The sequence below is a fragment of the Enterocloster sp. HCN-30185 genome (genome assembly GCF_037890305.1).
Classification (GTDB): Bacteria; Bacillota; Clostridia; order Lachnospirales; family Lachnospiraceae; genus Enterocloster.
On sequence record NZ_JBBKBT010000004.1, the window covers coordinates 115344 to 173014 of the forward strand.

The 57671-nt window shown below is 48.3% G+C and carries 54 protein-coding genes (1 of these 54 only partly in view); all 54 read left to right on the plus strand.

The genetic code is table 11. From position 1 onward, the window contains the following. Positions 1–153: 153 nt before the first annotated feature. Entirely contained in the window at positions 154–1149 is a 996-nt protein-coding gene (pta, locus tag WKT10_RS06300; protein WP_066548652.1) for a phosphate acetyltransferase, read from the plus strand. Positions 1150–1167: 18 nt separating this feature from the next. After that, a complete protein-coding gene (locus WKT10_RS06305) occupies positions 1168–2364 on the plus strand; it encodes an acetate/propionate family kinase (RefSeq protein WP_066548650.1) in 1197 nt (398 codons plus the stop codon). Positions 2365–2483: 119 nt separating this feature from the next. After that, entirely contained in the window at positions 2484–3011 is a 528-nt protein-coding gene (locus tag WKT10_RS06310) for a YceD family protein (RefSeq protein ID WP_066548648.1), read from the plus strand. Positions 3012–3014: 3 nt separating this feature from the next. Beyond that, entirely contained in the window at positions 3015–3197 is a 183-nt protein-coding gene (gene rpmF, locus WKT10_RS06315; protein WP_002564324.1) for a 50S ribosomal protein L32, read from the plus strand. 244 nt (positions 3198–3441) lie between these two features. Beyond that, a complete protein-coding gene (locus WKT10_RS06320; RefSeq protein ID WP_337433286.1) occupies positions 3442–4500 on the plus strand; it encodes a BMP family protein in 1059 nt (352 codons plus the stop codon). A 90-nt stretch (positions 4501–4590) separates the two neighbouring features. Next, positions 4591–5676: an ABC transporter permease gene (locus tag WKT10_RS06325; RefSeq protein WP_066548636.1), complete on the plus strand. Its 1086-nt coding sequence runs from the start codon at positions 4591–4593 to the stop codon at positions 5674–5676. Continuing rightward, positions 5669–6577 carry an ABC transporter permease gene (locus WKT10_RS06330; RefSeq protein WP_337433287.1) on the plus strand — a complete coding sequence of 303 codons (909 nt, stop codon included), beginning with the start codon at positions 5669–5671 and terminating at the stop codon, positions 6575–6577. The genes WKT10_RS06325 and WKT10_RS06330 overlap by 8 nt, the downstream gene beginning before the upstream one ends. A 14-nt stretch (positions 6578–6591) precedes the next feature. Then, positions 6592–8109, plus strand: coding sequence for an ABC transporter ATP-binding protein (locus WKT10_RS06335; protein WP_066548631.1), 1518 nt, complete (start codon positions 6592–6594; stop codon positions 8107–8109). A gap of 193 nt (positions 8110–8302) precedes the next feature. Continuing rightward, positions 8303–9550: a peptidase T gene (pepT, locus tag WKT10_RS06340; RefSeq protein ID WP_066548628.1), complete on the plus strand. Its 1248-nt coding sequence runs from the start codon at positions 8303–8305 to the stop codon at positions 9548–9550. A gap of 53 nt (positions 9551–9603) precedes the next feature. Then, positions 9604–11028 (plus strand): sodium:solute symporter family protein, encoded by a 1425-nt coding sequence (locus tag WKT10_RS06345; protein ID WP_066548620.1) that lies wholly within the window; start codon positions 9604–9606, stop codon positions 11026–11028. Between the two features lie 194 nt (positions 11029–11222). Continuing rightward, on the plus strand, positions 11223–11975 hold the full coding sequence (locus WKT10_RS06350) for a Crp/Fnr family transcriptional regulator (protein WP_167544879.1): 753 nt from the start codon (positions 11223–11225) through the stop codon (positions 11973–11975). Between the two features lie 55 nt (positions 11976–12030). After that, positions 12031–12804, plus strand: coding sequence for a uridine phosphorylase (udp, locus tag WKT10_RS06355; protein WP_317438514.1), 774 nt, complete (start codon positions 12031–12033; stop codon positions 12802–12804). A gap of 125 nt (positions 12805–12929) precedes the next feature. After that, the gene (locus WKT10_RS06360) at positions 12930–14039 is read left to right on the plus strand and encodes a BMP family lipoprotein (protein ID WP_066548610.1); all 1110 of its coding nucleotides are present in this window, start codon (positions 12930–12932) and stop codon (positions 14037–14039) included. 31 nt (positions 14040–14070) lie between these two features. Next, positions 14071–15615 (plus strand): YjjI family glycine radical enzyme, encoded by a 1545-nt coding sequence (locus WKT10_RS06365; protein WP_337433289.1) that lies wholly within the window; start codon positions 14071–14073, stop codon positions 15613–15615. Beyond that, positions 15615–16457, plus strand: a complete 843-nt coding sequence (locus tag WKT10_RS06370; RefSeq protein WP_066548604.1) for a YjjW family glycine radical enzyme activase — start codon at positions 15615–15617, stop codon at positions 16455–16457. The genes WKT10_RS06365 and WKT10_RS06370 overlap by 1 nt, the downstream gene beginning before the upstream one ends. A gap of 17 nt (positions 16458–16474) precedes the next feature. Next, positions 16475–18019 carry an ABC transporter ATP-binding protein gene (locus WKT10_RS06375; RefSeq protein WP_066548602.1) on the plus strand — a complete coding sequence of 515 codons (1545 nt, stop codon included), beginning with the start codon at positions 16475–16477 and terminating at the stop codon, positions 18017–18019. Further along, positions 18012–19082, plus strand: a complete 1071-nt coding sequence (locus WKT10_RS06380) for an ABC transporter permease (protein WP_296038577.1) — start codon at positions 18012–18014, stop codon at positions 19080–19082. The genes WKT10_RS06375 and WKT10_RS06380 overlap by 8 nt, the downstream gene beginning before the upstream one ends. A gap of 1 nt (position 19083) precedes the next feature. Continuing rightward, entirely contained in the window at positions 19084–20019 is a 936-nt protein-coding gene (locus WKT10_RS06385) for an ABC transporter permease (protein WP_066548593.1), read from the plus strand. A 48-nt stretch (positions 20020–20067) separates the two neighbouring features. Then, complete coding sequence (deoD, locus tag WKT10_RS06390; protein WP_066548591.1) at positions 20068–20775, plus strand: purine-nucleoside phosphorylase; 708 nt, start codon at positions 20068–20070, stop codon at positions 20773–20775. A 55-nt stretch (positions 20776–20830) separates the two neighbouring features. After that, positions 20831–21496, plus strand: a complete 666-nt coding sequence (gene deoC, locus WKT10_RS06395) for a deoxyribose-phosphate aldolase (protein WP_296038573.1) — start codon at positions 20831–20833, stop codon at positions 21494–21496. A 19-nt stretch (positions 21497–21515) separates the two neighbouring features. Continuing rightward, positions 21516–21953, plus strand: coding sequence for a cytidine deaminase (locus WKT10_RS06400; protein WP_331467939.1), 438 nt, complete (start codon positions 21516–21518; stop codon positions 21951–21953). A gap of 11 nt (positions 21954–21964) precedes the next feature. Then, positions 21965–23155 (plus strand): phosphopentomutase, encoded by a 1191-nt coding sequence (locus WKT10_RS06405; protein WP_340276253.1) that lies wholly within the window; start codon positions 21965–21967, stop codon positions 23153–23155. Positions 23156–23307: 152 nt separating this feature from the next. Next, complete coding sequence (plsX, locus tag WKT10_RS06410; RefSeq protein WP_066548582.1) at positions 23308–24327, plus strand: phosphate acyltransferase PlsX; 1020 nt, start codon at positions 23308–23310, stop codon at positions 24325–24327. Positions 24328–24356: 29 nt separating this feature from the next. Further along, a complete protein-coding gene (acpP, locus tag WKT10_RS06415; RefSeq protein WP_296038569.1) occupies positions 24357–24590 on the plus strand; it encodes an acyl carrier protein in 234 nt (77 codons plus the stop codon). A gap of 58 nt (positions 24591–24648) precedes the next feature. After that, positions 24649–25347 (plus strand): ribonuclease III, encoded by a 699-nt coding sequence (rnc, locus tag WKT10_RS06420; RefSeq protein WP_337433293.1) that lies wholly within the window; start codon positions 24649–24651, stop codon positions 25345–25347. Then, positions 25338–28898: a chromosome segregation protein SMC gene (gene smc, locus WKT10_RS06425; RefSeq protein WP_340276256.1), complete on the plus strand. Its 3561-nt coding sequence runs from the start codon at positions 25338–25340 to the stop codon at positions 28896–28898. Before rnc ends, smc begins: the two co-directional genes overlap by 10 nt. A gap of 36 nt (positions 28899–28934) precedes the next feature. Then, entirely contained in the window at positions 28935–29870 is a 936-nt protein-coding gene (gene ftsY, locus WKT10_RS06430; RefSeq protein WP_337433295.1) for a signal recognition particle-docking protein FtsY, read from the plus strand. A gap of 81 nt (positions 29871–29951) precedes the next feature. Further along, positions 29952–31184: a threonine ammonia-lyase gene (gene ilvA / locus WKT10_RS06435; protein ID WP_066548565.1), complete on the plus strand. Its 1233-nt coding sequence runs from the start codon at positions 29952–29954 to the stop codon at positions 31182–31184. A 20-nt stretch (positions 31185–31204) separates the two neighbouring features. Beyond that, complete coding sequence (locus WKT10_RS06440) at positions 31205–32461, plus strand: chloride channel protein (RefSeq protein ID WP_337932569.1); 1257 nt, start codon at positions 31205–31207, stop codon at positions 32459–32461. A 31-nt stretch (positions 32462–32492) separates the two neighbouring features. Then, complete coding sequence (locus WKT10_RS06445; RefSeq protein WP_340276260.1) at positions 32493–33062, plus strand: hypothetical protein; 570 nt, start codon at positions 32493–32495, stop codon at positions 33060–33062. Between the two features lie 9 nt (positions 33063–33071). Then, positions 33072–33368: a hypothetical protein gene (locus WKT10_RS06450; RefSeq protein WP_337433297.1), complete on the plus strand. Its 297-nt coding sequence runs from the start codon at positions 33072–33074 to the stop codon at positions 33366–33368. A 111-nt stretch (positions 33369–33479) separates the two neighbouring features. Then, on the plus strand, positions 33480–34361 hold the full coding sequence (locus WKT10_RS06455; RefSeq protein ID WP_407408211.1) for a DUF368 domain-containing protein: 882 nt from the start codon (positions 33480–33482) through the stop codon (positions 34359–34361). Positions 34362–34390: 29 nt separating this feature from the next. Continuing rightward, positions 34391–35854, plus strand: coding sequence for a D-alanyl-D-alanine carboxypeptidase family protein (locus tag WKT10_RS06460; RefSeq protein WP_419042927.1), 1464 nt, complete (start codon positions 34391–34393; stop codon positions 35852–35854). Continuing rightward, positions 35851–36513 carry a precorrin-2 dehydrogenase/sirohydrochlorin ferrochelatase family protein gene (locus WKT10_RS06465; RefSeq protein ID WP_066548556.1) on the plus strand — a complete coding sequence of 221 codons (663 nt, stop codon included), beginning with the start codon at positions 35851–35853 and terminating at the stop codon, positions 36511–36513. The genes WKT10_RS06460 and WKT10_RS06465 overlap by 4 nt, the downstream gene beginning before the upstream one ends. Then, positions 36510–37487: a hydroxymethylbilane synthase gene (gene hemC / locus WKT10_RS06470; protein ID WP_337433299.1), complete on the plus strand. Its 978-nt coding sequence runs from the start codon at positions 36510–36512 to the stop codon at positions 37485–37487. The genes WKT10_RS06465 and hemC overlap by 4 nt, the downstream gene beginning before the upstream one ends. After that, the gene (gene cobA / locus WKT10_RS06475; protein WP_340276266.1) at positions 37484–39034 is read left to right on the plus strand and encodes a uroporphyrinogen-III C-methyltransferase; all 1551 of its coding nucleotides are present in this window, start codon (positions 37484–37486) and stop codon (positions 39032–39034) included. The genes hemC and cobA overlap by 4 nt, the downstream gene beginning before the upstream one ends. A 47-nt stretch (positions 39035–39081) precedes the next feature. Beyond that, positions 39082–40431, plus strand: a complete 1350-nt coding sequence (locus tag WKT10_RS06480; protein ID WP_340276268.1) for a Wadjet anti-phage system protein JetA family protein — start codon at positions 39082–39084, stop codon at positions 40429–40431. 47 nt (positions 40432–40478) lie between these two features. Beyond that, positions 40479–41075: a DUF4194 domain-containing protein gene (locus WKT10_RS06485; RefSeq protein WP_066550803.1), complete on the plus strand. Its 597-nt coding sequence runs from the start codon at positions 40479–40481 to the stop codon at positions 41073–41075. Further along, the gene (locus tag WKT10_RS06490) at positions 41059–44490 is read left to right on the plus strand and encodes an ATP-binding protein (RefSeq protein WP_340276270.1); all 3432 of its coding nucleotides are present in this window, start codon (positions 41059–41061) and stop codon (positions 44488–44490) included. Before WKT10_RS06485 ends, WKT10_RS06490 begins: the two co-directional genes overlap by 17 nt. Then, positions 44435–46054 carry a nitrite/sulfite reductase gene (locus tag WKT10_RS06495; RefSeq protein WP_317438490.1) on the plus strand — a complete coding sequence of 540 codons (1620 nt, stop codon included), beginning with the start codon at positions 44435–44437 and terminating at the stop codon, positions 46052–46054. Before WKT10_RS06490 ends, WKT10_RS06495 begins: the two co-directional genes overlap by 56 nt. A gap of 103 nt (positions 46055–46157) precedes the next feature. After that, positions 46158–47630, plus strand: a complete 1473-nt coding sequence (locus tag WKT10_RS06500; RefSeq protein ID WP_337433302.1) for an SseB family protein — start codon at positions 46158–46160, stop codon at positions 47628–47630. A gap of 41 nt (positions 47631–47671) precedes the next feature. Further along, the gene (ylxM, locus tag WKT10_RS06505) at positions 47672–48016 is read left to right on the plus strand and encodes a YlxM family DNA-binding protein (RefSeq protein ID WP_066548539.1); all 345 of its coding nucleotides are present in this window, start codon (positions 47672–47674) and stop codon (positions 48014–48016) included. Positions 48017–48049: 33 nt separating this feature from the next. Continuing rightward, positions 48050–49423, plus strand: coding sequence for a signal recognition particle protein (ffh, locus tag WKT10_RS06510; RefSeq protein WP_066548532.1), 1374 nt, complete (start codon positions 48050–48052; stop codon positions 49421–49423). A gap of 88 nt (positions 49424–49511) precedes the next feature. After that, a complete protein-coding gene (gene rpsP / locus WKT10_RS06515; protein WP_337433303.1) occupies positions 49512–49754 on the plus strand; it encodes a 30S ribosomal protein S16 in 243 nt (80 codons plus the stop codon). A 28-nt stretch (positions 49755–49782) separates the two neighbouring features. After that, the gene (locus tag WKT10_RS06520) at positions 49783–50010 is read left to right on the plus strand and encodes a KH domain-containing protein (RefSeq protein ID WP_066548526.1); all 228 of its coding nucleotides are present in this window, start codon (positions 49783–49785) and stop codon (positions 50008–50010) included. A 72-nt stretch (positions 50011–50082) separates the two neighbouring features. Further along, positions 50083–50592 carry a ribosome maturation factor RimM gene (gene rimM, locus WKT10_RS06525; protein WP_066548524.1) on the plus strand — a complete coding sequence of 170 codons (510 nt, stop codon included), beginning with the start codon at positions 50083–50085 and terminating at the stop codon, positions 50590–50592. A 14-nt stretch (positions 50593–50606) separates the two neighbouring features. Then, positions 50607–52652: a DNA mismatch repair endonuclease MutL gene (gene mutL / locus WKT10_RS06530; RefSeq protein ID WP_340276276.1), complete on the plus strand. Its 2046-nt coding sequence runs from the start codon at positions 50607–50609 to the stop codon at positions 52650–52652. Between the two features lie 18 nt (positions 52653–52670). Beyond that, entirely contained in the window at positions 52671–53648 is a 978-nt protein-coding gene (gene miaA / locus WKT10_RS06535; RefSeq protein ID WP_066548520.1) for a tRNA (adenosine(37)-N6)-dimethylallyltransferase MiaA, read from the plus strand. Positions 53649–53698: 50 nt separating this feature from the next. Further along, positions 53699–55003 carry a methionine gamma-lyase family protein gene (locus tag WKT10_RS06540; RefSeq protein WP_337433305.1) on the plus strand — a complete coding sequence of 435 codons (1305 nt, stop codon included), beginning with the start codon at positions 53699–53701 and terminating at the stop codon, positions 55001–55003. 86 nt (positions 55004–55089) lie between these two features. Then, positions 55090–55341, plus strand: a complete 252-nt coding sequence (locus WKT10_RS06545; RefSeq protein ID WP_066548514.1) for a DUF4321 domain-containing protein — start codon at positions 55090–55092, stop codon at positions 55339–55341. A 49-nt stretch (positions 55342–55390) separates the two neighbouring features. Beyond that, positions 55391–56086 (plus strand): RadC family protein, encoded by a 696-nt coding sequence (radC, locus tag WKT10_RS06550; RefSeq protein WP_340276279.1) that lies wholly within the window; start codon positions 55391–55393, stop codon positions 56084–56086. Between the two features lie 32 nt (positions 56087–56118). After that, positions 56119–56964, plus strand: coding sequence for a rod shape-determining protein MreC (gene mreC / locus WKT10_RS06555; protein WP_066548510.1), 846 nt, complete (start codon positions 56119–56121; stop codon positions 56962–56964). Next, positions 56961–57494 carry a rod shape-determining protein MreD gene (gene mreD, locus WKT10_RS06560; RefSeq protein ID WP_096807418.1) on the plus strand — a complete coding sequence of 178 codons (534 nt, stop codon included), beginning with the start codon at positions 56961–56963 and terminating at the stop codon, positions 57492–57494. Before mreC ends, mreD begins: the two co-directional genes overlap by 4 nt. After that, a protein-coding gene (locus WKT10_RS06565) for a penicillin-binding transpeptidase domain-containing protein (protein WP_340276282.1) crosses the window boundary here: on the plus strand, positions 57487–57671 show its beginning. The gene runs 2749 nt beyond the window's last position; only the first 185 of its 2934 coding nucleotides appear in the window; its start codon is at positions 57487–57489; the stop codon falls past the right edge of the window. The genes mreD and WKT10_RS06565 overlap by 8 nt, the downstream gene beginning before the upstream one ends.

Genomic DNA, 57671 nt, shown 5'->3' on the forward strand with positions numbered 1-57671 from the left:
AAGAGAAAAACTCATTTTCGGGGACTTTTTGTGTTCTGCGGTACAGGTATTCAAAAAAATGCAAAAATTTATGAAAATCGACTTGTTTCCGGTTACGGGTGCGTATATAATAAGACTATATGCTTTAACATAAGGAAAGGGGTAAATAAGATTATGGCAGTAATCGATATTATCAAAGAAAAAGCAAGAGCAGATAAAAAAACCATCGTTCTTCCGGAGTCCATGGATCGCAGAACATGGGTAGCTGCTGAAAAGATTTTAAAGGAAGGACTGGCTAACCTGATCATCATCGGTACGCCTGAGGATATCGGCGAGCACAGCGAGGGCCTGGATGTTTCCGGCGCTACTATCGTAAACCCTCAGACCTATGAGAAGACTCAGGAATATATTGATTTATTCGTAGAGCTGAGAAAGGCAAAGGGGATGACTCCTGAGAAGGCAAGGGAGACTATCTTAAGCGATTACGCTTACTATGGCTGCCTGATGATCAAGAACGGAGATGCCGACGGAATGGTTTCCGGCGCCTGCCATTCTACCGCCAATACTTTAAGACCCTGCCTTCAGGTTATTAAAACAGCTCCCGGCACCAAGCTGGTTTCCGCTTTCTTCTTAATGGAAGTGCCGAACTGTGATCTGGGCGACAACGGAACCTTCGTATTCGCTGACTGCGGTTTGAACCAGAATCCGAATCCGGAAGAGCTGGCAGCGATCGCTGTTTCCTCTGCAGAGAGCTTTAAGATGCTTACGGGCCATGAGCCAAAGGTTGCCATGCTGTCCCATTCTTCCAAGGGAAGCGCAAAGCATGCTGACGTTGACAAGGTAGTAGAAGCTACACGGATCGCAAAGGAGATGGCTCCTGAGCTTGCTTTAGACGGCGAGCTTCAGCTGGATGCTGCGATCGTTCCTGAGATCGGCGCTTCCAAGGCTCCTGACAGCAAGGTAGCAGGCCATGCAAACGTTCTGGTATTCCCGGATCTGGATGCAGGCAACATCGGTTACAAGCTGGTTCAGAGACTTGGCAAGGCAGAGGCTTACGGCCCAATGTGCCAGGGCATTGCCAGACCTGTAAACGATCTGTCCAGGGGCTGCTCTGCTGACGACATCGTGGGTGTTGTGGCAATTACAGCCGTACAGTGTCAGAATATGTAAAAGGAGAAAATATCTATCATGAAGATTTTAGTTATCAACTGCGGAAGTTCCTCTTTAAAGTACCAGCTGATCGATATGGAAAATGAAAACGTAATCGCAAAGGGCCTTTGCGAGCGTATCGGTATTGACGGATCCAAGCTGACCCACCAGCCAGAGGGCAAGGACAAGTTCGTGCTTGAGCAGCCGATGCCAAATCATACCGTAGCGATCAGCCTTGTTATGGAAGCTCTGCAGGATGCAGACCATGGCGTGATCACAAACACAGATGAGATTTCTGCGATCGGCCACCGCGTACTTCACGGCGGTATGGTATACAGCGATTCCGTTGTTGTGAATGATGACGTAAAGCGTGTGATCCGCGAGTGCTTCGACCTTGGACCTCTGCACAACCCTGCAAACCTGATGGGTATCGAGGCCTGCGAGGAGGCTATGCCCGGAAAGCCAAACGTAGCTGTATGGGATACTGCCTTTGGTATGGCTATGCCTGAGAAAGCTTATATGTATGCGATTCCTCATGAGTATTTTGAGAAATACAGCATCCGCCGCTACGGCTTCCACGGAACCAGCCACATGTTCGTATCCGGCGAGGCGATCAAGTTCGGCGGTCTGGATCCGGAGAATGCAAAGGTGATCGTATGCCATTTAGGAAACGGCGCCAGTGTATCTGCTTCCATCGGCGGCAAGTGCGTGGACACCAGCATGGGACTTACTCCTCTTGAGGGCCTGATCATGGGTACCAGAAGCGGTGACGTAGACCCTGCTGTGGTACAGTTTATTGCAAATAAAGAGAACATGGATGTAAACGAGGTTCTCAATGTATTAAATAAGAAGTCCGGCGTTCTGGGCATGACAAACGGTATCTCCAGCGACTTCCGTGATATTGAGAATGCTGCAAAAGAGGGCAACCATTTAGCAGAGGTAGCTCTGGATGCATTCGTATATCGTGTAGCTAAGTATGTAGGCGCTTACACTGCAGCCATGAACGGTGTGGATGCCATTGCCTTTACAGCCGGCGTAGGTGAGAATGACAAGGCAACCAGAAAGAAAGTCTGCGAGTACCTGGGCTATCTGGGCGTAAAGATCGACGATGCTGCTAATGATGTAAGAGGAAAGCGCACCGTTATTTCTGCTCCTGATTCTAAGGTTAAGGTAATGCTGATCCCAACCAATGAGGAGCTGGCAATCGCAAGAGAGACCCTTCGCCTTGTAAAGTAAAGCTGCTTGACAGCGGTTTTTGCCTGTAAAAAAGAGTTCGGTAAAAATATGGCAAAATTTTGTTGACAAACCCCATGCACCTATGTATAATAACAAAGGTGCATATCAAGGAGTATGATATGCTGATCAACTTATCAGAACTGTTTCCCGTTGAGGGAAAGTCCAGAACTTACACAGTCCCATTGGAGATGACTTCATTTCACGCTGCTGACGGAGACTATGAGATTGTGGAAAAGGAACCCGTAACGCTGACTGTTACAAATGAGGGTAATAAGGTGTTTACCGTGATCGGAGAGGCAGCGCTCACGCTGTCGATGGTCTGCGCCAGATGCCTTGAACCTGTAAGGGTTTCCTTTAATCTTGTGATCGATCAGGAAGTTGATATGAAGCAGACCGGTGAAGACCGGATTGCAGATCTGGATGAGCAGTTCTATATCAAAGGTTATAATCTGGATGTCGACCAGCTGGTTGGTAATGAGTTAACCCTGAACCTGCCTATGAGAGTTCTCTGCAGTGAAGACTGTAAGGGAATTTGCAATAGATGTGGCACAAATCTCAACCGTGGGACTTGTGACTGCGCAGGCAAGTCACTGGACCCGAGAATGTCAGTTATCCAGGATATTTTTAAACAGTTGAAGGAGGTGTAAACCATGTCTATTTGTCCAAAGAATAAATCTTCTAAAGCAAGAAGAGACAGCCGTAGAGCAAACTGGAAGATGAGCGCACCAAATCTGGTTAAGTGCAGCAAGTGCGGAGCCCTGATGATGCCTCATAGAGTATGTAAAGCTTGCGGAAGCTATAATAAGCGCGAGATCGTAAGCGTAGAGGACTAATTTCTCCTTACTCAATTAAAAATAAAAAGATCTTCGGAAGCAATTCTGGAGATCTTTTTTAATTTCTGCATTTCGCTTTATTTCCTTTATTTTTCGTGTTTTTCGTTCTTTTTTATAAAAAAAGAGTTAATATATTGACAATTTTATCCAGATTTGCCATAATAGAGGTGTTAAGTAATTGATGTTTCTCAAATCCCCATTTCTTGCGAAAAAGGAGGGGAAAAACAAAAAGGAGGACAGATTTATGAAAAAATTAACAGCACTGATGCTTGCGGCAGCTATGTCAATGACAGCACTGACCGCTTGCGGCAGCAAAACAGAGGAGTCTGCAGCAGCTCCGGCATCTACCGAGGCAGCGAAGGAAGAGGGCGGCAAGGCCGCTGAGGGCGGGGAGGCGAAGGAAACTTCCGGCTTAAAGGTTGCAGCTATCTTTGGAGGAGCGATCAATGACGGAAACTGGAATGAAACCCAGTACAATGGCTTAAAATCCATTGAAGAAGCCGGTGCAGAGATTGCTTATATGGAAAACATCAGCGATACAGATGCTGCTGAGGCAGCCCGTACATACGCTTCCGAGGGCTTTAATCTGGTTTATCTGACCACCAATTCCTATCAGGATTACTGTACTCCTGTTGCAAAGGACTTCCCGGATACAACCTTTGTGCAGATCAACGGAACCATCGTAGACGGCAACTTTATTTCTGTCCGCATCGCAGATGAAGAGCAGGGCTTTTTGCAGGGTGTTGCAGCAGCTCTCCTGTCTGAGACTGGAAAGGTTGGCTTTGTAGGCGGACAGGAGATCAATCCCATTAAGCTGGGATCCTCCGGTTTCCAGCAGGGTGTTGACTATGTCAATTCCACCTACGGCTTGAATGTAGAAGCAACCCGCATCAACACGGGAAGCTTTACAGATGTAAACCAGGCAAAGGAAACTGCCATCTCAATCATCGAGGGCGGAGCCGATGTTATTTCTCCTATGGCAAATGACGCCAGCGTAGGCATCATGGAAGCAGGAGAGGAGAAAGGCGTTATGGCGGTTGGCTGCGGCCTTGGACAGGAATCATCTGCTCCTACTGCTACTAAAATTATCATTGTAAAGGATGTTGCCATTGCAATTAAGTCTACCTTTGACGCATATGCAAAGGGTGAGTTAAATCCAACCGAGGTAGAAACTTATGGAGCAAACAAGGGTGTTGTTTATGCAACCGAGTGGTTCGGTGATGTAAACGATGAAGCAAAGACAAGGCTTCAGGAAACCATTGACAAGATGGCAAAGGGAGAGGTTGAGATTTCTCTTCAGTAATTGAACCATGGTCATTGAATTGGAGCTGTCAGGAACGTTTCTGGCAGCTCCTTTTGTCAAAAGTGCCTGAACAAAAGGATGGAAAAAGATATGCAGAAAGAAATTGTGAAAAAATTAAAGGAATTAACCTTTCCGCTTGCCTCAATTGTCGTTGCGCTGGTGCTGGGAGCGGTCATACTGTCAGCTATGGGCTATGATGCAGGAAAAGCGTATTCCAGCTTGTTAAAGGGGGCATTTGGAAGCAAAAACTCCATTGCAGAAACCCTGATCCAGACAACCCCTCTTATTTTCACTGCTCTCAGCTATGCTATTGCCCTGCGCTGCGGTATGGTAAACCTGGGCGCGGAGGGGCAGCTTTATATCGGAGCGATTCTGGGTTCTCTGGCCGGCTCCCATATCCATGGACTTCCGCCAGTGATCCATATCTTGTTCGTTCTTCTGTGCGGCTTTATCGGCGGTGCTTTGTGGGGATTGATCGTTGCGGTTTTAAAGATGAAATTTGGAGCCAGTGAGCTGATCACCACGATCATGCTCAATTATATTGCTCTGGAGTTTGTAAGTTTCTGCGTGACAAATCCGCCTTTCCGTGATGCAACTCCGGGAGCTGCGCCCCGTATGCCTTCCGTTGTAGATGCAGTGAAGCTTCCGATCATTCTTCCTCAGACCAGGCTTCATCTGGGTATCATCTTTGCTTTGATCGCAGTGCTCATTTACTATGTATTCATGTGGAAGACGACCAGAGGCTATGAGATGCGTGTGATTGGCATGAATCCCAACGCAGGCCGGTATTCCGGTATGAATATCCCCGTCAACTCTATCTTGTCCATGTTTTTGGCAGGTGGCTTTGCGGGTCTTGGCGGTATTATCAATATTATCGGCCTGCAGTACTTCCTTACAGAGGGCTTTTCCAATAACTTTGGCTTCAGCGGTGTTGCAGTGGCCCTTCTTGGCGGCTGCAGCCCGGTGGGGATCATCGTATCGGGTATTCTGTTCGGAGCCCTCAATGCAGGAGGTGTGAAGATGCAGCTGCTTGCAAAGGTTCCTTCTGCTTCTATTTATATGATCCAGGGTATGATCATTATCTTTGCTGTCAGCCGGGAACTGTTTATCTGGTTTGGCAGGAAGTTACAGAAAGAAAAAGCCCACGGGGTAACAGGAGGTGAAAACCATGGCTGATTTTATTACTAACTTTCTGACAGCGGATATAAGAACTGCCACACCGCTTCTTCTGGCTGCTCTTGGACTGGTTTTCAGCGAGCGGGCCGGTATCGTAAATATCGGAACAGAGGGTATTATGCTGGTAGGAGCTCTTTTGGGCTGTCTTGGCGCGGCTCTTACGGGTTCCTCTGCCATGGGAGCTCTTTTAGCAATTGCAGGCGGCTTTGCTATGGCTCTGATCTTTGCTTTTTTTACCATTACCCTGCGTTCCAATCAGATCGTAGTAGGAACTGCCTTTAATATTTTCGCAGGCGGCTTTACCATCACATTAAACAGGCTTCTGTTAAATGGTGAGAAGGTAGCTGGCTATGAAGCGATTCCTATTCCCGGATTGTCAAAGATTCCCATTTTGGGAGAAGTGCTGTTTAACTGGTCGTTTCCGGTTTATCTGGCTTTTTTAAGTGTACCGATATGCTGGTTTGTCCTTCAGCGCACCAATATCGGCCTTAAGGTAAGGGCAGTGGGAGAGTATCCCAAGGCCTGCGATACGGTGGGCATCAATGTATTCCGCATTCGCTATGGAGCCGTTCTGTTTTCCGGTATGATGGCAGGCTTTGCAGGCTCTTTTGTTTCCATGGGGCAGCTTTCTTCCTTTACAGAGGGCATGGTTTCCGGCAAAGGCTTTATGGCCCTGGCTGTGTGTGTCTTTGGAAATTATTCCCCCAAGACGGTACTTTGGGCTGCGCTGCTGTTTGGCGCGGCAGATGCGTTAAAATACCGTCTGCTGACAACCGGCATCGGAAGCTATTACCAGTTCTTAAATATGCTTCCTTATTTCATCACCATAGTAGCACTGTGTATGTTTGCAAAGCGCAGCAATAAACCGGCCTGCAGCGGTGTTGCTTACAGAAAGGAATAGGGGGGGAAAACAGGATGTCAGAGTATATTTTGGAAATGAAGCACATTACCAAGCGCTTTGCTTCGGTAGTTGCCAATGAAGATGTGAATCTGAGTGTAAAAAAAGGCGAGGTCCATGCTCTTTTGGGTGAAAACGGAGCCGGAAAATCAACCCTTATGAACTGTCTGTACGGTATGTACGACAGCTATGAGGGCGAAATCTGGTTTAACGGGCAGAAGGTTGTGATCAATGATCCAAAACAGGCCATTGCTCTGGGAATTGGAATGGTGCATCAGCATTTTATGCTGATTCCGGCCCTGACCGTAATCGAAAATGTGGTTCTTGGCCTAAAGGAAAATAAACAGGTCCTGGATTTAAAAGCGGCGGCAGAACGCTTTACAGAGCTTGGAAAACGCTATAACATGGAAATCGATCCCTGGGTGAGAGTCGAGCAGCTTTCTGTCGGCCAGCAGCAGCGACTGGAGATTTTAAAGGCTCTTTACCGCGATGCAAAGCTTCTGATCCTGGACGAGCCTACAGCTGTTCTCACGCCGGACGAGGTAGATGGTCTGTTTGACATGATGAATAAGCTTACAAGTGAAGGCCACACCGTTATCTTTATCAGCCATAAGCTGAATGAAATCATGAAAATCTGCGACCGCTGTACGGTTCTGCGCCAGGGCAAGCTGGCAGCTACGGTGGAGATCTCTGAAGTACATAACCGACAGGAACTGGCAAATCTCATGGTAGGCCACCAGGTAGAGTTAAAAACGGAGCGCAAACCGCCGGAATATACGGGAGAACGCCTTCGGGTAGAGCATCTGACCTGTTTAAATGACAGGGGGCTTCCAGCGGTAAAGGATGTAAGCTTTGAACTTCAGGGCGGTGAGATTTTAGGCGTCTGCGGTGTAGACGGAAACGGACAGTCAGAACTGATCCAGTGTATTACAGGACTCAGAAAACCTTCCGAGGGAAAGATTATGATCTGTGATACTGATACGACTAACTATACACCAAAGCAGATATTAAACCTGGATGTGGCCCATATCCCGGAGGACCGCCATAAATACGGTATGGTAGGGGCTATGTCCATAGAGGAAAACCTGATCCTGGTAAGCTATGATCAGAAGCTGTTTTCTCTGCATAAATTCCTGAACTGGAAATGGATCGCAGATCACAGTAAGAAGATCTGTCAGCTTTTTAAGGTAAAGACACCTACGATCAAGGAGCAGGCGATTAATCTTTCTGGCGGAAACCAGCAGAAATTTGTGGTAGGACGTGAGTTAGACCGTACGCCCAAGCTTCTTGTGGCAGTCCACCCCTCCAGAGGTCTGGATATTGGCGCAACCAAGTATATCCAGTCTAAAATCATGGAACAGAGAGACCGAGGCACAGCGGTGCTTATGGTTTCTACGGAACTGGATGAGCTGATTGAGCTTTCGGATCGTATTATGGTTATGTTTGAAGGCAGGATCATGGGAATCGTGGATCAGAAGGATGCTTCCAGAGAAACGTTAGGTCCTATGATGGCAGGTCTTACAGAAGAAAAATAAACAGACGCATTCATGATGTAGACCACCAGACGGATCGCTGTCTGGTGGCCTCTTTTTTCGATGCGCATCTGGTGGTTATCCACGTCCTCTCATTTGATTTAAACCTTTAACGTTATAAATAATTGATTGACAAATACAGGAATCAGCTTTAATATTATGCTTATACATGAAAATAAGGAGGGGAATTTCATATATGTCTGAATTTTATGAACAGGTGAAGGAACGTTTTATCCGCTATGTAAAGGTTGATACCCAGTCTCAGGCTGGTTCCTCTACAGCTCCCAGCACGATGAAGCAGAAAAATCTGGGGCGGATGCTTAGAGATGAGCTGATTTCATTGGGAGTAACGGATGCAGAGCTGACAGAAGAAGGTCTGGTTTATGCGTCCATCCCGTCTACGATGCCGGATGGAACAGGCTTGTCTATTGGCTTTGTAGCCCACATGGATACTTCTCCGGATGCAGACGGCACAGATGTAAAGCCATGGGTTTTTGAAAAGTATCCAGGTGGGGATGTGATGTTAAATAAAGAACAGAATATCCTTATGAGGGAAGATGACTATCCTACACTTAGAAAATATGTGGGAGAAGATCTTGTTTTTACAGATGGAACCACGCTCTTAGGAGGAGATGATAAGGCTGCGGTAGCATCGATTATGACAATGGCAGAGTTTTTCTGCCGCCATCCTGAAATTCCTCACGGTCCGATCAAGCTGTGCTTTACTCCGGATGAGGAGATCGCGCGCAGCACGGAAAATTTCAGCGTAGAGCGTTTTGGGGCAGATCTTGCATATACCATGGACGGAGACGCCCTGGGCGGTCTGGTGTATGAAACCTTCAACGGTGCGGAAGCTCAGTTGACTATCCATGGCCTGAGTGTTCATCCGGGAACAGCCAAGGGCATTATGAAAAATGCAGTGGAGATCGGTGGAGAATTTATGGCTATGCTCCCGGCTCTGGAACGGCCTCAGTTTACAGAAGGAAGGGAAGGGTATTTTCATCCCTTTGTTTTTGAAGGAACTGTTGAAAAGACCTATATCCGCTGTCTGGTTCGGGATCATGAGCTGGATCGGTACGAGGAGAGAAAAGCCTATGTTATATCCTGCATAGAGGAGCTGAACCGGCGCTATGGTGAGGGAACCGTGGAGCTTAAATGGGACAGCATTTATTACAGCATGCGGGAAGTCATCAAAAAGGTTCCGTTTATGATCGACTACTGCAAGCAGGCTATGAAAGAATGCGGAGTGGAGCCCTTTGAGATCGCAATGAGAGGCGGCACAGACGGTTCCTGGATTTCCCAGATGGGTCTTCCATGCCCCAACATTACAGCAGGTTATGAAAATGCTCATGGCAGATTTGAGTTTGTTTCCATCCAGGCTATGGCGAAAAATGTGGAGATCCTGATCCGGCTGCTGAAGCTTTATGCAGCCCATAAGGAATAATGTTCGGATAAAAATGCAGATGGAACAGGTATGATAAAAGAGAGGAAAATGATATGGATGTACGGTTTTTATTCGTAGTGGGCTATCTGCTCCTGATGGTGGGAGTGAGTCTTTATTTAAAAAGAAAAATGGTAAAAAGCTCAGATGACTTTGCGGTAGCGGGAAGACGCCTTCCCATGATCGTATTAGTGGGAACGCTGCTTGCTACATGGTGCGGCGGCGGCGGTATTTCGGGTTCCGCAGGCCTGGTTTATAAAAACGGACCTCTGTTTGGTATCCTGCTGTTTGCAGGAGCTCCGATCGGAATGATCGTTCTTTATTTTATTTCAGGAGCAGTCCGCAAAAGTACCACATATACTATTCCGGAGCTGTTTGAGCTGCGCTACGGAGCAGCTGCCAGAAATCTGGCTGCAATCTGCATTATTCTGGCGTATATCGGAACCACAGCTTCCCAGTTTAAGGCAGCCGGCAATATTTTTATGATTACCAGTGGCATTGATTTTATCACCTCCACTGTGATCTGCGTGATATTTATGGCGCTTCTGGCTCTGATCGGCGGTATGGTCAGCGTGGCATATACGGATGCTTTATCTGCTTTTATGATGGTGTTTGGCTTCATGTTCGGCATTTTATATCTGAGCGGAGATTTCGGTGGCTTTGGCGGCGTACTGGCTCAGGTTCCCGCAGAGAAAAATTCCATCTTTGGAACTATGAATATTGCTCAGGTGCTGGGCTATGTGCTGCCAACGCTGTTTTTGGTGCTGGGTGATCAGAACATGATCCAGCGGTTCAGTTCCGCAAAAGACAGCCGCACCGCCCGCAAATCCAATGTGGGCCTTGTAATTGCAGAGGTTGTTGTATGTGCCCTGATTATCGGTCTTGTAACCTGTGCCATTCCTCTGTATCCAACCAACGATTCTGCAGATACCATTTTATTCCAGCTGGCAGCACAGAAGCTTCCTACGGTTTTAGGCGGTATCGTAATGGCTGCCTGCATGAGTTTTGTTATTACTACGGGTGACTCCTATCTTCTGTCGACGGCTTCCAACCTGACTTATGACGTATGGGTGCGCCTGATCAAAAAGGATGCGGATGATAAGCAGAAACTGAATATGCTTCGTATTTCCATTGTCCTTGTGGCTTTTCTGGCGTTTGTTCTGGGCTTTTATTTCCCGGATATCCTTTCCGTTCAGATGTATGCCTATACCATGTATGGAGCAACCATTACACCGGCCCTGATCTGTGCGCTGTTTTATAAAAAAGCAACCAAGGCAGGCGGTCTGGCAGGCATCATCACCGGAGCGGTGACGACGATCATCTGGGATGTGGTCTTACGTTCTCCGGGCGGCGTCCAGAGTGCGATCATCTCCGTGCCCCTGGCTTTTATAGCAATCTTCCTTGTAAGCGCCATAACGCAGAATGGCGCAAAGATTCCTCTGGAAGAGGTATATAAAAGAAGTGAAGAATCTGAAAAGTAAGCAGAAACAGTAATTTTATATAGCTATAGGTAAAAACCACCATATACGCAAAAAAATATGGTGGTTTTTTGTGCTAAACATCAAAAAAACTCTTTTTCCTTTTTGAAAAGTGACATATGTCCTTTTATTCTTTGTGAAAATGTGATATGATGAAAACAAGTTAAATGGAAGAAATATACAAAAGGGAATCCTTTATGAAGGAAACACAAAAGCAGATTAAGAAACTGAATATAGAAACTCAGAAGCAGATTGAAAAGCTGAATCCGGAAAAGGTGGATTATCTGAAACAGTATTTTGCAGGCGCTCCCCGTTGGCTGCTGGAACAGTTTCAGGTGATCGAGGTTCCGGCAGGGACTGTTTTTATCCATGAGGGAGAGCCGGCAGAACGCGTTTATGTGCTGTTACAGGGACAGGTGTCTGCGGTTGACTACCGGGTACAGGAGGCCGTATATGGTTTCTTTCAGTTTTATCCTATTGAACTTTTTGGGGTGATGGAAATTTTAGGCGGAATGGAGCGGTATAAGACCTCTCTTGCAGCAGTGGAAAAAAGTATTTTCCTGCGGATTGGAAGAGACCAGTATGAGCGATGGCTGAAAAGCGACAGCAATGCATTTCAGATGGAAACAAAGGAAATTGTCAATTATCTTCTGGAGCAGGCAAGAAAAGAACGGCTGTATGTGCTGTTGTCCGGAAATCAGCGGGTTTATCAGGTATTGATCAAATTATATAAATCCTATGAGGAAAATGGAACATACAGCGCCTATATCAGCCGAAAGGATTTTTCTGAGATGACAGGCCTTTCAGAACGGACGATCACCAGAGCGATCAAGAGTCTGGTATCAGAAGGATATATTACAAAAAAAGGATGGAATATCACTATGGACAGCAGCCAGTACCAGCGCTTAAAAGCTCTGGCGGATGCAAAGATGAGTGAAATTGACAGTTAGGAATCAGCCGCGGCTGGTTTATAATAATTAAAAAACGTACAGGGAGGAACAGAACGTGAAGTATTCAGAAGATCCTAACAAACAATATCACATTCAGGTGGGAAAAGGAGAGGTCGGACGGTATGTGATACTGCCGGGAGATCCAAAACGCTGTGAAAAGATCGCGAAGTATTTTGATGATCCGGTATTAGTGGCTGACAACCGGGAGTATGTGACCTATACTGGTACGTTAGATGGAGTAAAGGTAAGCGTTACTTCTACGGGTATCGGCGGCCCCTCTGCTTCCATTGCCATGGAGGAGCTGGTAAACTGCGGAGCAGATACCTTTATCCGTGTAGGCACCTGCGGAGGGATGCAGCCGGAGGTAAAAAGCGGTGATGCCGTAATTGCCACCGGGGCCATCCGTATGGAAGGAACCAGCAGAGAGTATGCTCCGATTGAATATCCGGCAGTTGCTGACCTTACAGTGACAAATGCGCTGACAGCTTCTGCAAAGGAACTGGGCCTTGCTTTCCATACAGGCGTAGTTCAGTGCAAGGATGCTTTTTACGGCCAGCACTCCCCGGAGCGCATGCCTGTAAGCTATGAGCTTTTGAACAAATGGGAAGCCTGGAAACGGATGGGCTGTCTGGCATCCGAAATGGAATCAGCCGCATTATTTATCGTGGCCGGAGCGCTTCATGTACGGGCCGGTTCCGTATTCCTGGTTGTTGCAAATCAGGAGCGGGAAAAGCTGGGCCTGGAAAATCCGGTGGTCCATGATACGGATATGGCAATCCGCACCGCCATAGGGGCCATCCGGGAACTGATCCGCCAGGAACAGAAATAGGCAGTTTTATAAAAGGCAGCAGGCTGGAAAAATCCCTGTTTCATAAGCAGGGGATTTTTCCAGCTTCACATGGGCTTTGCTTAAAAGCAGGGCTTCATTATATACTTTAAAAGGAGAGAATCATTATGAAAAAGAAAACAGCAGCACTTATGTTGGCAGCAGCCATGGCAGTATCTCTGACTGCCTGTGGAGGTTCAGGCGGCACTTCTGAGACAAAGGCAGAGTCTTCCGCAGCCGCTGATACTTCAGCAAAAAAAGAAGAAGCTGAAACAGAGGCAGCAGGTGAGAAAAAAGACGGATCCGAATACAAGATCGGTCTTGTAACAGACGTAGGCGGTGTAAATGACGGTTCCTTCAACCAGTCTTCCTGGGAGGGTCTTCAGAAGGCGGCAGAGGATTTTGGCGTTGAGGTAAATTATCTTGAGTCCTCTACTGATGCAGACTACGTTCCAAACATTGAGACGTTTATTGATGAAGAGTACGACCTGATCATCAGCGTAGGCTATATGCTGGCAGACGCTACCAAGCAGGCTGCGGAAGCAAATCCTGAGTGTAAGTTTGCTATTATTGATGACGCTACCATTGACCTGCCCAATGTTACTTGTCTGATGTTCCGCCAGGAGCAGGCTTCCTATCTGGTAGGATACGTTGCCGGCCTTATGACAGAGACTGACAATATCGGCGTAGTGATCGGTATGACAAATGAAACCATGAACCTGTTCGGATACGGCTATTGTGCAGGTGCTATTGATGCAAATCCGGATATTACGATCCAGCAGTTTAACGCAAACTCCTTTGCAGATCCGGCAACCGGAAAAACAAACGCAGGTACCGCGATCACCAATGGCGCTGATATTGTTTTCCATGCAGCAGGCGCAACCGGACTTGGCGTAATCGAGGCATGCCAGGAAGCAGGCGTATATGCTATCGGCGTGGACAGAGACCAGTACAATGACGCACCTGGAACCGTAATTACTTCCGCTATGAAGCGTGTAGATACCGCTGTTTATGACAGTGTAGAGTCTCTGCTTAACGGTACCTTAGAGGGCGGCCTTCATACGTATGACCTGGCAGCAGGCGGCGTAGATATTGCTCCTTCCCAGGATCTTCTTCCTGAGGATGTAAAGAAGGCAGTAGAGGATGTTAAGGCTAAGATCCTTGCAGGCGAAGTGACTGTTCCTGCCAGCAAGGAAGAGTTTGAGGCTGCATACGGCGATGTATATCAGTTAGACTAAGATTGAACAATGACAGAAGGAGGAACCATATATGCGTGACATTTCAATGGAGCGTGTAAATGAAACAAGGGAGAATATCCTGAGCATTATAAAAAGCCCTGTGCTGACCCATGAGCAGAAGCTTACGAACCTGGCCTGCCAGGCGGATTCCCTGATGGAGGTTTTGGACCTCCCCGAAGGGCTGGATGAACTTTTAAATGTTCCTGCAGACCGTAAGTGCATCTGTGATCTGGCAGAAGGCCATGCGCCCATGCGTCCCCGGTACATTATCCCGGATTATGCAAAATTTATGAAAGAGGGCAGTGAATTTCTCCAGCTTAAACCGCCGACAGATCTGTATGAGGCTATTAATAATCTGCTGATCTTTTATAAGCATGTTCCCAGCGTTACCAACTATCCGGTTTATGTGGGACAGTTAGATGAACTGCTGGAGCCTTTTATTGATACAGTGGACGAGGCTCAGGCGAAAAAGCTTTTAGGGATGTTTATGACGCACATTGACCGCACGGTACTGGACTCCTTCTCTCATGCAAATATCGGTCCCAGGGCGACCAAGGCAGGCCGCCTGCTGTTAGAAGTGGAAGCGGAGCTTGAACATGCGGTTCCCAACATTACCATGAAATATGAGGAAGGCGTTACAGAAGATGACTTTGCCCTGGAGGCCATCCGGTGCGCACTGCACAGTGCAAAGCCCAGCTTCGCAAACCATAAGATGTTTAAGGGTGAATTGGGTGAAGGCTATGTGATCGCAAGCTGCTATAACGGCCTGCTTTACGGCGGCGGCGCTTATACGCTGTGCCGCCTGATCCTGGGAAATATTGCAAAGCGCGCAAAGGATATCCGGGATTTTAAAGAACAGCAGCTGCCGTATGTACTGGATATTATGGCACGGTACATGGATGAGAGAATCCGGTTTGAGGTAGAGGAAAGCGGATTCTTTGAACATCACTTCCTTGCGAAGGAGGGCTTTATCCACAGGGATCGTTTCTCCGGCATGTACGGTCTTGTAGGCCTGGCAGAGTGCGTCAATATCCTTCTTGAAAAGGAAGGTATAGAGGGACGGTTTGGCCATGATGAGATCGCTACGCGGCTGGGCGTTGAAATTATGGATCAGATCCAGGCTTTTAACGCAGCCCATGTAAATCCCTACTGTGAGGGAACAGGAGGCCGCTTCCTGCTTCATGCCCAGGTGGGAATTGCGGAAGACATTGATATAACTCCAGGAACCCGTATCCCGATCGGGGAGGAGCCAGAGGAGCTGATCGACCAGTTAAAGGTGCTTGAGCATTTCCACCGGTATTTTACCTCCGGAACCGGAGATATTTTCCCAATCGATATGACGGTGCACCGCAACCCGGAATATGTGCTGGATATCATTAAGGGGGCCTTTAAAATGGATCTGCGCTATCTGTCCTTCTATTCCAGCGACAGCGATGTGATCCGAGTGACCGGTTATCTGGTAAAACGCTCTGAAATGGAAAAACTGGATCAGGGACAGGCCGTTCTCCAGAACACAACCGGTCTGGGGCTGGGAGCTTCCAAGAACGGTCATATCCTGGAGAGAAAGGTGCGCTGATGAAAGCCATTGTAAATCGAATCATTCCTTTCAGCAGTGTAGACGGTCCTGGAAACAGAACTGCCATTTTCCTCCAGGGCTGCAACATTAACTGCAAATATTGTCATAATCCCGAAACAAGAAGGCTCTGTATAAACTGCGGAGCCTGTGTGGGACAGTGCCCTGCCGGGGCGCTGTCCCTGGGAGAGGATAACCGGGTCATCTGGGATCAGGGAGCCTGCGTGCAGTGTGATACCTGTATCCATGTCTGTCCCAATGACAGTTCCCCAAAAGTGCGGGAAATGACGCCGGAGGAGGTATATGCGGCTGTAAAACGGCAGATTCCCTTTATACGGGGCATCTCAGTATCCGGCGGAGAGTGTATGCTCTGGCCGGATTTTTTAAAGGCGCTGTTTACGCTTGCCAAAGCAGACGGACTTGGCTGTCTCATTGACAGCAATGGGACTATCCCTTTATGGGACTATCCGGAGCTTTTAGAGATATCTGACGGCGTAATGCTGGATATCAAGGCGTTTGATGATACAGACCACCGCCGGATCACCGATGAAGGCAACGGGATCGTGCTTAAAAATGCGGTTTTTCTTGCAAAGCACGGAAAACTGGAGGAAGTCCGGGCTGTGATCGTTCCGGATCTCTATGACGGAGAAAAAAGCATCCGGGGAATCGGAACGCTTCTGGCGCCTTACCGGAATATACGCGAAATCCGTATCAAGCTGATCGCGTACCGTCCCATGGGAGTGAGGGAAGCGTATTCCCACTACCAGGTTCCGTCTCCTGAATGTTTGACGCAACTGGCAGACATACTGAGGGAGATGGGATTTAAAGATATTGTGATCATATGAAAAAGGAGGGAATATACATGGGAAAGACCAGCCATATGGATGAAAGCCAGGTCATGGTCCAGATGAAGGACATTGTAAAGAAATTCGGTAATTTTACAGCCAATGACCACATCAATCTGACGGTGCATAAGGGTGAGGTACATGCCATTTTAGGAGAAAACGGAGCCGGTAAAAGTACGATGATGAATGTGCTCTGCGGGCTTTATAAGCCTACCAGCGGACAGATTTTTATTAAAGGGAAAGAGGTGCATTTTTCCAGTCCAAAGGATGCTATCGACATCGGGATCGGTATGGTTCACCAGCATTTTATGCTGATCCAGCCATTTACGGTAACGGATAATATTATTTTGGGAATTGAGCCTGTAAAGGGGCTTTCCATCGATAAGGCAGCCGCCAGACAGAAGGTAATGGAGCTGTCGGAGCGTTATGGCATGAAGGTCGATCCTGACGCAAAGATCGAGGATATTTCCGTTGGGATGCAGCAGCGTGTGGAGATACTGAAGGTGCTTTACCGCGGTGCGGATACGCTGATCCTGGATGAGCCTACCGCTTCCCTGACCCCTCAGGAGATTGAAGGACTGATGGAGATTATAGAGAATCTGACAAGGGATGGAAAGAGCGTGATCCTTATTACCCATAAGCTGAAGGAGATCACGGCGTCTTCGGATCACTGCACCATTATCCGCCAGGGGAAATATATCCGCACGGTAAATGTGGATGAGGTAACAGAAAATGACCTTGCAGCCATGATGGTCGGCCGTGATGTGAATTTTAAGGTGGATAAAAAGGAGCAGGAGCCGGGAGAAATCGTTCTGGAGGTAAAGGATGTAAGGGCAAGGGATTATCGGGACGCAGAGATCTTAAAGGGACTTAATTTAACGGTCCGCAGGGGAGAAATCGTAGGTCTTGCAGGCGTGGACGGAAACGGCCAGACGGAGCTGGTGGAAATCCTCACAGGCCTTAAGAAGGCAGAATCCGGCAGCGTGAAGATGCTGGGAAAAGAGGTTATCAATAAAACGCCGAAAGAAACCTTTGAAAGCGGTATTTCCAGTATTCCGGCAGACCGCCAGAAGCATGGACTGATCCTGGACTTTTCCAATGAGGACAACCTGATCCTGCAGCATTTTGAGGAGGCCCCTTTCTCAAATAAGGGATTTCTAAATCGGAAAGCGATCCGCGCCCATGCTGCAGAGCTGATTGAAAAATTTGATGTGCGTCCCAGAGGCTGCGAAGAAGCGCCGGCAGGAACGCTTTCAGGAGGCAATCAGCAGAAGGTCATTATTGCCAGAGAGGTTACCAATGACAAGGATCTTCTGATCGCTGTAAATCCTACCCGTGGCCTGGATGTAGGAGCCATTGAATTTGTTCATAAGTATCTGGTAGAGCAGAGAAATAAAAACAGGGCCGTTCTTTTGGTTTCCTTTGAGCTGGATGAGATCATGAGTCTTTCTGACCGGATCGAGGTCATCTTTGACGGCAGGATCACAGGAAGCGTTCCCGGAAAGAATGCAGATGAAAAAGAACTCGGCTATATGATGGCAGGAGGACGGAAGAATGAATAAAAAGAAAAGTATCCTTGAATCCAATCTACTTTATACGCTCATTGCGATCGTTGCCGGGTTTATCATCGGAGCTGTCTTCCTTATGATCGCAGGGATCAGCCCTGCAGTGGCCTACGGCAAGCTGATCGACAGTGTTTTTGGCAAGCCAAAATATCTTGCATGGGTACTGACCTATGCAAGCCCTTTGATCTTTACCGGATTAAGTGTTGCATTCTCCTTTAGAACCGGTGTCTTCAACATCGGAGCAGAAGGACAGTTTGTAGTGGGAAGCCTGGTAGCCTGTGTGCTGGGAATTACCTTAAAACTTCCGGCTGTTATCCATATTCCCCTGTGCCTTTTGGCGGCAGCGGCAGCAGGAGCGCTCTGGTCCTATCTGGTAGGGCTTTTAAAGGTAAAGCGGGGCATTCACGAGGTTTTGTCGTTTATCATGTTTAACTGGATTGCCTTTTACCTCTCCAATTATGTGGTAAATATTCCTGCCATTCACAAGGAAGGCGGCGGTGAAGCCACAAAGGATGTGGCAGAAACGGCCCGTATCCTCTTCCCTGAGGCAGTAAGAGATGTACTGGGATGCAAGGTTGCAAACTGGGGGATCATCCTGGCCGTTGCGGCTGCTGTGATCATCTGGGTGATCATCGAAAAAACGACACTGGGATACAAACTGAAAGCAGTGGGCTTTAACCGGAACGGCGCTCTGTACGGCGGTATTAACTCTGATGCGTCTGTGCTTACGGCTCTTAGTATTTCCGGTGCGCTGGCAGGTCTTGGAGGAGCGGTTCAGATCCTTGGCATGGCAGGCCGTTTAAGCCAGTTTGCAGGCCAGGAAGGCTATGGCTTTCAGGGAATCACAGTGGCCCTGATCGGTTCCTCCAATCCCATTGGCTGTATCTTTGCCGGACTGTTTTATGGAGCCATGAAGTACGGCGGCTCCAAGCTGAGCATTGTAAAAGCGCCTTCAGAGGTGGTAGACATTATCATGGGCTGTGTGATCCTCTTTATTGCCATTGCCCAGATCTTCCGTATCCTGTTTAAGAAGCTCGCTGCAAAGAAGGAGGCAAACTAATATGGATGTAATCATTAAAAATCTTGGCCTTTTGATCAATGCAACTTTGATCGCAACGCCGCCCCTTCTTCTGGCGGCCCTGGGCTCCTGCTTTTCTGAGAGGAGCGGAGTTATCAATATTGGAATTGAGGGCATGATGACCATCGGCGCATTTACCGGTGCGGTACTTGGGCTGGAAACGGGAAACGGCTGGCTGGCCTTTTTGGGAGCGGGTCTTGCGGGTGCGCTTTTTGGCGTCATTCATGCGGTCGTATGTATTTCCTTTCATGCAGATCAGACCATTGCCGGAACTGCCATCAACTTTTTAGGCCCAGGTCTTGCGGTATTCCTCTGCAAAGCTATGTACAATAATTCCTCCGATACTCCGGCCATGGATCCGGCAAGCAAGCTTCCAAAGCTTTTTGAGGGCGTATTTCCAACAGGCTCCTTTTTAAGCAATGTACTGAATGTATATTCAGTGGCATATCTGGTGTTTATCCTGGCAGGCGTATGCTGGTTTATCTTTTACAAAACGCGCTTCGGCGCCCATCTGCGGGCAGTGGGAGAGCATCCGGAGGCCTGTGAATCTCTGGGAATTGACGTGTACCGCGTGCGTTACAGCTGTGTGATACTGTCCGGCTTTATGGCCGGCCTGGGAGGCGCTTTTGTAACGCTGGCTACTATTAACCAGTTCCGCCCAAGCGTAATTGTAGGACAGGGCTTTATCGCCATTGCGGCCGTTATCTTCGGTAAGTTTTCACCGGGCGGCTCTATGCTTGCCTGCCTTCTCTTTGGCTTCTGCAGCGGCATCAAGAGCCTTGCGGGCCAGAGCAACATGATCTCGCCGAACCTGATTTCCATGATCCCCTATGTGGTAACCCTGCTGGCGCTGATCCTCTTTGTTGGAAAAGCCCATACGCCGGCTGCCAACGGAAAGATTTTTATCAAATCCAAGTAAAACGTAAACCGCTGCCTTACAGATGCGGTTTGGAAAGGAAGCTTATCTATGTCAGTACCAACTCCTCATAACGGCGCGGCAAAAGGAGATTTTGCCAAAACCGTGCTTATGCCCGGAGATCCTCTTCGGGCCAGATATATCGCTGAAACCTATCTTGAGAATCCCAGACAGGTCACGGGAGTCCGCAATATGCTGGGATTTACGGGAACCTATAAGGGAAAAGAGATTTCAGTCATGGGAGCCGGCATGGGAATGCCCTCCATCGGTATCTATTCCTATGAGCTGTTTCATTTTTACGATGTGGACAGTATTATCCGCATCGGATCTGCTGGCGCACTTCAGGATTCTTTGAATCTGATGGATGTGGTTATTGCCATGGGCGCCTGTACGGATTCCAATTATGCGTATCAGTACGGACTTCCGGGTACATTTGCGCCCATTGCAGATTACAGCCTTTTAAACAGGGCTGCCGAAACTGCAAAGAATCAGGGAACGCCGGCTGTGGTGGGAAATGTCCTTTCCTCTGATATTTTTTATAACGAAACTGCAGATGTGAATGACAAATGGCGTTCTATGGGTGTTCTGGCAGTGGAAATGGAAGCGGCAGCCCTGTATATGAATGCTGCCAGGGCAGGCAAAAAGGCGCTTTGTATGCTTACTATTTCCGATCATATCTATCGCCAGGAGGGATTAAGCGCAATGGAGCGCCAGATCGGTTTTGGAAAGATGATGGAGATTGCCCTGGAACTGGCCTGATTCTTATGGATCCGGTGAAGGAAAGATGAATATATGTTTAAAGGAGGATATGAAAATGGGAATAAAAGAACTTATGAGCCATGTAGATCATACACTGCTGGCACAGACGGCTACATGGGAGGAGATCCGGCAGATCTGTGATGACGCCGTCGCGTATCAGACTGCTTCTGTCTGCATTCCGCCAAGCTTTGTTAAGCAGGCAAAGGAATATATGGGAGATAAGATGGCCGTCTGCACGGTAATCGGTTTTCCTAACGGCTATATGACTACGGAAACAAAGGAGTTTGAAACCAGAAATGCTTTGGAAAACGGAGCAGACGAGATTGACATGGTGATCAATATCGGCTGGGCAAAGGCAGGCCTTTATGATGAAATTGAGGATGAGATCCGCAGGCTGAAGGCAGTGTGCGGGGATAAGATCTTAAAGGTTATCATTGAAACCTGTCTGCTGACAGAGGAAGAAAAGATAAAGATGTGCCAGGTGGTTACTGCTTCCGGTGCAGATTATATTAAAACCTCTACAGGCTTTTCAAAGGCAGGCGCTACCTTTGAGGATATTGCGCTTTTTGCTGCTCATGTAGGGAAAAATGTAAAGATCAAGGCGGCAGGCGGCATTTCCTCTCTGGCGGATGCAGAGCGTTTCCTTGCGCTGGGAGCAGACCGCCTGGGAACGAGCCGTATGGTAAAGCTGGTAAAAAATGAAGAAGCATCCGGCTATTGATGCCAGGAAGGAGTAGACGATGAAACCACTGGAACAGGAAGAGATAAAACGTCTGATCCGTACTGCGAAGGCTCAGTTGGATTATTCCTATGCACCGTATTCCCATTTTCATGTGGGCGCGGCTCTGCTTGCAAAAAACGGGAACATATATACTGGCTGCAATATTGAAAATGCCGGCTATACTCCCTGTAACTGTGCAGAGCGGACGGCATTTTTTAAGGCAGTCAGCGAGGGAGTAAAGGATTTTGATGCAATCTGCGTTACCGGAGGGATGAACGGCGTTGTTACAGACTATACAGCCCCCTGCGGCGTATGCCGCCAGGTAATGATGGAGTTCTGTGATCCAAAGGAGTTTCAGATTATCGTGGCAATTGATGAAGAACGGTATATCATAAAAACGCTGGAAGAGCTTCTTCCCCTGGGCTTTGGTCCCGGAAATCTGAAAGAAAAGCAGTAAAGGAGCAGAACATGGAAAAATTCAGACGTATCTTTGTGGTTGTAATGGATTCTCTGGGGGTAGGAGAGGCAGAGGACGCTGCCCAGTTTGGAGATGTAGGTTCCAATACCCTGGGCCACATCTCCCAGTCGGTAGAAACCTTTAAGATCCCTCATTTAAGAAAGCTTGGGATGGCAAATCTCACGTCTTTAAAACAGGTGGAGCCGGAGGAACAGCCTCTTGGCTATTATGGAAAGCTGCGTGAAAAGAGCCTGGGTAAGGATACCATGACCGGCCACTGGGAGATGATGGGGCTGGAGGTGAAGACGCCCTTTAAGACCTTTACGGAGACGGGCTTTCCGCCGGAGCTGATCAAGGAGTTGGAGGAGCGCACCGGTCATAAGGTAATTGGAAATAAAAGCTCCAGCGGAACGGAAATCCTGGACGAGCTGGCAGAGGAGGAGATTGCCACCGGCCATATGATCGTGTATACCTCTGCCGACTCTGTGCTGCAGATCTGCGGCAATGAGGAAACCTTTGATCTTGAGGAGCTGTACCGGTGCTGTAAGATTGCCAGAGAGCTTACGTTAAAAGATGAATGGAAGGTAGGGCGCGTCATTGCAAGGCCTTATGTGGGAAAGAAAAAGGGCGAATTTAAGCGCACCAGCAACCGCCATGACTATGCCTTAAAGCCCTTTGGGAAGACAGCATTAAATGCTTTAAAGGATGCAGGCTTTGATGTGATTTCCATTGGAAAGATCAATGATATCTTTGACGGAGAAGGCATTACAAAGGCCCTGAAATCGAAAAGCTCTGTTCATGGCATGGAGCAGACCATAGAAGTGGCGGGAACGGATTTTCATGGTCTTTGCTTTGTGAATCTGGTGGATTTTGACGCCCTCTGGGGCCACAGACGGGATCCAAAGGGATATGCAGGGGAAATTGAACGCTTTGATGAGAAGCTGGGGATCCTTCTTGACGTATTAAGAGAAGATGATCTTTTGATCATCACGGCAGATCACGGCAATGATCCCACCTATGCAGGAACGGATCATACCCGTGAAAAGGTACCGTTTTTGGCCTATTCCCCTTCCATGAAGGGAAGCGGCGCGCTGAGCGAAAAGGATACCTTTGCAGTGGTCGGCGCTACAGCAGTTGATAATTTTGGTGTTTCCATGCCGGAGGGCACCATCGGAGCTTCGGTTCTTGACGATCTGGTATAGTTTTATCTGTTTTTAAAGGGCTGTCCCTGAATGGGGACGGTCCTTTTTTCGGCGTTTTTTACCCTGGTGCAGCTATAAAAACGTATTGATTTATAGACGGATATCTAGTATATTATAAATTGTATCGCAAAGACGAAAGGAGAGTCTTTTTTATGATCAGAGTAGCGGTAGATGCTATGGGCGGAGACAATGCGCCTGTGGAGATGGTTGCAGGAGCCGTTGAGGCGGTAAAGAAGAAACCGGAGATCCAGGTTCTTTTGGTAGGACAGGAAAAGACCGTACAGGAAGAACTTTCCAAATATACCTATGACAAAGAGAAAATCCAGGTGGTAAATGCCTCAGAGGTGATTGCTACAGAAGAGCCGCCGGTAAATGCGATCCGGAAAAAGAAAGACTCATCCATCGTAGTAGGCATGAACCTGGTAAAGAACGGACAGGCAGACGCTTTTGTATCGGCCGGAAGCTCAGGAGCGATCTTAGTAGGCGGACAGGTCATCGTGGGACGGATCAAGGGCGTGGAGCGCCCGCCTCTTGCACCGCTTATTCCTACAGAAAAAGGCGTATCCCTTCTGATCGACTGCGGGGCGAATGTAGACGCCAGGGCGTCTCATCTGGTACAGTTTGCCAGAATGGGTTCGATCTATATGGAACACGTAGTAGGAATTCCAAATCCAAGAGTTGCCATTGTAAATATCGGTGCGGAAGAGGAAAAGGGAAACGCACTGGTGAAGGAGACGTTCCCGCTGTTAAAGGAATGTAAGGATATCAATTTCATCGGAAGTATTGAGGCCAGAGAAATCCCCCACGGCGGCGCAGACGTAATTGTCTGTGAGGCCTTTACAGGAAATGTGATTTTAAAGCTGTATGAGGGTGTAGGAGCTACTTTGATCCATATGGTAAAGCAGGGGATGATGGCAACGCTCCGGAGCAAGATCGGGGCACTTCTTGTAAAACCGGCTTTAAAGACCACCTTAAAATCTTTTGATGCCAGTCAGTACGGCGGCGCGCCTCTTTTGGGATTAAAGGGACTGGTAGTGAAGACACATGGAAATTCCAGCCGGACTGAGGTGTGCAATTCCATTATCCAGTGCGTGACCTTTAAGGAGCAGCAGATCAACGAAAAGATCCGCCAGTCGCTGGCAGAGGAAAAGGCTCAGGGGCCTATGTTATAAAGAAACAGATTCAGGAGAGGGGATAGAATATGGAATTTGAAAAATTGCAGGAAATTATTGCAGAGGTTTTAAATCTGGAGCCGGATGACATCACCATGGGAGCTACCTTTGTAGACGATCTTGGAGCCGATTCACTGGATATTTTCCAGATCATTATGGGAATTGAGGAGGCGTTCGATATCGAAATCCCCAATGATGCTGCAGAACAGATCGTTACGGTCGGAGACGCTGCAGAGCAGATCAAAAACGCATTGAATGAATAAAACGCGCGGGGCTGTTTTTACAGCCCTTTTGTGCGTTTAAAAAGGAAGGAATATACATATGAATATCCATTTAAAAGAGCTGGAAAAAAAGCTTCAGTATGAATTTCACGATAAAAATCTCTTCAGCCAGGCGCTGACCCACAGCTCCTATGCGAATGAACACCGGCTGGATCACAGCCGCTGCAATGAACGCCTGGAGTTTTTAGGCGATGCAGTGCTTGAAATTGTTACCAGTGACTTTTTATACCATAAATACGATGCGCTTCCGGAGGGAGACTTGACAAAAATACGTGCAAGTATTGTCTGCGAACCCACTTTGGCATACTGTGCAGGAGATATCAGGCTGGGCGAGTACCTGCTCCTTGGAAAGGGAGAAGAGGCAACTGGAGGGCGAAACCGCAATTCTGTGGTATCGGATGCGATGGAAGCCCTGATCGGAGCGATTTATCTGGACGGTGGTTTTACTAATGCAAAAGAGTTTATACACAGATTTATTTTAAATGATATCGAACACAAGCAGCTCTTTTACGATAGCAAGACTATCTTACAGGAGATGATCCAGAGCCGGCAGACCGGTGTTCTGTCCTATGAAATCATAAAGGAGGAGGGGCCTGATCACAATAAATCCTTTGAGGTCCGGGCGCTCATGGGAGAGGAAGAGATCGGCCGGGGCGTGGGACGCACAAAAAAGGCGGCGGAACAGGTAGCCGCCTACAACGGTATTTTAAAGCTTAAGGCGGGCGAATCATGTATCTGAAAAGTATCGAGATCCAGGGCTTTAAATCCTTCGCCAATAAACTGGTCTTTGAATTTCATAACGGCATTACGGGTATTGTAGGACCCAACGGAAGCGGAAAGAGCAATGTAGCAGATGCAGTGCGCTGGGTGTTAGGCGAACAGAGGATACGCCAGCTGCGCGGAGCCAGTATGCAGGATGTGATCTTTTCCGGAACCGAGCTAAGAAAGCCTCAGGGTTTTGCATATGTGGCGATCACCCTGGATAACAGCGATCACCAGCTGTCCATCGATTATGAGCAGGTGACGGTATCCAGACGCCTTTACCGCTCCGGTGAAAGTGAATATATGATAAATGGGAGCGCCTGCCGTCTGAAGGATATCAATGAACTCTTTTATGATACGGGAATCGGAAAAGAGGGCTATTCCATTATCGGACAGGGACAGATCGATAAGATCTTAAGCGGAAAGCCGGAGGAACGGCGGGAGCTTTTTGACGAAGCTGCAGGTATTGTGAAATACAAACGGCGCAAGGCCATTGCACAGAAAAAGCTGGAGGACGAACAGGCCAGTCTGGTACGTGTATCGGATATTTTAAATGAGCTGGAAAAGCAGGTGGAACCCTTAGAGCGTCAGTCAAAGGCAGCCAGGGAGTATCTGCAGTTAAAGGAAGAGCTGAAGGTCTGTGATGCCAACCAGTTTCTGTTGGAAGCAGAGCACATCCAGAGCCAGTTAAACGAAATTTCCAGGAAAAAGCAGGTTTTGGAAGGAGATCTGGAGGAGACCAGAAAAAAAGGTGAGGACATCCGAAAGGAATATGACCGCCTGGAAGCAGAAATCCGCAGTCTGGAGGAAGCTGTTTTAAAAGAACGGAGCCGTTTCAATGAGGCGTCCATGGAAAAAAACACGCTGGAAGGCCGGATCAATGTTTTAAGAGAACAGATCCACGCAGAAGAACGGAATGAGGAGCATATTAAAAGCCGAAAGGAAGCCATCACTGAGGAACTGAAGGGAAAAGAGGAACAGCTTGCGGACTTTGAAGCAGAACAAAACCGAATTGGGGAGCAGAATACAGAGGAATTAAACCGGCTGAACCGTGCCAGACAGGAGATTTCTGAAAAAGAAAATCATATCAGCCATCTGGAAGCGGTGATCGAGGAGGCAAACGCTCAGATGCTCCGCTTCCTGAATGAAAAGGCCGAGCTGACGGCCAGACAGCAGCGCTATGAGGCTATGTCGGAGCAGGTAAATCTGCGCCGCAGCGAGGTTTCCCAGAAGCTTCTCCGGTTTAAAAGTGACGAATCTCTTCAGGAGGAGAGGATCGCAGAGGAAAAGGAGCATCTTGCACAGGTACAGGCGGAGCTGGTGGAAAAGCAGGTTGCAGCCCAGGAAGCCGAGGATGGTATGGAGCAGGCAGACAGCGAGGTCCGCCGGTTAAACCGTCGGTTAAATGATACCCAGCAGGAATACCACATGGCCCATACCAGGCTGGAATCGCTGCAGAATCTGGCGGAGCGCTATGACGGCTACGGAAACAGCATCCGCCGGGTGATGGAGGTCCGGGACCAGATCCATGGGATCCACGGCGTGGTGGCAGATTTGATCACTACTGGCAAAAGGTACGAAACAGCCATAGAAACAGCCCTTGGGGGCAGTATCCAGAACATTGTCACAGACTCAGAGATTACGGCCAAGCAGCTGATCGAATATTTAAAGAAAAATAAATATGGCCGGGCTACATTTCTGCCTCTTACCAGTATGGGAAGCGGATCGGCCTTTTCAAGGCCTGAGGCGTTAAAGGAAGCAGGCGTGATCGGCCTTGCAAGCGAACTGGTAGAAACAGAAGAATGCTATCGGGGACTGGTACGGTATCTTTTGGGCCGGGTGGTAGTGGCTGTTAACATTGATGCAGCGATTGCCTTAGCTAAAAAATACCGCTACAGCCTGAGAATTGTCACTTTGGAGGGTGAGCTTTTAAGCCCAGGCGGTTCCATGACGGGAGGCGCGTTTAAAAACAGCAGTAATCTTTTAGGGCGCCGCAGGGAGATCGAGGAGCTGGAACAGACCTGCGAACGTTACTTGAAGCAGGCTGAGACCATTCAGACAGAGTTAAGTCTTAAAGAGGCAATTGTTCAGGAAAAAAAGGATGAGGCGGCTGTCTTAAAAAGAGCCGGACAGAAGCTGGCGCTGGAAGAGAATACGCTTCGGGTTACTATTTCCAGACTGGAGGAGAAAAAGGGAGAGATTGCCGATTCTTCCTCTGATCTGGTAAGGGAGCATCATCAGCTGGAGATTCAGGCAAAGGAGATCAGCGAAAGCCGCAGAAGCCTGCAAACACAGAAAGAGGCTCTGGACAGCGAGAGTGAGGCTGCTGCTGAGACTGTAAATGCACACAGCCTTCTTTTGGAACAGGCAAAGAAGGAAAAAGAGGCAGACAGCGAGCAGCTGGCGCAGTTAAGCATTAAGCAGGCAGGACTGGCCCAGAGGCTGGATTTTATCCGTGAGAATGAAAAACGTCTTTGGGGAGAAGGGGAGCTGCTTAAAAAGGAACTGTCCCAGCTCTCTAAAGGAAGCACAGAATCAGGAGAAGCCATTGCAAAAAAGCAGGAGGAGATTTTAAAAATCCGCAGAGAGATTGAGGATTCCCTGCTTCAGACGGCAGACAGCGAAGCGTTGATCGCAAAAAAAACAGAGCAGAAGGAAGCGTTTCTCGCACAGCAAAAGAAGCTTTTTACAGTCCGGGAAGAAATTTCATCCCGCGCTTCGGAACTGGATAAGGATATGTTCCGCATTCAGTCCCAGGAGGAGAAGCTGCAGGAAAAGCTGGAATCAGGGGCCGCATATCTGTGGTCGGAATATGAGATGACGGCTGTTCAGGCAGAGGCGATGAAAAAGGAGGATTTTCCTTCTCTGGGAGAAGTAAGCCGGATCATAGGCGGATTAAAAACCCGGATCAAGGCACTTGGCCCGATCAATGTCAATGCCATTGAGGATTACAGGGAGGTATCCGAGCGTTTCTTCTTTATGAAAACCCAGCATGAGGATCTGACCGCTGCCCAGGCGGAGTTAGAAAAGATCATCCTGGAGCTGGATACGGGAATGCGCCGCCAGTTTAAGGAAAAATTTTCAGAGATCCGCTCTGAGTTTGACCGGGTGTTTAAGGAACTCTTCGGCGGAGGACGGGGGACTCTGGAGCTTTTGGAGGATGAGGATATTTTAGAGGCAGGTATTCAGATTATCGCCCAGCCGCCGGGCAAAAAGCTGCAGAATATGATGCAGCTTTCCGGAGGGGAAAAAGCGCTGACTGCCATTTCCCTGCTGTTTGCCATCCAGAATTTAAAGCCGTCCCCCTTCTGCCTGTTAGATGAGATCGAGGCGGCTCTGGATGATTCCAATGTGGACCGGTTTGCCGGGTATCTCCATAAGCTTACAGAAAATACACAGTTTATTGTCATTACCCACCGAAGGGGTACCATGATGTCTGCCGACCGCCTTTACGGCATTACCATGCAGGAAAAGGGCGTATCTGCCCTGGTGAGTGTAAATTTGATCGAGGACAGTCTGACAGAGTAGTTTTTCTGTCCGTATATAAAAAGGAGGATAAGCCTTATGGCTGAAGGAAAAAAGGGATTTTTCGGGCGTCTGGTAGAAGGACTTGCCAAAACACGGAACAACATTGTATCAGGAATTGATTCTATTTTCAGCGGTTTTTCTGCCATTGATGATGATTTTTATGAGGAGATCGAGGAGACTTTGATCATGGGAGATCTGGGGATCCAGACCACCATGTCCATTGTAGAGGACCTGAGAAATAAGGTAAAGGAACAACATATAAAGGATCCGGAGCAGTGCAAGGGGATTCTGATCGAAAGCATCAAAAAGCAGATGAATCTGGGCGAAAATGCCTACGAATTTGAGCACAGAACCTCGGTTGTGCTGGTGATCGGCGTAAACGGCGTGGGAAAAACCACCTCTGTAGGAAAGCTGGCCGGCCAGTTAAAGGACAGTGGTCATAAGGTAATCCTTGCTGCGGCCGATACCTTCCGCGCCGCAGCCATTGAGCAGCTTACCGAGTGGTCGGAGCGGGCCGGAGTGGATATTATCGCCCAGCAGGAGGGCTCCGATCCCGCGGCAGTCATTTATGATGCGGTGGCTGCAGCCAAATCCAGAAAGGCAGATGTGCTGATCTGTGATACTGCAGGACGGCTTCACAATAAAAAGAACCTGATGGAAGAGCTTAAAAAGATCAACCGGATCATTGACCGGGAGTATCCTGATGCATACAGGGAGACGCTGGTGGTCTTAGACGGAACCACCGGACAGAACGCCCTGGCTCAGGCCAGACAGTTTATGGAGGTGGCCGATATCACGGGCATCATCCTTACAAAGCTGGATGGAACGGCCAAGGGAGGAATTGCCGTAGCGATCCAGGCGGAACTGGGAATTCCTGTAAAATACATCGGAATCGGTGAAAAGATTGACGATCTGCAGAAGTTTAATGCGGATGACTTTGTAAACGCCCTGTTCCATGTACAGAAACAGTAGGATCCTCTTTCGGTTTTCTGTTGAATTTATCACAATAAAGTGATATAGTTGTAACCAATAAATGCCAAGGAGAGAACGAGTATGGATGAACTTACATTAGAGAAATTTGAGGAAGCTTCTGAGATCGTAAAACAGGTAACACTGGAGACAAAGCTGGTGTACAGTGAATATTTTTCTGCACAGACAGGAAACAGGGTGTATTTTAAGCCGGAAAATATGCAGTATACAGGAGCCTACAAGGTAAGGGGCGCGTACTATAAGATCAGTACCCTGTCCGAAGAAGAAAAGTCCAGAGGACTGATCACTGCCTCTGCCGGAAACCATGCTCAGGGCGTGGCCTATGCCGCGCGTCTGGCCGGGGTAAAGGCAACCGTAGTAATGCCTACCACAACGCCTTTGATCAAGGTTAACCGTACCAAAGGCTACGGAGCCGATGTGGTTCTGGAAGGAGATGTATTTGACGAAGCCTGCGCTCACGCATACAAACTGGCAGAGGAGCACGGATACACCTTTGTACATCCTTTTGATGATCTGGACGTTGCAGCAGGACAGGGTTCTATTGCCATGGAGATTATCAAAGAGCTTCCTACAGTTGATTATATCCTGGTTCCTATCGGAGGCGGCGGCCTGTGCACAGGAGTATCTACCCTTGCCAAGATGTTAAATCCAAAGATCAAAGTAATCGGCGTTGAGCCGGCCGGAGCCAGCTGTATGAAGGAATCGCTGCGCCAGGGAAAAGTTGTAACCCTTCCTCAGGTCAATACCATTGCAGATGGTACGGCTGTTAAGCGTCCGGGTGAAAAGCTGTTCCCCTATATCCAGGAAAATGTAGATGAGATCATCACCATTGATGATAATGAGCTGATCGTAGCCTTTTTGGATATGGTGGAAAACCACAAGATGATCGTAGAAAATTCCGGCCTTTTAACCGTAGCTGCCCTAAAGCACATCAAGGCGGAAAAGAAGAAGGTTGTTTCTATCTTAAGTGGTGGAAATATGGATGTGATTACCTTATCCTCTATCGTACAGCATGGCCTGATCCAGAGAGACAGAGTCTTTACCGTATCCGTGCTGCTCCCGGATAAGCCGGGAGAGCTTGCAAGGGTATCTTCTCTTTTGGCAGAGCAGCATGGCAATATTATCAAGCTGGAGCACAACCAGTTTATCAGCATCAACCGCAATGCGGCTGTGGAACTTCGGATTACCATGGAGGCATTTGGGACAGAGCATAAAAATCAGATCGTAACGGCTTTGACAGATGCAGGATACCGCCCCAAGCTTGTGAAGGTAAAGGGTACCTACAGCGAGATGTAGGGAATGTGGGGGTGTATTAAATGAAACGTGGGGATACCAAAGCCGGAATGAAGGCCAATATCCGTTACTTTATCAAATGGAGTGCCCTTGCTCTGGTCATCGGTTCTGTGGCTGGAGCGGCAGGCACGATTTTTTCCATGGGAGTTTCCTGGGCCACCGGTTTTCGGCTGTCCCATCCGTCCATGCTGTTTTTTCTTCCGGTGTCCGGTCTTTTGATCGTCTGGATGTACCACTCCTTCCATGAGGAAGGAAACAGGGGAACCAATATGGTTATTGATGCAATTTCCTCCAATGAACGGGTGACGCCTGCCACAGGACCTTTAATCTTTTTTTCTACTATCTTAACTCATCTGGGGGGTGGCTCTTCCGGTCGTGAGGGGGCGGCTCTTCAGCTGGGAGGCAGCATCGGAAATTCCTTTGGGGAGTGGTTTAAACTGGATGAGCGGGATAAAAAGATTGCGATCATGTGCGGCATGAGCGCAGTATTCTCCGCTCTTTTTGGAACGCCGGTGGCAGCGGCGATTTTTTCCCTGGAGGTAGTCAGCATTGGTGTCCTCTACTATGCAGCCCTGGTTCCCTGCGTATTTTCCTCCTTTCTGGCGGTGGGGATCGCAAGGGCGGCCGGACTTGAAGGAGAACATTTCCCGGTGGAAATGATACCGGCGCTGGATTTGAAAGCAATGGGGCTTCTGGTACTTTTAGGTATACTCTGTGCTGCGGTAAGCATCTTGTTCTGTGTTCTGCTTCATACGGCAGAACATGCTTACCGGAAGTATTTTCCAGACGCCAGAGTGCGGATCCTGGCTGGCAGCTTCCTTTTTATCGCCCTTACCCTTTTATCAGGAACCAGAGATTACTGCGGCAGCAGTATGGGACTGATCGAAAGCAGCATAGAGGGAAGTGTTCGCTATGAGGCTTTTCTTATGAAGATGCTCTTTACAGCAGTTGCTTTAGGAGCAGGATTTAAGGGAGGAGAGATTGTGCCTACCCTCTGCGTGGGAGCAGCGTTAGGCTGTGCGTTTGGGGAGATTACGGGGTTTGCTCCCTCTCTCTGTGCGGCCTGCGGCATGGCGGCTCTTTTTGCCGGAGTGACTAACTGTCCTATCACATCCTTAGTGATTGCTCTGGAGCTTTTTGGTTATGAAGGGATGGAGTATTTCTCTATTATTATTGCGGTAGCATTTGCCCTGTCGGGCTATTATGGCCTGTATGCCAGCCAGAAGTTTGTTTATTCCAAAACAAGGACAGAATTTATCAACCGCAGATCCAACGGATAGGATAGGTACGGCTTAAAAAGGAGTGAGTATGATGAAAAAAACGTATAAACCATATAAAGCGGCGGCGGTTATAGCGGCTGCCGTTATTATGACCTCCGGATGCGGACAAAAACAGCAGGAGGGAAGTACGATGCAGACAGAAGAGGAGACGTCTGCATCCGGTACGGAAACCTCGTCTGCCGTGCAGAGACCTAATCCCATGACTGCGGTAACAGATGAAACTGCCTTTCAGTCTCTTGGGGTTTATATGGCTCTTCCGGAGGAGGCAGAAGATCCTCTCTGCTTTATCCTGAATGGAGAGGTAGCTGAAATTCAGTTTTCATATCATGAAATTCCCTATTCCTACCGTGCTTCCAACACGGCAGAGGATTTTGCCGGGATTTTTGAACGCTTTACGGATCAGATCCTGACCGTTGAATTTAAGAATTTGGAAGGGGGAGAAACGGTTTCTGCCCAGATCCGTACTACTCAGAGTGGAGGCCGCTTTGCTTCCTGGAAATGGAAGGATACGTCATATACGCTCTATACGGCATCGAACGTATCGGATGCGGATATTTCATCAATGGTTACTATGTTATTAGAGCTGATCTCTCAGCGGTAGGAGAAGGCTATGCTGGAGTTAAAGGATTTTATGCCGATAAATTTCCTAAAAAAGGAAAAATTTACCGGTAGTCATAAAGGACTGCGGTTTCGGATGGAAAAACTGGAGGAGAATGAGGAAACCTTTCTTTTCGTAAGTGTGTGGCCGGAACCCTACAGCTATGATTTTACACCGGAAGAGGAAAAGGAGCATTTAAAAACCTCCTTTGATGCGGACGGGATCGCCCGCGGTGTTGACTGGATCAACGAACGTCTGACAGAAGAAAAGGAGCGGTGGAAAGCGGCGCTTCATCATCAGACCTCATAAGATTTACTTGAATTTCCTCCTATTTCATGTATAATAATTCAATGTGCGGATTGCCGTGGTAGTATAGCCAGAGCGGTCCGATTTGAAATTTTCGAACGAAACAGGAGGAAGATGCAGGTGTTTTTAAATGCAGTGAGAGGATTTTGCATGGCTCTGGCAGACAGCGTACCCGGAGTTTCCGGCGGGACCATTGCGTTTTTGCTTGGGTTTTATGATGAATTTATCAATTCTTTAAATGATTTAATGGGGCGTGACAGCAAAAAACGCAAAAAGGCGTTTCTTTTTCTGGTAAAGCTGGGGATTGGCTGGATCATTGGTTTTGGTCTGTCCGTTTTAATTCTTGCCAGTCTGTTTGAAGCTCACATTTATCAGATCAGCTCTGTGTTCTTTGGCCTTACCTTGTTTGCTATACCGATGGTTATAAAGGAAGAAGCGGCGGTGATAAAAGGACAGGCTGGAAATCTGGTCTTTACCCTTTTGGGCGCAGCTCTGGTATTTGCCATTTCCTGGTTTAATCCATCCGGCGGAGAGGGCATCCGTGTATCAGCGGATCAGCTTTCATTCGGATTGGGCATTTATATTTTCTTTGCTGCTATGATCGCAATTACAGCCATGGTACTTCCGGGAATTTCCGGCTCTACCCTTCTTTTGATCTTTGGACTCTATGTTCCCGTTATCGGGGCGATCAAGGAGCTGCTCCATTTTAATTTCAGTTATCTGCCCGTGGTGGTCATCTTCGGCCTGGGTGTTGTCACAGGAATTATTGCGATTATAAAATTTGTAAAAATATGTCTGGAACGCCACCGTTCCCAGACGATCTACGCCATTCTGGGCCTGATGATCGGCTCCCTATATGCCATTCTTATGGGGCCCACTACGCTGGATGTGCCAAAAGCTCCTGTAAGCCTTTCTACCTTCAGTATCCCGTTCTTTATTTTGGGCGGGCTGATTCTGGCTGGTCTGGAGCTTTTAAAGGCAAGGCTTGAATCATAATATTGGGGGTATATACGATGATCCGACGGATGAAACGCCTGTGCGGTTTCTTTTTGACACTTGCGCTCAGCTGTTCCCTGACAGCTTTTCCCGTGTTCGCAAAACCGGACTGGCCTGCGGATACCGGTGTCCAGTCCGAGGCTGGGATTGTGATGGATATGGATTCAGGAGCAGTGCTGTTTGCCCAGAATATCCATGTCCAGCTTCCGCCAGCCAGTATTACAAAACTGCTCACAGCTCTTGTAGTGGCTGAACATGCTTCCATGGACGAGCAGGTTACGTTTTCTCATGATGCCGTTTATAATGTAGAATCGGGAAGCGGAAATAAGCTGGGCCTGGAAGAGGGGGATGTTCTGTCTGTGAAGGACAGTCTGTCTGTTATGCTTTTGCAGTCCTCCAATCAGGCAGCCAACGCCCTGGCAGAACATGTGGCAGGGAGCCGAGAGGCTTTTGCGGACATGATGAATGAAAAGGCAGAGGCATTAGGCTGCCGGGAAAGCAATTTTGAAAACCCGTCCGGCTTAAATGATGAGGCCCAGCTGACCTCTGCCTACGATATGGCCCTGATCGGCGCGGCAGCATTTTCAGATCCGGAGATCCTTGAAATCTGTTCGGCAAAAGAAGCCACGCTTCCTCCCACCAAAAACAATACAGAAGGGCGTACCTATTCCCTTGAGCATAAACTGGTGGTTACAGAGGACGGAACCAGCGAATACTATTATCCGGAAGCAGTGGCAGGAAAGACAGGCTATACCTCTCTTGCAGGACAGACCCTTGTAACTTACGCGGTAAAGGATGACCGGCGCCAGGTAGCGGTGACTTTAAAGAGTACCCAAAAGACCCATTATTCAGATACAAAGACCATTCTGGATTTTGGTTTTAAACGGTTCAAAAATGTAAATGTGGCAGAAAATGAAACCCATTACATCACCGGTGAAGAGCCGGTAGAAATAAACGGCGTATCCTATCTGCCATCCGAGCTGTATCTGGATGATACAGCGGTGATCACTCTTCCCAATGATGCAGAATTTGGAGACGCAGATCAGTATCTGCAGACTGAGATTCCAGAGAACCATCCAGAGGGGGCTGTCGGCCGGATCATCTATTCCTATAATGACAGACAGATCGGAGTGGCATGGCTGTATACCACAAAGGCTTTAAGCAGTGCGGCAGAGCCTTCACAGGAGGCACCTGAACAGACAGATCCGTCTTCATCCAAAGAGCCGTCTGAAAAGAAAGGGATTTCTTTACCCGACGGGCGGCTCATCGCCGGAGCGGGCGCAGCTGTCCTGCTTCTGATTGCGGTTTGCGGGATTTACGCTGCGGTTCAGCAAAGAAAAGAGAAGGAACGTCTGGCACGGATGAAGGAAAGGCGCAGAAAGCGTCTGGAGGAAATGGGCTGCAGCCAGGATGAGTTTGAACGTCTGTTAAATGAGAGAAAGGCTGCTTTGGGAAAACGGACAGCCAATGATGAACCGGAGGATCTGTTATGAGTTATTTCCCTTTTTTTACAGATATTGAGGGGTGGCTCTGTGTGACAGTCGGAGGGGGGAAGGTCGCATACCGTAAGGTCTGCGGCCTTCTCCCCTTTGGAGTTTTGGTCCATGCGGTGGCAAAGGAGTTTATCCCTGAGTTTGACCGCCTTGAACAGGAGGAAGTGCGTTTCAGGCGGAGCATGCGCCCCTTTTGCCTGGAGGATTTAAAGAAAGCAGATCTGGTCATTGCTGCCACTAATGATATTGAGCTGAACCGGACCATTTCCCGGTGGTGCAAACAAAGGAAAATTCCGGTTAATTCGGTCCAGGGGCCAGAAGACAGCAGCTTTCTTTTCCCGTCGCTGTTTACGGACGGCCCGGTGACAGCTGCCGTATGTACAGGGGGTGAAAGCCCTGTGCTGGCCCATCTTTTAAAGGAGCGCATTTCCCATTCCATACCGGACCATATGGGAGAACGGGCCGGGCTTTTAGGAGCGCTGCGCAGAGAGATGAAGGATCGTTTTCCAGATTCAGGCGGGCTGCGGCGTGAGCTTTCCGTCCGGCTTGCAGAGGCAGTTTTTAATATGGATAAGCTCCCTTCATCAGAGGAAATACAGGCATTGCTGGCTGAATGTTCTCAGACCATGTATATAAAAAAAGAGGAAGAAAACACATGAACCATATACTTCGTATCGGAAGCCGGAAAAGTGTTCTGGCTCTGCGCCAGGCAGAAATGATCGCTGAACAGCTGAAAAATAAGTTTCCGGGTCTTCAGACAGAGATTCTTACAAGGGATACGCTAGGAGACCAGCTCCTTCATTCTCCTCTCCAGGCATTTGGGGGGAAGGGAGCATTTGTTTCCGAATTTGAACAGGCTCTTTTAGAAGGCTCCATTGACCTTGCAGTCCATAGTGCCAAGGATATGCCGGTTTCTCTTCCAGAGGGGCTGGTGATTTCAGCGCTGTCTGAGCGCGAAGATCCGGGGGATGTACTGATACTGCCAAAGACTGCCTTAAAGACAGACAAAAAGGAACTTGTCATCGGAACCTCCAGTCCCAGACGCCAGCTGCAGATCCGGGAGCAGTGGCATAGTATCTGCGGCAGTACAAAATGGCTGGATAAGGAAAGCCGGCCTGTGTGCAGGACGCTTCGGGGAAATGTCCAGACCCGATTAAAAAAACTGAAAGAAGGCGCCTGTGACGGGATCCTTTTAGCAGCAGCAGGGTTAAAACGTCTGGGAATTGAAGAGGGGGAAGAATGGCGCTTCATCCGCCTGAGCCCGGAACAGTTTCTGCCTGCCGGGGGACAGGGAATCCTTGCAGTGGAGACGAAAGCGGATACAGAGGCTCACAGGCTCTGCAGCCAGATCGACTGCAGATCATCCCGTCTGTGCCTTACAGCAGAAAGGTCAGTGCTTGAAACGCTTCAGGCAGGCTGTCATGCGCCGGTGGCCGTATATGCGAACCTCTTTGAAGAAGATGGAGAAACGAAACTGCGCCTTCGCGGGATCAATGGACCGGAACATGCTTCACAGCTTACGGACGCGGAGCTTAAAAATAAGATACGCCGGGTTGACCTGTGCGGAACACTTTCAGAAATATCAGTGACAACATTAGCAGATCAAGCGGGGAAAGGATTACTTTGGCCATGAAATATACCATTACACCTGTATCAAGGAATGAAAAAAAATGGGGTACCGTGTGTCTGGTAGGAGCCGGACCGGGAGCGGGAGAACTTTTGACCATCCGGGGGATGGAGCGGTTAAAGGCCTGTGATGCCGTGGTCTATGACCATCTGGCTTCCCAGGAGCTTTTAGGGTTTGTCCGAAAGGACTGCAGGATCATTTATGCCGGAAAGGAAGCAGGGAGCCACTCCATGCCTCAGGAGGAGATCAACCGCCTTTTGATCGGGCTGGCAAAAGAGGGGTTAAATGTAGTCCGCTTAAAGGGCGGCGATCCTTTTGTGTTCGGCAGGGGATCGGAGGAGATCCTGGCATTAAAAGAGGCCGGGATTTCATGGGAAACCGTTCCTGGGATCACCTCTGCGGTAGCCGTACCGGAGCTTGCGGGGATTCCCGTCACCCATCGGGGTATAAGCCGCAGCTTTCATGTGATTACCGGTCATACCTTAACGGGCGGCTGTGAGCAGAACGAGCTGAAAGCATATGCTGCAATGGAGGGAACCCTTGTTTTTCTCATGGGCTTTCACAGCCTGTCGTCTATTACAGAGGGCCTGATCCGGGGAGGAAAGTCTCCACAGACACCGGCTGCCCTGATCGAGAACGGTTCTCTTTTAAACCAGAGGGTTTTGCGGGCTGATCTAGAGACGCTTGCCGCAAAAGCAAAGGAGCAGGGCTTTCACACGCCTGCCATTATCGTAGTGGGAGAGGCGGCTGCCTTTAACCTGCAGCCGGAAACGGTAAATCCCAGAAGGCCTCTTGATGGAATGACCGTCGGATTGATCGGAACGGAGCATTTTACAGATCAGATGGAAATCGCACTGCGAAAAGAGGGGGCTAAAACAGAAACGCTCCTTCGGATGGAATGCCTGGAAGAAAAAGGGAAAAATGCCATGGCTTCCGTATATCCCAGACTAGGAACATATACCTGGCTGGTTCTTACCAGTGTAAACGGTGTCCGGCTGTTTTTTAAAGGGCTTTTTGAATCCGGCCTGGATATCCGGGCTTTAGGGCATATGAAGGTGGCTGCGATCGGGGCTGCAACCTGCAGGGCGCTTTTGGAACGGGGGATCCGGCCGGATCTTGTGCCGGAGGAATACTGCTCTGCCAGCCTGGCTCAGGCGCTTTTTAAAGTGCTTCATTCAAAGGATCGCGTTCTTATGGCAAGAGCGGAGGGAGCCTCTGTGAAACTGGCTCAGATGCTTATAAAGGCAGGGATCACTTTTGATGATATTCCTCTTTATGCGGTAAAGGGCGTTCCCTCGAAACGAATGGAAGAGCAGCTGTCGTTATGCCGTGTGCTGATATTTGCAAGCCCTTCCGGCGTCCGTGCATTTAAACAGGCCGGAGGATTTTGCAGGCCGGAGGATTCAGAAAGACCCTTGTATGCGGCCATTGGCCCGGTTACTGCAGAGGCGATGAAAGAGGAGATCGGAAAAACAGCGGATATCATTGCTGAGTCTTATCATATTCCGGGACTTGTGAAAGCGGTAATTGATGGGACTGCTCCATTGCCATAAGGCGTTTTTCCTGATATAATAGGGGTATCCAAATCAGGAGGAAACCAATGAAACTGATACAGGAGATACCAGACCGGTTCTGGAGCCTTTTCCGCTCGGTGAACCGGTCTGCTTACATTGAAGCGCTGTTAAAAATCAGCGAGGAATACGAATACAGCAATTATTTTTTAAGCAGGGAAATGTGTATTCAGCTTTTAAGTGAATATTTTGCAGAAAAACGCTGTGTGATCTGGCAGGATGAATTAGAGGAAGAAGAGGATCAGTTTGAGCCTCCGGCCACCCGGGTTTTAAACTGGCTTTTAAAGACCGGATGGCTCAGAAAAGTGGATGACTATGCAACCATGACTGTCAATATTATCATCCCGGATTATGCGGCTGTTTTTATAGAAAGCTTTTCCAGGCTTTGTAATGAGCAGGGGGATGAAGCGCAGATCTATATCCAGAATATCTATGCCATCCTTTTTTCATTAAAACATGACCCCAGATCCGGCATCAGCCTTCTGGATACGGCTCTTGTAAATACGAAAAAACTGAATAAGTCCCTTCAGGATATGCTTCACAACATGGATAAGTTTTTCGGAAAGCTTTTGGAGCAGAGGGATTACGGTTCTCTTTTAAAGGATCATCTGGAGGGGTATGTGGAAGAGGTGGTAAATAAAAAATACCACATTTTAAAGACCAGCGATAATTTTTATCTTTATAAAACGGATATTAAAAGCTGGATTGCTTCCATGCGGGAGGATATTCCCTGGCTTACCCGTCTTTCCGGCAGAGAGGGGACGGGTGAGATCCTTGAAAAGCTGGATCAGCTGGAGAAGGGCTTTGACGATATTGAACACAGGATATCCAATATGGACAAAGAACATTCCCGGTATGTTAAGGCGACTGTGACGCGTATGGGCTATCTTTTAAACCAGGAGGATGATATGAAGGGGCTGGTGATCCAGCTGTTAAACCATCTTTCCAAAACAGGAGGAACAGAGGATGAGCTAAAGGCCATTGGGGAACGTATGAACCTGTCCCAGCCCAATGTGGTTTCGGAGGCTTCTCTTTACAGGCGCAGGCATACCAGGGCATCTTTTACGGAGCAGCTAAAGGATGAGGAAGAAATGCCGGAGCTTTCGGCAGAGGAGATCCTTAACATTAACAGGGTAAAGAACCGCTACAGCCACAGAGAGATTGAGGAATTTATCACCAGCCGGATGAAGGACGGCCGGATGGAGGTAACGGAGGATACGGTGGAAAATGACGGGGATTTTGAAAAGCTGATCCTTGCATATGATGAATCCATCCGGAGAAAAAGTACCTATACGGCAGAGACGGAGGATCCGGCGCCTGTAACGAAGGGGCCTTACACCTATCCGGGTTTTGTATTTGTAAGGAGGACCAGAACGTGACGGAAATTATAAAGACAGAAGCAGGGATTCCCTACTATGACGAACAGATGGGCCAGACGAAACAGGAGATCACGGATCTGATCCGCCTTCTGCTTCGCCAGACGTTTCTGCTGGAGCGCAAATATGATAAGAAAACAGGCCGGTTCCAGTATACAAAGGAGTATCGCAGCTGCAGTCTCCACCTGGAATTTATCCGCCGGTATTTTGCCGTCGCCGGCATTGAGGTTTTGGAAAACAGCCATATGGGGATGATCTATATCCAGGGAGAAGATCTGGTGGGTGAAAAGCTTCCCAGACTGGCAACCCTTTATCTTCTTATTCTCAAACTGATCTATGATGAACAGATGGAAAATGTATCTGCCAGCGTGAACGTATATACTACGCTGGGAGCGGTCCATGAAAAACTGGGGAATTACCGGCTTTTTAAACGCCAGCCTTCTCCCAGCGAGATCCGGCGCACGGTTACGCTGCTGAAAAAATATCAGCTGATCGAGCCTCTGGATCTTTTGGATGAGCTGTCTTATGAAAGCCCGTTTATCATCTATCCCAGCATCAATGTAGTGCTTTTGGGGGATGATGTGAGAGAGCTTTTAGCTGATTTTGAAGAAGGAGAGGAGGAAGGGGAAAGTGACAACGGAATATAAGCCGGCAGTCGGGCCGTTCTGGGCCTTTACGCGGATCTGTCTGAACAACTGGCATTACATTTCCAGAAAGACGCTTACCTTAAATGAGGAGATCAACTTTTTTACCGGTCATTCCGGAAGCGGAAAATCCACGGTAATTGACGCCCTGCAGCTGGTGCTGTATGCCAATACGGACGGCAGAGGCTTTTTTAACAAGGCGGCTGCCGACGATTCGGACCGAAGCCTCATTGAATATTTAAGGGGCATGGTCAATATAGGGGACAATAACGAATTTTCCTATTTGAGAAACCGCAATTTCAGTTCTACTATTGTACTGGAATTAAAACGCACCGATACGGAAGAATACCAGTGTATCGGTATTGTGTTTGATGTAGAAACGGCATCCAATGAGATATCCCGCCGCTTTTTCTGGCATAAAGGCCCTTTGTGGGAAAATGAATACCGCACAGAAACCCGTACCATGTCCATCCGTGAAGTGGAACACTGGCTGGATACCCATTATGGAAAGGAAGAGCATTTTTCCACCTCCCATAATGAGAGGTTTCGCCGGATCATGTATGAGACGTATCTGGGAGGACTTGACAGCGAGAAGTTTCCTCTGCTTTTTAAACGGGCGATCCCCTTTCGGATGAATATCAAGCTGGAGGACTTCGTTAAGGAATATATCTGTACGGAGCAGGATATCCATATGGAGGATATGCAGGAAAGCGTAATGCAGTACGGACGGATGCGCAGAAAGATTGAAGATACCAGTCAGGAGATCCGCCGCCTTACCGCAATCCGTGAAGCATTTGATACCTTTACCATGCTGGAGGATAAGCTGGACAAGTATCAGTGGTTTGTAAAAAAACTGGAGCTTTTAGATACTCGTTCCCGGATCCGGAATTTAAATGACCGGACGGCTCTGGGAAAAGAAGAACTGAACCGCCAGACAGAAGCCTTAAAGAGTGCCGAAGGCCGGATCAAGGAGCTTACAGACCAGAGCGATGAGCTGCTGCGCCGGATTGCCTCTACCGGATACGGGGAGTTAAAGGAACAGCTTTCATCCCTGGGAGAGCTTTGCGAACAGTTAAGCCGCAGCGAGGCCCGCTGGCAGAAAACCACCCTTTCCCTGAAAAAATGGGAGGAGGAGGATATCACCTCCAATCAGACACTCTGGGATATTGAGGAGTTTGAACAGCGCACCATTTCAAAGGAAACGATGATCCGCTTAAAGGCATCCCTTGCTTCTATGGAGGCGGATACAGAAAAACTCCGCCAGGAAACGGCTGCCCGGTTCAATGAGCTAAAGCGCAGGGAAAAGCAGTTAAAGGAGGAGCTTGAAAAGCTTCAGGCAGGAAGCAAGGCCTATCCGAAATATCTGGAGGAGGCAAGAGAGTATTTAAAACGGCGCCTGTTTGAGGAAACAGGAAAAAGCGCAGATGTATTCGTGCTGGCTGACCTTCTGGAAGTAAAGCATCCGGAATGGGCCAATGCCATAGAGGGGTATCTGGGAAACAACAAATTAAGCCTGGTGGTTTCCCCCAGGTATGCGAGGGCCGCTTTAAAGATTTACAGTGAGCTGGATCCCAAAAAATATTACAGTGTGGCGGTTCTCGATACAGAGAAAGCTGCTTCTTCTCAGGCTGCGGTACTTAAAAATTCTCTGGCAGAGGAAATCGGGGTTAAAGAAGCGTTTCTTGCTCCATATATGGAGCTTTTGCTTGGAAAAGTGATCAAATGCCGCTCCATTGAGGAGCTTTCAGACTGCAAAATCGGTATTACTCCAGAATGCCTTTTATATCATAATCTCCGTCTTCAGCATATCAATCCGGAGCATTATACCCGTATGGCGTACATTGGAAAGGACAGCCTGCGAAAGAGGATCCGGCTGGTTCAGGAAGAACTGGAGGAGACTAAAAAAGCCGGACTGCCCCTGGAAGCGGTTCTTGCGGACTGCAGGCGGATATCAGGGCTTGAGGCGTTAAAAGGGCCGGCAGAGGAATATATGCAGTGGCTGGAGGAAATTAAGGCCTGGAAGAAAAAGGAATCCGAAAAGAAGCAGTTATCCAGACGGTTAGAGGAGCTGAAAGCCCAAAATATCGGACAGCTGGAAGAGGAACGGTCGGCTGTTCTTGAGCAGTGTGAAGGAATGAAACGGGAACGGGACCGCCTGAGGGAGCTGATCCTTGGCCGCAAAAATGAATTGGAGCGTTTTTTCCATTCTATTACAGAGCTGGAAGAAACAGCAGCATCCCAGAATGGACAGCTTGAGGAAAATGCGGAGCACGACAGGGAACTTTCGGCTTATCTGGCAGAAAGGGAGGCCATACGCTATGACAGAGAGCGGGAAACCTATGAAAATAAATGCAGGATCCTGACAGAACAGAGTAATAAGGCCAGAGAAACGCTTATGAATCTTCGTACCGAGTATATCCGCAGCTATCCGGGCCGCAATGTGCCGGTAAGTGCCAGAGATAACGAGGCGTATGACAGTCTTCTTGACCGCCTTTCCTGTGATGATCTGGAACGGTTTAAGGAGCAGGCTGCCAGGCAGGCCCGATCGGCAGTGGAGCATTTTAAGGATGATTTTATGTACAAGATCCGCAGCGCTATTAAGGAGGCCATGCTGCGGACTGAAGAACTGAACCGGATCATCAGCCGTCTGGATTTTGGAAAGGATAAATACAGGTTTGTGATTTCGCGGTCTAAGGGAGCAGACGGACGGTATTATGATATGTTTATGGATGAATCTTTAGAGGTAGATCCCTCCCGGCTGGATCACAGCTTTGAAAATCAGCTGAACCTTTTTACCATGGAGCATGAAAATCATTACGGAGACAGGATTAACGAGCTGATCAGCATTTTTATCCCGCCGGAAAACGCTGCGCCGGAGCAGCTTGAGGAGGCCAGACGGAATATGGAAAAATATTCCGATTACCGGACCTATCTTTCTTTTGATATGCAGCAGCTGGTTCAGAACGGAGACGAGGTTATAAAGATCCGTTTAAGCAAAATGCTTCGGAAAAATTCCGGCGGAGAGGGGCAAAATCCCCTGTACGTAGCGCTTCTTGCAAGCTTTGCACAGGCTTACCATATCGGACAGCCTGCAGGACTTCGAAAAAGCCCGTCGATCCGCCTGGTGATCTTAGACGAGGCCTTTTCCAAGATGGATGCGGAAAAGGTGGCAAGCTGCATTGAACTGATCCGGGGACTGGGCTTCCAGGCGATCATCAGCGCTACCAACGATAAGATCCAGAACTATCTGGAAAATGTGGATCGAACCTTTGTATTTGCAAATCCAAACAAAAAAGCGATTTCCATTCAGGAATTTGAACGGGGGCGCTTAAAAGAGTTTACACAGGAAAGGAAGGTTATCTATGAAGATGACAGCAATTCAGCCGGAGAGCTGGAAAGAGGACTACAGACAGTTTGAACAGGCCACGGAGCAGTTTTACAGCGGAGAGATGGATGCCAAAACTTATAAGGGCATTTCGGGCGGTTTCGGAAGCTATGCTCAAAAGGGCGGAAAGGCCAGCATGCTTCGTCTGCGTATGCCGGGCGGTGTGATGACAAAGGAAAAACTGGCCTTTGTGGCACAGAGTATTAAGGAATATGAGGTTAAACGGGTTCATTTAACAACCTGTCAGACACTGCAGCTTCACGATCTGTCAAAGGATCAGGTTTGTGAGCTGGCTGTAAAAGCCCTTTCCTGCGGGATTGTCACAAGAGGCGGTGGTGGAGATTTTCCGAGAAATGTAATGGTTTCTCCTCTGGCCGGTGTGGAGGAGGGAGAATATTTTGACGTTCTTCCTTATGCTTTAAAAGCGGCTGATTATCTTATGAGCTTTATCAAGGGGAAAAAACTGCCCCGAAAGCTGAAGGTGGGATTTTCTAATACGCCAAAGAATGTCACGCATGCGACGTACAGGGATCTTGGCTTTGCGGCCAGAGAGGATGGCACCTTTGACGTATACAGCGCAGGTGGTCTGGGAAATAAGCCTGCTTTTGGCGTAAGGGTGGCAGAGGGAGTGGCTCCGGATCAGATCCTTTACTATATCCGAGCCATGCATGAGCTGTTCTGTGCGTATGGCAATTATGAAAACAGGGCCAAAGCCAGAAGCCGTTTTATGCAGGAAGCTCTGGGAGGTGCTGAGGCGTATAAGGAAGCATTTTTAAAGAAGCTGGACGAGGTTTATGCGGAGGAAGGAGATCTTACTCTGGAAATGGGAGAGACTTCCTTATCCGAAGAGGCGGTACAGGATCAGAGTACAGCTTTTGCTGCTTCCAGGGAGATTTTATTTGCCTCTATTTCAGATCCTTATATGAGAAAGCGGGTAATCCCTCAGAAACAGAACGGGCTTTACAGCGTAGCCTGCCATCCGCTTGGAGGAAGCCCGGAGCCTTCTCTTTTTGCAGATCTTTATGAGGTGATAGAATCTATTCCCGGCGCGGAACTTCGTTTGTCTCCGGAAGAAATGTTTTATGTGATCAACTGCCGGGCAGAGGATGTAAAAAAGGTGTTAGAGGTTACCTCTTCTGAAAAGGCGGTCTGCTCCTGCAGCCGTTTTGAGGAATCGGTAGCATGTATCGGCGCATCAATCTGCCAGCAGGGTGTAAGAGATTCCCAGGCTCTGCTTCACCGTCTGATCGAAATGGAGCGTGAAGAGGGCTTTGAAGACGGTATCCTGCCTCAGATCCATATTTCTGGCTGTCCATCTTCCTGCGGCACTCACCAGACAGGAGTAATCGGCTTCAGAGGTGGTGTAAAATCAGTAAATAAAGAAGTCAAACCTGCTTTTAATCTTTTCGTAAAGGGATGCTGCTTCCAGGGAAAAGAACGGATGGGAGAAGAGCTGGGAGCGATACTTGAAGAGAACATTCCGGCATTTTTAAAGGCCTTAGGCCATGCGGTACAGGAAAGCGGCCTTGATTTTGAAGGCTGGTATGCAAAGGATGCGGAAGGAATCCGCAAGATTGCAGAGAACTTCCTGGCATAAAAGAGCACTTTTTAAAAGGTCTTTCCTTTTAAGCGGGAGTGTTGTATAATCTCTACCAGACATACCGGAATGATGGATATTCCGGAACAACCAGGAGGAAACAATGGGATTATTTTCATTTGGAAGAAAAAAACTTGAAGACGGATTTGAATTTGTCATTGACGGCATTTACGCTCTGAAGGGAAACAGCGCCGTGGCTGCGGGAAAGCTTACAAGGGGGCGTCTGATCCCAGGGACAGAAGCTATCTGCTTAAATGAATTGGGTGAGCCGGTGTTTAAGTGCCGGATTTCCGGTATTGAGCAGGGAACCAAGATTTTGCGGGCTGCGTCTTATGATATGAAGGGAACCTATGGGGCTCATTACGGCTTTAAACTGGATGGTGTGACAAAGGAGCAGATCCCGGCAGAGGGAGCTGTGCTGGTATCTGTAACAGAGGAGCTGGAGGAGGCATTAAAGGATGCAGCACCTGTTTCTTCTGTTAAGGCCAAAGCTTCTGTGGAAAATACGGTAGTAGTCCGGGATGCACAGGCTCAGAATGCACTTCTTATGGCAGCCAGAGCACAGGAAAAAGCCGGCCGGCCCGCCGGTCCCCTGGGAGCAGAGCGGGAGGAGCAGTTAAGCGCTGTTTTGGAAGAAACACTTTCAGAAGCAGTTCTGGTTCCGCTTTCTATTCAGGAATCCATTTTCCTGCTTTGCCGTCTGCAGCAGATGAATCATCAGGAGCCTGTAAGCGGATATGAAGATAAGATTCAGATGCTTTATGATACGGTTCTTGAAAAGCTGAAAGCAGCGCCTTCTCTGTTTATTCTTTTGGATGAAGGCTCCAGTATGCCTTTTATGATCGGAGATACGGTTGATGTATATTCTGCAAAGGAGCTGGCTCTTAAAGCCCTTCATTTTTATGAAGAGCAGTATCACCGTCATCTGGTGCTTCGGGAGATTCCAAGGGAGCATACCGGCCTTCCGGGCCGATTAAGCCTTTTTGCATGGCTGTACTATCTTGGCATGGAGAAACTTCTTATTGACAATGGCTCCTATCAGCTTTTTGTAAATCGGTCAGATCTCCTTGAACATCCGGAAGAAGAAGCAGGACAGCCATTGGAAGTGCCTGTGGTTAATCCTTCTTTGCGCTGTGCCATGGCAGAGTATCTGCAGGAAATCCGCTGGAATGTGTCTTACTCAGAGCGCGAGGCCAATGTGGAAGCGAAAAAGGAACACTTAAAGAAAGAACTTTTGCAGGCAAAGCTTCTGGTGCCGGTAAAATTTGAGAAAACAGAGGGGTTAAATAAGGGACAGAATACCATTGATGCAGAGAAACAGGACAACCTCTTCTTCCCGCGGATTGAAAACAATGAGCATAAGCAGTTCCTGCCTATGTTTACAGACTGGCTGGAATTTCAAAAGGCATATAAGAGGGAAGAGTGGGGCTGCATGGTGTTCAGCCTGGCAGACGGACTTCGGGCAGCAGCGGGAGATCCTGCTGTTATCAATCCTTTGACGGAAAATCTGATCCTGGACAGAGCTCTTGTAAAAGAAATTGCAGAAATGTACCGTTCGTCAAGTAAAAATGCTTGACAAGATTGCAGCTATCGTGTATGATAACACAGGTGGTTGAAATGGAAAAGATCGTTGAACAGGGTCTGCTGTACGATTTTTATGGAGAACTGCTGACGGAGCACCAGCGCCGCATCTATGAGGACATGGTGTTTAATGATCTTTCTCCCAGCGAGATTGCAAAGGAGCAGGGAATCAGCCGTCAAAGCGTCCATGATCTGAAAAAGCGCTGTGACCGTATACTGGAGGAATATGAAGAAAAGCTGCATCTTGTGGCAAAATTCATGAAAATCCGTGATATGGTCAGGGAGCTGGACGGTCTGGCAGAGACCTGTACCAAAACCCGGGATATACAGCTGATGGATGAGATCCGAAGCCTGTCCGGAAAGATCATGGCAGCGCTGTGATCCCTACAGCAAAAGACCTTCAGGAGGTTATCAATGGCTTTTGAAAGCTTATCCGATAAATTGCAGAATATTTTCAAAAACCTGCGCGGCAAAGGCCGCCTGTCTGAGGCCGATGTAAAAGCTGCCTTAAAGGAAGTAAAGATGGCTCTTTTGGAAGCCGACGTAAGCTTCAAGGTAGTAAAGCAGTTTATAAGTTCCATTCAGGAACGGGCGGTCGGCGAAGAGGTATTTGGAAGCCTGACACCGGGACAGACGGTAATCAAGATTGTAACCGAAGAGCTGATAAAGCTTATGGGTTCTGAGACAACAGAGATTGCCTTAAAACCCGCAAGTGAGATTACGGTCATTATGATGGCAGGTCTCCAGGGTGCAGGTAAGACGACCACGACGGCAAAGATTGCAGCCAAGCTAAAGGCAAAGGGCAGAAAGCCCCTTCTTGCGGCCTGCGATGTATACCGTCCCGCAGCCATCAAGCAGCTGCAGGTCAATGGCGAAAAGGTGGGAATCCCAGTATTTACCATGGGCGATAAGATCAGTCCTGTGGATATTGCAAAGGGCGCCATCGAACACGCCTCAAAAAATGGCTTTAACGTAGTGATTCTGGATACTGCAGGCCGTCTTCATATTGATGAAAGTATGATGGACGAGCTGGTAGGCATCCGGGAAGCAGTAGAAGTATATCAGACCATTCTGGTAGTAGACGCCATGACCGGTCAGGATGCGGTAAATGTAGCTGGTACCTTTAATGACAAGGTCGGCATTGACGGCGTAATCCTTACCAAGTTGGACGGCGATACCAGAGGCGGCGCGGCTCTTTCCATCCGTTCCGTGACAGGAAAGCCGATCCTCTACATTGGTATGGGAGAAAAGCTTTCTGATCTGGAACAGTTTTATCCGGATCGTATGGCTTCAAGAATCTTGGGAATGGGAGATATCCAGTCCTTGATCGAGAAGGCGGCGGCTGAGGTAGACGAGGAGCAGGCAAAGGAGCTTTCACAGAAGCTGCGCAAGGCAGAGTTTGACTACAATGACTTCTTAACCCAGATGCAGCAGATTAAAAAGATGGGCGGTATGGGAAGTATTCTTTCCATGATGCCCGGTGTTGGAAGCCAGCTTTCCGGCATTGATATGGATGAAGGCGAGCGCTCCCTGCGCCGTGTGGAATCCATTATCCTCTCCATGACAAAGGAGGAGCGGGCCAATCCGGGCCTTATAAATCCTTCTAGGAAACAGCGCATCGCAAAGGGTGCCGGAGTAGATGTCAGCGAAGTGAACCGTCTGGTAAAGCAGTTTGACCAGATGAAGAAGATGATGAAGCAGATGCCGGGCCTTATGGGCGGCGGAAAGCGAAAGGGCTTAGGAGGTCTTGGTGGCCTTATGGGCGGGAAGCTTAAGCTTCCGTTTTAAATAAGCTAGTCACACAGGAAGGCTCCTGTATGTCTAATATAGAAAAATAAAACAATCAATAGAAAATGATTTTACGGAGGTAAGAAAAATGGCAGTAAAGATGAGATTAAGAAGAATGGGACAGAAGAAGGCTCCTTTTTATAGAATCGTAGTAGCAGATTCCAGATCCCCAAGAGACGGAAGATTTATCGAGGAAGTTGGATACTATGATTCTACCAAAGATCCAAGCGTGATCAAGTTTGATGAGGAAGCTGCTAAGAAGTGGCTGGCAAACGGCGCTCAGCCAACTGAGACAGTTGCAAAGCTGTTAAAGATCGCTGGTATTCAGTAATATTATTCTTTGCAGACGAGGTGGAGAGATGAAGGAATTAGTCGAAGTGATCGCAAAGGCATTGGTCGATAATCCGGACGAAGTAGTCGTTACCGAGTCAATGAAAGGCGAAGATACATTGATCGAACTCAAGGTAGCTCCTGCCGATATGGGCAAGGTCATTGGCAAGCAAGGCAGGATCGCTAAGGCAATCCGTTCCGTAGTCAAGGCCGCTGCCTCTAAGGAAGACAGGAAAGTAATTGTTGAGATCCAGTAAAGAGGACGGACCGTCGGCTGTTTGGCCGGCGGTCTGTTTCGTTAAAGATAAAGAGAAAGTGAGTGTTCAGACATGGAACAGATGCTGCGAGTAGGCGTAATTACTTCCACCCACGGCGTACGGGGGGAAGTAAAGGTATTCCCTACAACGGATGATGCCAAGCGCTTTAAAACATTAAAAAAGGTAATTCTGGATGGAAGAGAGCCTTTGGAGCTTTCCATCGAACAGGTAAAATTCTTTAAAAATATGGTAATCTTAAAATTTAAGGGATATGACAATATCAATGATGTGGAAACATGGAGACAGAGAGACCTTTTGATCACCAGAGATCAGGCGGTTGAATTAAAAGAGGATGAATACTTTATCACAGATCTGATCGGCCTTACGGTTGTAAATGAAGAAGAAGCGGTTCTTGGCAGAGTGAAGGATGTACTGGAAACAGGGGCAAATGACGTATATGTAGTTGAACTTACCGGCGGAAAGGAACTTCTTCTTCCTGCAATCAAGGACTGCATCCTGAATGTGGATCTGGAAGGCGGACGCATGAAGGTTCATGTGCTGGACGGCTTGATGGATCTGTAAAGGAGGTTTGCTATATGGCTGTGATTTCAGTTCTGGATCAGACAACTATCAATCAGATCGCCGCAGGCGAGGTGATCGAGAGACCGGCTTCTGTGGTAAAAGAGCTTTTGGAAAATGCCATTGATGCTCAGGCTACGGCAGTGACCGTAGAGATCCGGGAGGGCGGCTGCAGCCTGATCCGCATTACGGACAATGGCTGCGGTATCCCAAAGGAGGAGATTCCCACCGCCTTTCTGCGCCACGCAACCAGCAAGATACGTTCGGCCGATGATCTTACCACCGTTGCGTCCCTTGGCTTTCGTGGAGAGGCGCTGGCCAGTATTGCTGCCGTATCCCAGGTAGAGATGATCTCCAAAACAGCAGACAGACTTACCGGAACCCGATATCAGATCGAAGGCGGGACGGAGCGCGGGATAGAAGAAGTGGGGGCCCCGGAAGGAACTACGATCATTGCCAGAAATCTCTTTTTTAATACGCCTGTACGGAAAAAATTCTTAAAAACCCCAATGACAGAGGGGACACACGTGGCAGCAGTGGTAGAAAAGATTGCTCTTTCCCATCCGGATATATCCATCCGTCTGATCCAAAATAACCAGAATAAGCTGTATACCTCCGGAAATAACAATCTGAAAGATCTGATCTACACCGTGTTTGGCCGTGAGATCACTTCCAACCTGCTTTCTGTCGATGCGGTTTATGAGGGAATCCATATTACAGGCTTTATCGGAAAGCCGGTGATCGCAAGATCCAACCGGAATTATGAAAATTACTTTGTCAACGGCAGGTATGTGCGCAGCAATATTATTTCAAAAGCCATTGAAGAGGCCTATAAGCCCTATATGATGCAGCACAAATATCCTTTTACCATGCTGCACCTTTCTATCGATCCTGAAACCCTGGATGTAAATGTACACCCCACCAAGATGGAGCTGCGCTTCAGCGATGGGGAATATGTGTTTAACCGAACGTTAGAGGCAGTGGGAGAAGCGCTGGCACACAAGGAACTGATTCCTCAGGTGACGCTGGATGAAGCAGCCAAAAAGCGGCAGGAGGATGCCAAAAAGCGGAGAGAGGAGCGCCAGCCCAGACAGCCGGAGCCCTTTGAGATCCGCCGGCAGAGCAGTCTGGACGCGGGAAATTTGTCTTCCGGAAACAGGTCGTCATCTTCCGGTTCTAATCCTGTGTTCCAAGAGACAGCGTCTGCACAGAGATCCGGTGTCTCCCGGCCATCTCTTCTCTGCGAGGAAGCTCCCGGCTGGAAGCATGTTGATAAAAAGGATCTGCCTGCAAATGAATCAGCTGAAGGTGAGAAAAAAACTCAGACAGTGTTTCAAACGAAACAGACAGAAGATGCTGGGCGGGCTTTGAATCCCCCTGCCGCAGCTGCTCCGATCTCCCGATCTTCTGTACCGGCTTCTCAGGCTGCAGAACCGATGCAGCAGCTGGAACTGTTTGACGGAAAGCTCCTGGATCCAAAATCCCGTTTAAAGCACCGGCTCATCGGCCAGTTGTTTGATACCTACTGGATGGTGGAGTACAATGACCAGCTCTATATTATCGATCAGCATGCAGCCCATGAAAAGGTGCTGTATGAAAAAACAGTCCGTTCCTTAAAGGACAGGCAGTATGATTCCCAGCTGGTAAATCCCCCTGTTATCCTCACCTTAAATCAGGGAGAAGCCCTGCTATTAGAGCAGTATCTGGAATATTTTAAGGGGATCGGTTTTGAAATTGAGCCCTTCGGCGGCCGGGAATACGCAGTGCGGGCAGTGCCGGCCAATCTTTTTTCCATTGCGAAAAAGGAACTTCTTCTTGAAATGATCGATGGTCTTTCTGAGGATATGAGCGTACATAACCCGGATATAATTTATGAAAAGATTGCTTCCATGTCCTGTAAGGCAGCTGTAAAGGGACGCCATGCTATGTCTGCTGCAGAAGCGGACCGGCTCATTGACCAGCTTTTGGAGCTGGAAAACCCTTACGCCTGCCCTCATGGCCGTCCGACCATCATTTCCATGAGCCGGTATGAGCTGGAAAAGAAGTTTAAACGTATTGTATAACAGCAAAGGAGAGAGTGTATGTTTTCTGAGAAAAAACCTCTGATCATTCTTACCGGCCCTACGGCTGTGGGAAAAACCTCCCTATCCATTGAACTGGCAAAGGCTGTAAACGGTGAGATCATCAGTGCGGATTCCATGCAGGTATACCGCCATATGGATATTGGCTCTGCCAAAATCACACCGGAAGAGATGGAGAATATTCCTCATCATCTGATAGACGTTCTGGATCCGGATGAGGATTTTAATGTGGTGACGTTTCAAAAACTGGCAAAAAAGGCGGCTGGTGATATCTGGATGCGGGAAAAAATTCCCATTATAGCCGGAGGAACGGGATTTTACATACAGGCTCTCCTTTATGATATTGATTTTACAGAGAATGAAGATGATGGTGAGAAAAATCCGTTCCGACAGGAGCTGGAGGAGCTGGCTGCCCGTTCCGGTTCCCAGGCCCCGGAAGTGCTTCACAATATTCTTAAGGAATCAGATCCTGAGGCAGCCGCCCAGATCCATCCAAACAATATAAAGCGGGTAATCCGGGCCATCGAATATTTCAGACAAACAGGAGAAAAAATCTCACATCATAACGAAGCCATGCACCAGAAGGAATCCCCTTATCATTTCCTCTATTATGTGCTGAATACAGACAGGACCAGACTGTATGACAGGATTGACCGCAGGGTGGATCTGATGCTTGAGCAGGGGCTGATCGATGAGGTACAGCGCTTAAAAGAAATGGGCTGCCATCGGGGGCAGACCTCCATGCAGGGATTAGGCTATAAGGAAATCCTGGACTACCTGGAAGGGCGCTGCAGCCTGGAGGAAGCAGTCTATATACTGAAACGTGATACAAGGCATTTTGCCAAGCGCCAGCTGACCTGGTTTCGCAGAGAGCGCCAGGTGCGCTGGATTGAACTTTCAGGCGCGCCAGACGATACGTCAAACGCGTTAAAACAGATTCTGAAGGATTGCATGGACGAGGGAATCGTGCTACAATGACAGACCGAACCTTGAAAAAGGTCACAAAAAGAAAGAATGGAGTCAGACCAATGGAACAAAATGTATTAACCGGTATGTATGAAACACTGGGAATCAGCAAAAAGGTACTGGATTTTGCTGCAGAGATAGAGGAACATTTAAAAACCCGCTTTCAGGAGATTGATGAACGGGCAGAATTTAATCAGTTAAAGGTAATTCATGCCATGCAGGAATGCCGCGTCAGCGATATCCATTTTGCAGCTACCACGGGCTATGGCTACAATGACCTGGGACGTGATACCTTAGAGGAGGTATATGCGCACGTATTCCACACAGAAAGCGCCCTGGTTCGTCCACAGCTTATGAGCGGAACCCACGCCCTGCATGTGGCTCTTTCCGGAAACCTGCGTCCCGGAGACGAGCTCCTTTCCCCTGTGGGAAAGCCCTATGATACCCTGGAGGAAGTGATCGGTATCAGGGATTCCGTGGGTTCCTTAAAGGAATACGGCATTTCCTACCGCCAGGTGGATCTTCTTCCCGACGGAACCTTTGACTACGAAAATATTGCAAAGGCTGTCAATGAAAAGACAAAGCTTGTAACCATTCAGCGTTCCAAGGGCTATGATCCCCGTCCTACCTTTTCTGTAAAGCAGATCGGGGAGCTGATCGCCTTTATAAAAAAGATCAAGCCTGAGGTGATCTGCATGGTAGATAACTGCTATGGAGAGTTTGTGGAAACCATCGAGCCTACGGATGTAGGAGCCGATATGATCGTTGGCTCCCTGATCAAGAATCCGGGCGGCGGTCTGGCCCCTATTGGAGGTTATATTGCCGGAAGAAAGGACTGTGTAGACCGTGCTTCCTACCGATTAAGTGCCCCCGGCCTTGGAAAAGAGGTGGGCGCCAGCTTAGGACTGAATCAGCAGCTCTATCAGGGTCTGTTCCTTTCACCTACCGTTGTAGCAGGAGCCTTAAAGGGCGCGATTTTTGCCGCCAATATCTACGAGCGTCTGGGCTACGGCGTAGTGCCAAACGGCTCCGAATCACGTCATGATATCATCCAGGCCATTACCTTCGGTACTCCGGAGGGAGTGATCTCCTTCTGTAAGGGAATCCAGGCAGCTGCTCCGGTAGACAGCTTTGTCACCCCCGAACCCTGGGATATGCCCGGCTATGACAGTCCGGTCATCATGGCTGCGGGAGCCTTTGTACAGGGTTCCTCTATTGAACTCAGTGCCGACGGCCCTATTAAGCCGCCCTATGCCGTATATTTCCAGGGAGGGCTTACCTGGTATCATGCCAAGCTTGGAATTTTAAAATCCCTCCAGCAGCTGGCGGATGATGGAGTTGTGTCCCCTAAAAGCCTTGTTTCTTAAGAATTTTTTCAGATGACACCTAAAAAAACTTATGGTAATATGATAAACAGCCCCGTCCTTCGGGGCTTCCTTAGGAGAGTTTGTTTATGGGACGTAAAAATTTCTGGATCCTTCTTATTATGCTCTTAGCCGGAATTGTACTGGGAGGATTTATCGGACAGCTGGCAGATGGTATTTCCTGGCTGAAATGGATGAATTATGGCCAGTCCTTTGGGCTGGATACTCCTTTGGTCATTGATTTTGGCCTTTTAGTCATTACTTTCGGACTTACCATCAAGATTACCATGGCAAGCATTATTGGAGTGGCAGTGGCTCTGTTTATTTATAAAATGATTTAAAAGCTCATCCTGAAAATGTACTTGGAGAGGTGCGTAGTCAGGAGGATAAATGGAAAGAATTACAATGAAGGATCTGCCCAAAGAGCAGCGTCCCTATGAAAAATGCATGGCTTACGGTCCAAAGACGCTTACGGACAGCGAGCTGTTAGCAGTCATCATACGAACCGGCAGCAGTGAACGCACGTCTCTTGAACTGGCAGACGCCATCCTATCACAAAATGCACCGGGAGATGGACTTACAGGCCTTCTGCACTGCTCTCTGGAACAGCTGCAGTCCATCCGTGGAGTAGGTCCTGTAAAAGGAATCCAGCTTTTGTGCATCGGAGAGCTTTCCAGGAGGATTTGGAAGCAGAAGGTAAGCGCAGAGCCTGTGGCTTTTACACAGCCGGATCAGATTGCGGATTATTACATGGAAGATATGCGTCATTTGGAACAGGAGGAAATCCATGTCATGTTTCTGAATACCAAACAGCATCTGATCCGTGATTTCCTTGTTTCCAAAGGAACGGTAAACGCTTCTGTGGTTACTCCCAGGGAAATCCTCATTGAAGGGCTTCGTTGTCTTGCTGTAGGTATGGTTTTAGTCCACAACCATCCCAGCGGAGACCCTGAGCCCAGCCGCTCGGATCGGCTTTTAACCTGCCGGATCCGGGAAGCAGGAGAGGTCGTAGGGATTACCCTGATCGACCATTTGATCATCGGAGACCGGCGGTATTTAAGTTTTCGCCGGGAAAAACTTATATAATCATATAACACATGAAAGAGGAATGAATATCCATGGAATCAAAACGCAGCAAATATATCCTCTCAGGGCTTACCCTGCTTTGTGTCCTGTTGATCGGCATTACCTCCTTAAAGGACGGTATCTTAGAGCCTCTAAGAACCGGTGTGGGGTATTTTCTGATTCCTATTCAGACCGGTGTAAACCGTGTGGGAACAGGACTTTACAATGAGCTTACGGATATTTCACGTTTAAAGACGGCTCTGGACGAAAATGACCGTTTAAAGATCCAGGTGGATCGGCTGACCGAGGAAAATAACCGGCTCCAGGCCCAGCAGTTCGAGTTAAACCGACTGCGCCAGCTATATGAGCTGGATCAGGAATACATGCAGTATAATAAAATCGGCGCCCGGGTGATTGCAAGGGACTCTGAAAAATGGTTTCAGGTTTTTCGGATCAATAAGGGATCTTCCGATGGAGTGGCTGTGGATATGAATGTAGTGGCAGACGGAGGCCTTGTAGGAATCGTTACAGACGTAGGAGCCAATTATGCAACCGTGCGTTCAATTATTGACGATTCCAGCCGTGTAGGCGCCATGTCTGTGGATTCCTCCTATAACTGTATTGTGGCGGGAGATTTAACCCTCTATGAGCAGGGACGTTTAAAGCTGACCGATTTTTCCAAGGATGCTGTGTTAAAGGATGGGGATCAGATCATCACTTCCAATATCAGTACGAAGTTTCTTCCTGGCATTCTGATCGGATATGCGGTGGACGTTACCATTGATCCGGATCATCTGACCCAGTCCGGTTATCTGATTCCCGCAGCCAATTTCGATAACCTCCAGGAGGTTCTGATCCTGACCGATCTGAAAGATGGAGAAGAGGTGGAGAAACAGTGACCAGCGCAAAGGTGAAACAGATTGCGATCAACATCGGCTTTATTATCCTTGCATTTACCGTCCAGAACTGTGTATTCCCCCTGCTTCCCTTTCTGGCGGCAACGCCCAATCTGCTGCTGATCTTAACCTTTTCCTTTGGTTTTATCCATGGAAAAAACGCAGGGATGTTCTACGGCGTGATTTCGGGGCTTTTGCTGGATCTATTCTACAGCGGCTCATTTGGTTTTTATACCCTGATCTATATTTATATCGGTTATTTTAACGGAATCTTTACCCGATATTATTATGAAGACTACATTACCCTGCCTTTAATCCTGAGTGTGGCAAACGGTCTGTGGTACTGCATGTATATTTATATATTCCGTTTCCTGATCCGCGGACGATTAGATCTTCCCTATTATTTTACGAAGATCATGCTTCCGGAGATTATTTTTACAGCCGTTACCACCCTTCTCATATATCGTCTGTTCCTGTCTGCCAGCCGGCGGGTAGAGGACATAGGAAAAAGGAGAGATACCACCATTGTTTGATGAACTGAAAGAAGTTGTAAAGGAATTTTTAAAAAAGCTTTTTTCCTCCCGTCTATTTGCTTTGGCAGTGATTTTCACTCTGATGTACGCAGGGCTCATTGGAAAGCTGTTTGACCTGCAGATTATCCACGGAGATGAATATCAGCAGTCCTATATGCAGCGAACGGAAAAAATGGT

Coding starts and splice junctions, on each gene's coding strand:
- pta (WP_066548652.1), top strand. CDS start 154: ATGGCAGTAATCGATATTATCAAAGAAAAAGCAAGAGCAGATAAAAAA.
- WKT10_RS06305 (WP_066548650.1), top strand. CDS start 1,168: ATGAAGATTTTAGTTATCAACTGCGGAAGTTCCTCTTTAAAGTACCAG.
- WKT10_RS06310 (WP_066548648.1), top strand. CDS start 2,484: ATGCTGATCAACTTATCAGAACTGTTTCCCGTTGAGGGAAAGTCCAGA.
- rpmF (WP_002564324.1), top strand. CDS start 3,015: ATGTCTATTTGTCCAAAGAATAAATCTTCTAAAGCAAGAAGAGACAGC.
- WKT10_RS06320 (WP_337433286.1), top strand. CDS start 3,442: ATGAAAAAATTAACAGCACTGATGCTTGCGGCAGCTATGTCAATGACA.
- WKT10_RS06325 (WP_066548636.1), top strand. CDS start 4,591: ATGCAGAAAGAAATTGTGAAAAAATTAAAGGAATTAACCTTTCCGCTT.
- WKT10_RS06330 (WP_337433287.1), top strand. CDS start 5,669: ATGGCTGATTTTATTACTAACTTTCTGACAGCGGATATAAGAACTGCC.
- WKT10_RS06335 (WP_066548631.1), top strand. CDS start 6,592: ATGTCAGAGTATATTTTGGAAATGAAGCACATTACCAAGCGCTTTGCT.
- pepT (WP_066548628.1), top strand. CDS start 8,303: ATGTCTGAATTTTATGAACAGGTGAAGGAACGTTTTATCCGCTATGTA.
- WKT10_RS06345 (WP_066548620.1), top strand. CDS start 9,604: ATGGATGTACGGTTTTTATTCGTAGTGGGCTATCTGCTCCTGATGGTG.
- WKT10_RS06350 (WP_167544879.1), top strand. CDS start 11,223: ATGAAGGAAACACAAAAGCAGATTAAGAAACTGAATATAGAAACTCAG.
- WKT10_RS06360 (WP_066548610.1), top strand. CDS start 12,930: ATGAAAAAGAAAACAGCAGCACTTATGTTGGCAGCAGCCATGGCAGTA.
- WKT10_RS06365 (WP_337433289.1), top strand. CDS start 14,071: ATGCGTGACATTTCAATGGAGCGTGTAAATGAAACAAGGGAGAATATC.
- WKT10_RS06370 (WP_066548604.1), top strand. CDS start 15,615: ATGAAAGCCATTGTAAATCGAATCATTCCTTTCAGCAGTGTAGACGGT.
- WKT10_RS06375 (WP_066548602.1), top strand. CDS start 16,475: ATGGGAAAGACCAGCCATATGGATGAAAGCCAGGTCATGGTCCAGATG.
- WKT10_RS06380 (WP_296038577.1), top strand. CDS start 18,012: ATGAATAAAAAGAAAAGTATCCTTGAATCCAATCTACTTTATACGCTC.
- WKT10_RS06385 (WP_066548593.1), top strand. CDS start 19,084: ATGGATGTAATCATTAAAAATCTTGGCCTTTTGATCAATGCAACTTTG.
- deoD (WP_066548591.1), top strand. CDS start 20,068: ATGTCAGTACCAACTCCTCATAACGGCGCGGCAAAAGGAGATTTTGCC.
- deoC (WP_296038573.1), top strand. CDS start 20,831: ATGGGAATAAAAGAACTTATGAGCCATGTAGATCATACACTGCTGGCA.
- WKT10_RS06400 (WP_331467939.1), top strand. CDS start 21,516: ATGAAACCACTGGAACAGGAAGAGATAAAACGTCTGATCCGTACTGCG.
- WKT10_RS06405 (WP_340276253.1), top strand. CDS start 21,965: ATGGAAAAATTCAGACGTATCTTTGTGGTTGTAATGGATTCTCTGGGG.
- plsX (WP_066548582.1), top strand. CDS start 23,308: ATGATCAGAGTAGCGGTAGATGCTATGGGCGGAGACAATGCGCCTGTG.
- acpP (WP_296038569.1), top strand. CDS start 24,357: ATGGAATTTGAAAAATTGCAGGAAATTATTGCAGAGGTTTTAAATCTG.
- rnc (WP_337433293.1), top strand. CDS start 24,649: ATGAATATCCATTTAAAAGAGCTGGAAAAAAAGCTTCAGTATGAATTT.
- smc (WP_340276256.1), top strand. CDS start 25,338: ATGTATCTGAAAAGTATCGAGATCCAGGGCTTTAAATCCTTCGCCAAT.
- ftsY (WP_337433295.1), top strand. CDS start 28,935: ATGGCTGAAGGAAAAAAGGGATTTTTCGGGCGTCTGGTAGAAGGACTT.
- ilvA (WP_066548565.1), top strand. CDS start 29,952: ATGGATGAACTTACATTAGAGAAATTTGAGGAAGCTTCTGAGATCGTA.
- WKT10_RS06440 (WP_337932569.1), top strand. CDS start 31,205: ATGAAACGTGGGGATACCAAAGCCGGAATGAAGGCCAATATCCGTTAC.
- WKT10_RS06445 (WP_340276260.1), top strand. CDS start 32,493: ATGAAAAAAACGTATAAACCATATAAAGCGGCGGCGGTTATAGCGGCT.
- WKT10_RS06450 (WP_337433297.1), top strand. CDS start 33,072: ATGCTGGAGTTAAAGGATTTTATGCCGATAAATTTCCTAAAAAAGGAA.
- WKT10_RS06455 (WP_407408211.1), top strand. CDS start 33,480: ATGCAGGTGTTTTTAAATGCAGTGAGAGGATTTTGCATGGCTCTGGCA.
- WKT10_RS06460 (WP_419042927.1), top strand. CDS start 34,391: ATGAAACGCCTGTGCGGTTTCTTTTTGACACTTGCGCTCAGCTGTTCC.
- WKT10_RS06465 (WP_066548556.1), top strand. CDS start 35,851: ATGAGTTATTTCCCTTTTTTTACAGATATTGAGGGGTGGCTCTGTGTG.
- hemC (WP_337433299.1), top strand. CDS start 36,510: ATGAACCATATACTTCGTATCGGAAGCCGGAAAAGTGTTCTGGCTCTG.
- cobA (WP_340276266.1), top strand. CDS start 37,484: ATGAAATATACCATTACACCTGTATCAAGGAATGAAAAAAAATGGGGT.
- WKT10_RS06480 (WP_340276268.1), top strand. CDS start 39,082: ATGAAACTGATACAGGAGATACCAGACCGGTTCTGGAGCCTTTTCCGC.
- WKT10_RS06485 (WP_066550803.1), top strand. CDS start 40,479: ATGGGCCAGACGAAACAGGAGATCACGGATCTGATCCGCCTTCTGCTT.
- WKT10_RS06495 (WP_317438490.1), top strand. CDS start 44,435: ATGAAGATGACAGCAATTCAGCCGGAGAGCTGGAAAGAGGACTACAGA.
- WKT10_RS06500 (WP_337433302.1), top strand. CDS start 46,158: ATGGGATTATTTTCATTTGGAAGAAAAAAACTTGAAGACGGATTTGAA.
- ylxM (WP_066548539.1), top strand. CDS start 47,672: ATGGAAAAGATCGTTGAACAGGGTCTGCTGTACGATTTTTATGGAGAA.
- ffh (WP_066548532.1), top strand. CDS start 48,050: ATGGCTTTTGAAAGCTTATCCGATAAATTGCAGAATATTTTCAAAAAC.
- rpsP (WP_337433303.1), top strand. CDS start 49,512: ATGGCAGTAAAGATGAGATTAAGAAGAATGGGACAGAAGAAGGCTCCT.
- WKT10_RS06520 (WP_066548526.1), top strand. CDS start 49,783: ATGAAGGAATTAGTCGAAGTGATCGCAAAGGCATTGGTCGATAATCCG.
- rimM (WP_066548524.1), top strand. CDS start 50,083: ATGGAACAGATGCTGCGAGTAGGCGTAATTACTTCCACCCACGGCGTA.
- mutL (WP_340276276.1), top strand. CDS start 50,607: ATGGCTGTGATTTCAGTTCTGGATCAGACAACTATCAATCAGATCGCC.
- miaA (WP_066548520.1), top strand. CDS start 52,671: ATGTTTTCTGAGAAAAAACCTCTGATCATTCTTACCGGCCCTACGGCT.
- WKT10_RS06540 (WP_337433305.1), top strand. CDS start 53,699: ATGGAACAAAATGTATTAACCGGTATGTATGAAACACTGGGAATCAGC.
- WKT10_RS06545 (WP_066548514.1), top strand. CDS start 55,090: ATGGGACGTAAAAATTTCTGGATCCTTCTTATTATGCTCTTAGCCGGA.
- radC (WP_340276279.1), top strand. CDS start 55,391: ATGGAAAGAATTACAATGAAGGATCTGCCCAAAGAGCAGCGTCCCTAT.
- mreC (WP_066548510.1), top strand. CDS start 56,119: ATGGAATCAAAACGCAGCAAATATATCCTCTCAGGGCTTACCCTGCTT.